Source organism: Pseudomonas sp. NFXW11 (genome assembly GCF_049887815.1).
In the GTDB taxonomy this organism is placed as follows: Bacteria; Pseudomonadota; Gammaproteobacteria; order Pseudomonadales; family Pseudomonadaceae; genus Aquipseudomonas.
Genome location: NZ_JAGEKI010000011.1, coordinates 111,770 through 169,440, shown reverse-complemented (window position 1 = coordinate 169,440; position 57,671 = coordinate 111,770). Strand labels below are relative to the sequence as shown.

40 protein-coding genes and 1 pseudogene (2 of these 41 running past the window's edge) are annotated in these 57,671 nt (G+C 64.6%); 22 read left to right on the top strand and 19 right to left on the bottom strand.

Features of this window, described 5'->3' with window-relative positions:
* Both J4P02_RS18415 and J4P02_RS18410 read left to right on the top strand, forming a co-directional pair.
* Positions 1-316, top strand: partial view of an amino acid adenylation domain-containing protein gene (locus tag J4P02_RS18415; protein WP_426192794.1) — the end only. 7,511 nt of this gene lie to the left of the window's left edge; only the last 316 of its 7,827 coding nucleotides appear in the window; the start codon falls outside the window, past its left edge; its stop codon occupies positions 314-316.
* 10 nt (positions 317-326) lie between these two features.
* Positions 327-10,784 (top strand): amino acid adenylation domain-containing protein, encoded by a 10,458-nt coding sequence (locus J4P02_RS18410; protein WP_426192791.1) that lies wholly within the window; start codon positions 327-329, stop codon positions 10,782-10,784.
* A 194-nt stretch (positions 10,785-10,978) separates the two neighbouring features.
* On the opposite strand, the gene J4P02_RS18405 is transcribed toward J4P02_RS18410, so the two are convergent.
* Positions 10,979-13,363 carry a TonB-dependent siderophore receptor gene (locus tag J4P02_RS18405; protein ID WP_426192789.1) on the bottom strand — a complete coding sequence of 795 codons (2,385 nt, stop codon included), beginning with the start codon at positions 13,361-13,363 and terminating at the stop codon, positions 10,979-10,981.
* Positions 13,364-13,513: 150 nt separating this feature from the next.
* Complete coding sequence (locus J4P02_RS18400) at positions 13,514-15,166, bottom strand: cyclic peptide export ABC transporter (RefSeq protein ID WP_426192787.1); 1,653 nt, start codon at positions 15,164-15,166, stop codon at positions 13,514-13,516.
* 200 nt (positions 15,167-15,366) lie between these two features.
* On the opposite strand from J4P02_RS18400, the gene J4P02_RS18395 reads away from it, so the two are divergent.
* On the top strand, positions 15,367-16,194 hold the full coding sequence (locus J4P02_RS18395) for a formyltransferase family protein (RefSeq protein ID WP_426192784.1): 828 nt from the start codon (positions 15,367-15,369) through the stop codon (positions 16,192-16,194).
* 43 nt (positions 16,195-16,237) lie between these two features.
* On the opposite strand, the gene J4P02_RS18390 is transcribed toward J4P02_RS18395, so the two are convergent.
* The 3 genes from J4P02_RS18390 to pvdM all read right to left on the bottom strand — a co-directional run bounded on the left by J4P02_RS18390 (position 16,238) and on the right by pvdM (position 20,020).
* The gene (locus J4P02_RS18390; RefSeq protein ID WP_426192782.1) at positions 16,238-17,128 is read right to left on the bottom strand and encodes a formylglycine-generating enzyme family protein; all 891 of its coding nucleotides are present in this window, start codon (positions 17,126-17,128) and stop codon (positions 16,238-16,240) included.
* 222 nt (positions 17,129-17,350) lie between these two features.
* Entirely contained in the window at positions 17,351-18,640 is a 1,290-nt protein-coding gene (locus J4P02_RS18385) for an aminotransferase class V-fold PLP-dependent enzyme (protein ID WP_426192780.1), read from the bottom strand.
* A gap of 30 nt (positions 18,641-18,670) precedes the next feature.
* Complete coding sequence (pvdM, locus tag J4P02_RS18380) at positions 18,671-20,020, bottom strand: pyoverdine-tailoring dipeptidase-like protein PvdM (protein WP_426192777.1); 1,350 nt, start codon at positions 20,018-20,020, stop codon at positions 18,671-18,673.
* A gap of 173 nt (positions 20,021-20,193) precedes the next feature.
* On the opposite strand from pvdM, the gene J4P02_RS18375 reads away from it, so the two are divergent.
* Positions 20,194-21,828 carry a twin-arginine translocation signal domain-containing protein gene (locus J4P02_RS18375; RefSeq protein ID WP_426192775.1) on the top strand — a complete coding sequence of 545 codons (1,635 nt, stop codon included), beginning with the start codon at positions 20,194-20,196 and terminating at the stop codon, positions 21,826-21,828.
* A gap of 52 nt (positions 21,829-21,880) precedes the next feature.
* Here the strand turns inward: J4P02_RS18375 and J4P02_RS18370 are convergent, their stop codons facing one another.
* The 5 genes from J4P02_RS18370 to J4P02_RS18350 form a co-directional block, all read right to left on the bottom strand.
* Complete coding sequence (locus tag J4P02_RS18370) at positions 21,881-22,318, bottom strand: SMI1/KNR4 family protein (RefSeq protein ID WP_426192773.1); 438 nt, start codon at positions 22,316-22,318, stop codon at positions 21,881-21,883.
* Between the two features lie 28 nt (positions 22,319-22,346).
* The gene (locus tag J4P02_RS18365) at positions 22,347-22,646 is read right to left on the bottom strand and encodes a DUF3349 domain-containing protein (protein WP_426192770.1); all 300 of its coding nucleotides are present in this window, start codon (positions 22,644-22,646) and stop codon (positions 22,347-22,349) included.
* Positions 22,647-22,763: 117 nt separating this feature from the next.
* Positions 22,764-24,155, bottom strand: a complete 1,392-nt coding sequence (locus tag J4P02_RS18360) for an efflux transporter outer membrane subunit (RefSeq protein WP_426192768.1) — start codon at positions 24,153-24,155, stop codon at positions 22,764-22,766.
* Positions 24,156-24,162: 7 nt separating this feature from the next.
* Positions 24,163-26,136: a MacB family efflux pump subunit gene (locus tag J4P02_RS18355; protein WP_426192766.1), complete on the bottom strand. Its 1,974-nt coding sequence runs from the start codon at positions 26,134-26,136 to the stop codon at positions 24,163-24,165.
* Complete coding sequence (locus J4P02_RS18350) at positions 26,137-27,309, bottom strand: efflux RND transporter periplasmic adaptor subunit (RefSeq protein ID WP_426192764.1); 1,173 nt, start codon at positions 27,307-27,309, stop codon at positions 26,137-26,139.
* 327 nt (positions 27,310-27,636) lie between these two features.
* Between J4P02_RS18350 and J4P02_RS18345 the strand changes: the two genes are divergently transcribed.
* The 5 genes from J4P02_RS18345 (at position 27,637) to J4P02_RS18325 (ending at position 34,399) form a co-directional block, all read left to right on the top strand.
* Positions 27,637-28,119 (top strand): sigma-70 family RNA polymerase sigma factor, encoded by a 483-nt coding sequence (locus J4P02_RS18345; protein WP_426192762.1) that lies wholly within the window; start codon positions 27,637-27,639, stop codon positions 28,117-28,119.
* Positions 28,120-28,253: 134 nt separating this feature from the next.
* Entirely contained in the window at positions 28,254-29,591 is a 1,338-nt protein-coding gene (locus J4P02_RS18340) for a lysine N(6)-hydroxylase/L-ornithine N(5)-oxygenase family protein (protein WP_426192760.1), read from the top strand.
* 512 nt (positions 29,592-30,103) lie between these two features.
* Complete coding sequence (gene mgtA, locus J4P02_RS18335) at positions 30,104-32,869, top strand: magnesium-translocating P-type ATPase (protein ID WP_426192758.1); 2,766 nt, start codon at positions 30,104-30,106, stop codon at positions 32,867-32,869.
* An 87-nt stretch (positions 32,870-32,956) separates the two neighbouring features.
* A complete protein-coding gene (locus J4P02_RS18330; protein WP_426192756.1) occupies positions 32,957-33,673 on the top strand; it encodes an MgtC/SapB family protein in 717 nt (238 codons plus the stop codon).
* A gap of 276 nt (positions 33,674-33,949) precedes the next feature.
* On the top strand, positions 33,950-34,399 hold the full coding sequence (locus J4P02_RS18325; RefSeq protein ID WP_426192754.1) for a response regulator: 450 nt from the start codon (positions 33,950-33,952) through the stop codon (positions 34,397-34,399).
* A 53-nt stretch (positions 34,400-34,452) separates the two neighbouring features.
* Here J4P02_RS18325 and J4P02_RS18320 read toward each other — a convergent pair whose 3' ends face one another.
* On the bottom strand, positions 34,453-35,361 hold the full coding sequence (locus tag J4P02_RS18320) for a LysR family transcriptional regulator (protein ID WP_426192888.1): 909 nt from the start codon (positions 35,359-35,361) through the stop codon (positions 34,453-34,455).
* Positions 35,362-35,458: 97 nt separating this feature from the next.
* Between J4P02_RS18320 and J4P02_RS18315 the strand changes: the two genes are divergently transcribed.
* The 6 genes from J4P02_RS18315 to J4P02_RS18290 all read left to right on the top strand — a co-directional run bounded on the left by J4P02_RS18315 (position 35,459) and on the right by J4P02_RS18290 (position 41,595).
* Positions 35,459-36,334: a pirin family protein gene (locus J4P02_RS18315; protein ID WP_426192752.1), complete on the top strand. Its 876-nt coding sequence runs from the start codon at positions 35,459-35,461 to the stop codon at positions 36,332-36,334.
* Positions 36,335-36,480: 146 nt separating this feature from the next.
* Positions 36,481-37,107, top strand: a complete 627-nt coding sequence (gene ycaC, locus J4P02_RS18310; protein ID WP_426192750.1) for an isochorismate family cysteine hydrolase YcaC — start codon at positions 36,481-36,483, stop codon at positions 37,105-37,107.
* A 241-nt stretch (positions 37,108-37,348) separates the two neighbouring features.
* The gene (locus J4P02_RS18305; RefSeq protein WP_426192748.1) at positions 37,349-38,791 is read left to right on the top strand and encodes a mechanosensitive ion channel domain-containing protein; all 1,443 of its coding nucleotides are present in this window, start codon (positions 37,349-37,351) and stop codon (positions 38,789-38,791) included.
* Between the two features lie 110 nt (positions 38,792-38,901).
* The gene (locus tag J4P02_RS18300; RefSeq protein WP_426192746.1) at positions 38,902-39,342 is read left to right on the top strand and encodes a carboxymuconolactone decarboxylase family protein; all 441 of its coding nucleotides are present in this window, start codon (positions 38,902-38,904) and stop codon (positions 39,340-39,342) included.
* A 176-nt stretch (positions 39,343-39,518) separates the two neighbouring features.
* Positions 39,519-40,592, top strand: a complete 1,074-nt coding sequence (locus J4P02_RS18295) for an NAD(P)-dependent alcohol dehydrogenase (RefSeq protein WP_426192744.1) — start codon at positions 39,519-39,521, stop codon at positions 40,590-40,592.
* 91 nt (positions 40,593-40,683) lie between these two features.
* A complete protein-coding gene (locus J4P02_RS18290; RefSeq protein WP_426192742.1) occupies positions 40,684-41,595 on the top strand; it encodes a universal stress protein in 912 nt (303 codons plus the stop codon).
* A 37-nt stretch (positions 41,596-41,632) separates the two neighbouring features.
* Here the strand turns inward: J4P02_RS18290 and J4P02_RS18285 are convergent, their stop codons facing one another.
* Positions 41,633-43,030 (bottom strand): flavin monoamine oxidase family protein, encoded by a 1,398-nt coding sequence (locus J4P02_RS18285; RefSeq protein WP_426192740.1) that lies wholly within the window; start codon positions 43,028-43,030, stop codon positions 41,633-41,635.
* A 498-nt stretch (positions 43,031-43,528) separates the two neighbouring features.
* Here J4P02_RS18285 and J4P02_RS18280 point away from each other — a divergent pair, with 498 nt between their 5' ends.
* The 5 genes and pseudogenes from J4P02_RS18280 to J4P02_RS18260 all read left to right on the top strand — a co-directional run bounded on the left by J4P02_RS18280 (position 43,529) and on the right by J4P02_RS18260 (position 49,065).
* On the top strand, positions 43,529-43,945 hold the full coding sequence (locus J4P02_RS18280; RefSeq protein WP_426192738.1) for a DUF6124 family protein: 417 nt from the start codon (positions 43,529-43,531) through the stop codon (positions 43,943-43,945).
* Between the two features lie 235 nt (positions 43,946-44,180).
* Entirely contained in the window at positions 44,181-44,564 is a 384-nt protein-coding gene (locus J4P02_RS18275; RefSeq protein WP_426192736.1) for a DUF2946 domain-containing protein, read from the top strand.
* 120 nt (positions 44,565-44,684) lie between these two features.
* Positions 44,685-46,853, top strand: a complete 2,169-nt coding sequence (locus J4P02_RS18270; RefSeq protein ID WP_426192734.1) for a TonB-dependent receptor — start codon at positions 44,685-44,687, stop codon at positions 46,851-46,853.
* Between the two features lie 51 nt (positions 46,854-46,904).
* Positions 46,905-48,389 (top strand): annotated as a pseudogene (locus J4P02_RS18265) (PepSY domain-containing protein).
* 145 nt (positions 48,390-48,534) lie between these two features.
* Positions 48,535-49,065 (top strand): DUF3087 domain-containing protein, encoded by a 531-nt coding sequence (locus J4P02_RS18260; RefSeq protein WP_426192732.1) that lies wholly within the window; start codon positions 48,535-48,537, stop codon positions 49,063-49,065.
* Between the two features lie 22 nt (positions 49,066-49,087).
* On the opposite strand, the gene J4P02_RS18255 is transcribed toward J4P02_RS18260, so the two are convergent.
* Positions 49,088-51,682, bottom strand: coding sequence for a hypothetical protein (locus J4P02_RS18255; RefSeq protein WP_426192730.1), 2,595 nt, complete (start codon positions 51,680-51,682; stop codon positions 49,088-49,090).
* A gap of 333 nt (positions 51,683-52,015) precedes the next feature.
* Here J4P02_RS18255 and J4P02_RS18250 point away from each other — a divergent pair, with 333 nt between their 5' ends.
* On the top strand, positions 52,016-52,798 hold the full coding sequence (locus tag J4P02_RS18250) for a sulfite exporter TauE/SafE family protein (protein WP_426192728.1): 783 nt from the start codon (positions 52,016-52,018) through the stop codon (positions 52,796-52,798).
* 38 nt (positions 52,799-52,836) lie between these two features.
* Here J4P02_RS18250 and J4P02_RS18245 read toward each other — a convergent pair whose 3' ends face one another.
* From J4P02_RS18245 to ampC, 3 genes are all read right to left on the bottom strand, one after another.
* The gene (locus J4P02_RS18245; RefSeq protein WP_426192726.1) at positions 52,837-53,457 is read right to left on the bottom strand and encodes a LysE family translocator; all 621 of its coding nucleotides are present in this window, start codon (positions 53,455-53,457) and stop codon (positions 52,837-52,839) included.
* Positions 53,458-53,556: 99 nt separating this feature from the next.
* Positions 53,557-54,267, bottom strand: a complete 711-nt coding sequence (gene pcsA, locus J4P02_RS18240) for a phosphatidylcholine synthase (RefSeq protein WP_426192724.1) — start codon at positions 54,265-54,267, stop codon at positions 53,557-53,559.
* A gap of 287 nt (positions 54,268-54,554) precedes the next feature.
* A complete protein-coding gene (gene ampC, locus J4P02_RS18235) occupies positions 54,555-55,724 on the bottom strand; it encodes a class C beta-lactamase (RefSeq protein WP_426192722.1) in 1,170 nt (389 codons plus the stop codon).
* 195 nt (positions 55,725-55,919) lie between these two features.
* Between ampC and J4P02_RS18230 the strand changes: the two genes are divergently transcribed.
* On the top strand, positions 55,920-56,795 hold the full coding sequence (locus J4P02_RS18230; protein ID WP_426192720.1) for a LysR substrate-binding domain-containing protein: 876 nt from the start codon (positions 55,920-55,922) through the stop codon (positions 56,793-56,795).
* 43 nt (positions 56,796-56,838) lie between these two features.
* Here J4P02_RS18230 and J4P02_RS18225 read toward each other — a convergent pair whose 3' ends face one another.
* From J4P02_RS18225 to J4P02_RS18215, 3 genes are all read right to left on the bottom strand, one after another.
* A complete protein-coding gene (locus J4P02_RS18225) occupies positions 56,839-57,051 on the bottom strand; it encodes a YXWGXW repeat-containing protein (RefSeq protein WP_426192719.1) in 213 nt (70 codons plus the stop codon).
* A gap of 93 nt (positions 57,052-57,144) precedes the next feature.
* The gene (locus tag J4P02_RS18220) at positions 57,145-57,624 is read right to left on the bottom strand and encodes a periplasmic heavy metal sensor (RefSeq protein ID WP_426192717.1); all 480 of its coding nucleotides are present in this window, start codon (positions 57,622-57,624) and stop codon (positions 57,145-57,147) included.
* Positions 57,621-57,671, bottom strand: the end of a protein-coding gene (locus J4P02_RS18215) for a hypothetical protein (RefSeq protein WP_426192715.1). The gene runs 387 nt beyond the window's last position; 51 of the gene's 438 nt are visible here — the last part of the coding sequence; its start codon lies beyond the right edge, outside the window; the stop codon is at positions 57,621-57,623. The genes J4P02_RS18220 and J4P02_RS18215 overlap by 4 nt, the downstream gene beginning before the upstream one ends.

Here is a 57,671-nt window from a genome sequence, read left to right as displayed (position 1 = left end):
GCACAGCCCGCTGGAGCAACAGATTGCCGGAATCTGGGCCGAAGTGCTGGATGTGCAGCAGGTAGGCCTGAACGACAACTTCTTCGAGCTGGGCGGGCACTCGTTGCTGGCCACCCAGGTGGTGGTGCGGCTGCGGGAGCAGTTGCACAGCGAGTTCGACGTCAAGTCGATCTTCTCCACCTCGACCCTGGCCGATTTTGCCCGCTACGTCGCCTCCCGGCAGACAAATAATTCGCCGGTGCAGGATGCCCTGGCTAAATCCTTGGAGGCCCTCAAACGTCTATCTGCAGAAGATCTAGATAAATTGATTTCCTGAGGGATGTGGCGTGCAAGCATTAATCGAGTCGGTGGGTTCTCTTTCTACGCAAGAAAAGAAGGCGTTGGCGGTACTGCTCAAGCAGCAAGGCATCAACCTGTTTGAGATTGCCCCGGTTTTCAAGCGTCAGCAGGATGAACCGCTACGGCTCTCTTATGCTCAGGAGCGGCAGTGGTTTTTGTGGCAGCTGGAGCCGCAAAGTCCTGCCTACCACCTGCCTCGGGCGCTGCGCCTGAAGGGTCGTCTGGACCATGCGGCCCTGCAGCGCAGTTTCGATACCCTGCTAGCCCGTCACGAAAGCTTGCGCACCCATCTGCATCAGGACGCGCAACAGCTGCTGCAGGTGGTGAGCCCTGAACTGCGTCTGGAAATCGATGTGGAGCCGGCTGATCCAGAGCATCTTGAAACCTTGGTCAAGGCCGAGGTGGCCAAGCCTTTCGACCTGCAGCAGGGGCCCTTGCTGCGGGTCAAGTTGTTGCGACTGGCAGAGGACGAGCATGTCCTGGTGCTGGTGCTGCACCACATAGTTACCGATGGCTGGTCGATGCAGGTGATGGTGGATGAGCTGGTGCAGCTGTATGTCGCCTACAGCCAGGGTCTCGAGCTGCGCTTGCCGGAACTGCCGATTCAATATCCCGACTACGCCCTGTGGCAGCGCAGTTGGATGGAAGCCGGGGAGAAGGAACGGCAGCTGGGCTATTGGCGCGAGTTGCTGGGCGGCGAGCAGCCGGTGCTGGAGTTGCCCCTGGATCACCCGCGCCCGGCGTTGCAGAGCTATCGCGGAGCGCGTCTGGATATCGCCCTGGAACCAGCCCTGGTGGCGAGCCTCAAGGCCCTGGCCCAGCGTGAAGGGGTGACCCTGTTCATGCTGTTGCTGGCGTCCTTCCAGACCTTGCTGTACCGCTACAGCGGTCAATCGGATATCCGTGTCGGGGTGCCGATCGCCAACCGCAACCGCAGCGAGACCGAGCGCCTGATCGGCTTCTTCGTCAACACCCAGGTGATGAAGGCCGATATCGACGGGCAGATGACCTTCAGCCAGCTGTTGGCCCAGGTCAGGCAACGGGCCCTGGAAGCCCAGAGCCATCAGGACCTGCCCTTCGAGCAACTGGTGGAAGCCCTGCAGCCTGAACGCAGCCTGAGCCACAACCCGCTGTTCCAGGTAATGTTCAACCACCAGACTGAAGGCCGGGCGCGTGGCGAGCAGCAGTTGCCTGGCCTGGGGGTCGAGGCCCTGGAGTGGGACAGCCAGAGTGCGCAGTTCGACCTGAGCCTGGATACCCAGGAGTCCGTCGAGGGCATCTTCGCTTCCCTGACCTACGCCACCGATCTGTTCGAGGTGGCCACCGTGGAGCGCTTGAGCCGGCACTGGCAGGCCCTGCTGCAGGCAGTGGTCGCAGGTTCGGGCAGCCGTATCGCGCAGCTGGCGATGCTGGGTGGCGACGAGCGCCACGCCATGCTGGAAGTGTGGAACGCTGGCGCCCCGGCCTTCACTCACCCGGCCGCGGTGCATGGCCTGTTCGAGGCCCAGGTGGCGCAGCGCCCTGACGCCACGGCCCTGTGCCTGGACGGGCAGGCCCTGAGCTATGCCGAGCTGAACCGCCAGGCCAACCGCCTGGCCCATTACCTGATGGGCCAGGGCATCGGCCCTGAGGTGCTGGTGGGGGTCGCGGTGGAGCGCTCCTTTGCCATGGTGGTGAGCCTGCTGGCGGTGCTCAAGGCCGGTGGCGCCTATGTGCCGCTGGATCCGGAGTACCCCCGCGAACGCCTGGCGCACATGCTCGAAGACAGCGGCGTGCGCCTGGTGCTGCGCCAGTCCCATCAGCCCCTGGTGCTGCCCGAGGGGCTTGCGACCCTGGATCTGGACCTGGCCGAGGCAGCCTTGCGACAGTGCTCTGAGGCCAACCCGCAGCGCCTGGTCGAACCCCATAGCCTGGCCTATGTGATCTACACCTCCGGTTCCACCGGCAAGCCCAAGGGCGTGGCAATTGCCCATGCCGCCCTGACCGAGTTCTCCAGCATTGCCGCGGGTTACTCGCGCCTGACCCGGGACGACCGGGTGCTGCAGTTCGCTACCCTGAACTTCGACGGTTTCGTCGAGCAGCTGTACCCGGCCCTGACCCATGGCGCCACGGTGGTGCTGCGTGGGCCGGAGCTGTGGGACAGTGGCCGGCTGTACCGCGAGATCATCGGCCAGGGCATTACCCTGGCCGACTTGCCCACCGCCTACTGGAAACTCTTCCTGCTCGATTGCCTGGCGGCGGGGCCGCGTTCCTACGGGGCCCTGCGGCAGATCCATATCGGTGGCGAAGCCATGCCCCTGGATGGGCCAGCGCAATGGCGCCGGGCCGGCCTGGGCCATGTGCGGTTGCTCAACACCTACGGCCCGACCGAGGCCACGGTGGTCTCCAGCGTGCTCGATTGCAGCGCCGCCGACACGGCGATAGGCGCCACGGCCAGCCCGATCGGCCAGTCCCTGCCCGGGCGGGCCCTGTATGTGCTGGACCGCGACCTGAACCTGGCGCCGTTGGGGGCGGTGGGCGAGCTGTATATCGGCAGCCATTGCGGCCTGGCCCGGGCCTACCTGCAACGCCCGTTGCTGACCGGCGAGCGCTTTGTTCCGGACCCCTTCGCCACTGGCGAGCGCCTGTACCGCACCGGCGACCTGGCGCGTTATCGCGCCGATGGGGTGATCGAGTATGTGGGCCGGGTCGACCACCAAGTGAAGATCCGTGGCTTCCGTATCGAGCTGGGGGAGATTGAAACCCTGCTGCTGGCCCAGGACAGCATCCGCGAAGCCGTGGTGCTGGCGGCAGACAACCAGCTGCTGGCCTACCTGGTGGCCGAGGCGGGCGATCAACAGGCTCAGGCCGAGCGCCTGCGGGCGATCCTGCGTGAACAGCTGCCGGACTACATGGTGCCGGCGCACCTGATCTTCCTCGAACGCATGCCGCTGAACCCCAACGGCAAGCTCGACCGCCAGGCCCTGCCCAAGCCCGATGCTACGCTGGCGCAGCAGCTGTGGGTGGCCCCGGTGAGTGAGCTGGAGCAGCAGGTGGCGGCGATCTGGGCGGATATCCTCGGTGCCGAGCGGGTGGGCCTCAACGATCATTTCTTCGAAATGGGCGGCCACTCGTTGCTGGCGATGCAGGTGGTGTCTCGCCTGCGTCATGCCCTGGAGCGGGAGGTGCCGCTGAAGCTGGTGTTCGAGCAGCCGCGGCTGCAAGGTTTTGTCGCCGCCGTGCAGGCCTTGGAGGGCAGTATCCAGGTGCTGGCTCCGGCCATGCAGGCGGTGGGGCGCGAGCAACCGTTGCCGCTGTCCTACGCCCAGGAGCGCCAGTGGTTTCTCTGGCAGCTGGACCCGCAAAGCGCCACCTACCATGTGCCCAGTGCCCTGCGCCTGAAGGGCCGGCTGGACCGGGCGGCCCTGGAGCGCGCCTTCGACACGCTGATTGCCCGGCATGAGAGCCTGCGTACCCATCTGCAGCAGGAGGGGCAGCAGGCGATCCAGGTGGTAGTGCCGCCCACCGGGGCGAGCATTCCGTTGTTCGAGGTGCAAGAGTCGCAGTTGCAGGATCGAGTGGAGGCGGAAATCGCCCGGCCCTTCGACCTGTGCCAGGGGCCGCTGATGCGGGTCAGCCTGTTGCGCCTGGCCGAGGACGAGCATGTGCTGGTGCTGGTGCAGCACCATATCGTCTCCGATGGCTGGTCGATGCAGGTGATGGTGGATGAGCTGGTGCAGCTGTATGCCGCCTACAGCCAGGGCCAGGATCTGCAATTGCCGGCCCTGGCGATCCAGTACGCCGATTACGCCGTGTGGCAGCGCAACTGGATGGAGGCCGGAGAAAAGGAGCGGCAACTGGGCTACTGGCGCGAACTGCTGGGGGGCGAGCAGCCGGTGCTGGAGTTGCCGCTGGATCATCAGCGCCCGGCCTTGCAGAGTCATCGCGGCGCCCGCCTGGAGGTGCCATTGGCGGCTTCCCTGGTGGCTGGCCTCAAGGCCCTGGCCCAGGCTCAGGGGGTGACGCCATTCATGTTGCTGCTGGCGTCGTTCCAGGTGCTGCTGCATCGCTACAGTGGCCAACAGGACATCCGCGTCGGGGTGCCCATCGCCAACCGCAACCGGGTGGAAACCGAGCGCCTGATCGGCTTCTTCGTCAACACTCAGGTGATGAAGGCCGATATCGACGGGCAGATGAGCGTCGCTCAGTTGCTGGCGCAGGTGCGGCAGCGGGCCCTTGAGGCCCAGGCCCATCAGGACCTGCCCTTCGAACAACTGGTGGAAGCCCTGCACCCCGAGCGCAGCCTGAGTCTCAACCCGTTGTTCCAGGTGATGTTCAACCATCAGACCGAAGGACGCCTGCAACAGGACCAGCAGGCGCTGGCCGACCTGCGGATCGAAGGCCTGGAATGGGAACGGCGCACCGCCCACTTCGATCTCGACCTGGATGTCCATGAAAGCCGTGAAGGACTCTGGGCATCCCTGGGCTATGCCACTGACCTGTTCGAGGCCACGACCATCCAGCGCATGGCCCGGCACTGGCAGAACCTGCTGCAGGCGATGGTCGCCGACCCACAGCAGAGCATCGGCCAGTTGAACCTGTTGGACGATGCCGAGCGCCAGCAGATTCTCCAGCTCTGGGACCGCAGCGCTTCGGGCTTCCCGGCCGGGCGCCTGGTGCATGAGTTGGTGGCCGACCGCGCCCGGGAAAACCCCGAGGCGGTGGCGGTGATCTTCGATACCCAGACGCTCACTTATGGCGAGCTTGATCGCAGTGCCAACCGCCTGGCCCGGGCCCTGATCGCCCGTGGCGTGGGCCCGGAAGTTCGGGTGGCGATCGCCATGCCGCGCAGCGCCGAGATCATGGTGGCCTTCCTCGCGGTACTCAAAGCCGGCGGCGTGTATGTGCCGCTGGATGTGGAGTACCCGGAAGACCGCCTGCTGTACATGATGCAGGACAGCCGCGCGAAACTGCTGCTGACCCATAGCGCAGTGGCGCACAAGTTGCCGATTCCCCAAGGCCTGCAAAGCCTGGCGGTGGATCGGACAGGCGATTGGGCCGGCGACGACGATAGCGCGCCGCAAGTGGCCCTGGACGGCGACAACCTGGCCTATGTGATCTACACCTCCGGCTCCACCGGCATGCCCAAGGGCGTGGCGGTGTCCCATGGCCCACTGGTGGCGCATATCATCGCCACCGGCGAGCGCTATGAAATGACCGCAGCCGATTGCGAACTGCATTTCATGTCCTTCGCTTTCGACGGCTCCCATGAAGGCTGGATGCACCCGCTGATCAACGGCGCGCGGGTGCTGATCCGCGACGACAGTCTGTGGCTGCCGGAGCAGACTTATGCCGAGATGCATCGCCACGGGGTCACGGTCGGGGTATTCCCGCCGGTGTACCTGCAACAGCTGGCGGAGCACGCCGAGCGCGACGGCAACCCGCCGGCGGTGCGGGTCTACTGCTTCGGCGGCGATGCGGTGGCCCAGGCCAGCTACGACCTGGCCTGGCGTGCGCTGCGCCCCACCTATCTGTTCAACGGCTACGGCCCCACCGAAACCGTGGTCACCCCATTGCTGTGGAAGGCGCGCCAGGGCGACGCCTGCGGCGCGGCCTATATGCCGATCGGCACCTTGCTGGGCAACCGCAGCGGCTATGTGCTGGATGCGCAACTGAACCTGCAACCGATTGGCGTGGCCGGCGAGCTGTACCTGGGAGGCGAGGGCGTGGCCCGGGGTTACCTGGAGCGCCCGGCGCTGACCGCCGAACGTTTTGTACCCGACCCCTTCGGCGCCCCGGGCGCCCGGGTGTACCGCAGTGGCGACCTGACCCGCGGCCGCGCCGATGGCGTGGTGGATTATTTGGGCCGGGTCGACCATCAGGTGAAGATCCGCGGCTTCCGTATCGAGCTGGGGGAGATCGAAGCGCGCCTGCGGGAGCAAGAGGCGGTGGGTGAAACCGTGGTACTGGCTCAGGAAACGGCGACTGGCAAGCAGTTGGTGGCCTATATCGTGCCGCTGCAACCAGATCTGCTCGGCGATGCCCTGGCCCAGGCCGAGTGTCGTGAAGCCCTGCGCCGGGCGCTGCGGGTTCGGCTGCCGGACTATATGCTGCCGGCACACTTCATGTTCCTGGAGCGCATGCCTCTGACGCCCAATGGCAAGCTCGATCGCAAGGGATTGCCGCAGCCGGATGCGGGGGCTGGACAGCAGGTCTATAGCGCTCCAAAAACCGAGCTTCAGCAACAGGTGGCGGCAGTCTGGGCTGAAATCCTGGGGGTCGAGCGTGTTGGCCTGAATGATCACTTCTTCGAGCTGGGAGGACACTCGCTGCTGGCCATGCAGGTGATCTCGCGCCTGCGCCAGCTGCTCGACCGGGAAGTTGCACTGCGCACCCTGTTCGAACAGCCGCAGTTGCAAGGGTTCGTTGCCGGGTTGCAGGCCTCCGAAGGCAGCACGACGAGTCATGTTCCGGCCATGCTGCCCGTGAGTCGCCAGCAGCCGTTGGCCCTGTCCTACGCTCAGGAGCGGCAGTGGTTTCTCTGGCAACTGGATCCGAACAGTGCCGCTTATCACATCCCCAGCATCTTGCGCTTGCGCGGGCCTCTGGATTTGCCAGCCCTGCAGCGCAGCTTCGATGCGCTGGTGGCCCGCCATGAAAGCTTGCGCACCCTGGTGTATCAGGACGGCGAGCAAGCCTTGCAGTTGATCCAGCCGGCGCAGATTTTGCCGATTACCCGGGCCGAGGCCGATGAGGCCGGCCTGCAAGCGCTGGTGGAAGCCGAGATTGCCAGGCCCTTCGATCTGCAACAGGGGCCTCTGCTGCGGGTCAGCTTGCTGCGTTTGGCCGAGGACGAGCATGTGCTGGTGCTGGTGCAGCACCATATCGTTTCCGATGGCTGGTCGATGCAGGTGATGGTGGATGAGCTGGTGCAGCTGTATGCCGCCTACAGCCAGGGCCAGGATCTGCAATTGCCGGCCATGGCGCTGCAGTACGCCGACTATGCAGTCTGGCAACGCAACTGGATGGCGGCTGGCGAGCGTGATCGTCAGTTGAGTTACTGGCGCGAGCAGCTGGGCGGTGAGCAGCCGGTACTGGAACTGCCTTGCGCGCATCCGCGTCCGGTGTTGCCGAGCTATCGCGGTGCGAGTCTGGAGGTCGAACTCCAGGCCTCGCTGGCGCAAGGGCTCAAGTCCCTGGCACATGCGCAAGGGGTGACCCTGTTCATGCTGTTGCTGGCGTCGTTCCAGACCCTGTTGTACCGCTACAGCGGCCAGCAGGATATTCGCGTGGGCGTACCGATCGCCAACCGCAACCGGGTCGAGACCGAGCGCTTGATCGGCTTCTTCGTCAACACCCAGGTGATGAAGGCCGATATCGACGGCCTGATGCCCTTCAGCCAGTTGCTGCAGCAGGTGCGGCAACGGGCGCTGGAAGCCCAGAGTTATCAGGATCTGCCCTTCGAGCAACTGGTGGAAGCCCTGCAGCCTGAACGCAACCTGAGCCACAACCCGCTGTTCCAGGTGATGTTCAACCACCAAGGCGATGCCCGTCTGAGCCGCATCGGACAGCCCTCGCTCGGTTTGCAGGTCGAAGGCCTGGATTGGGGTAGCCAGACGGCGCAGTTCGATCTGAGCCTGGACACCCGGGAGACGGTGGACGGCATCCATGCAACCTTGACTTACGCCACTGATCTGTTCGACGCGCAGATGCTCAAGGGGCTGATGGGGCATTGGCAGAATCTGTTGCAGGCGCTGCTGGCCGATTCCCATCAGCCGGTTAGCCAGTTGCCCATGCTGGATGAGCAAGAGCGACGGTTGATGGTCGAGCAGTGGAACGACACCGCTCGCGATTACCCCTTGCAATCCAATGTGCAGCAACTGATCGAAGAGCAGGTGGCCCGCACTCCTGATGCGCCGGCCTTGAAGTTCGGTTCGCTGAGCCTGAGCTACGCCGAGCTCAACCGTCGCGCCAACCGCTTGGCCCATCGGCTGATGGAAGCCGGTGTCGGCCCGGATGTACTGGTGGGGCTGGCGCTGGAGCGTTCCATCGAGATGGTGGTGGGCTTGCTGGCGGTGCTCAAGGCCGGTGGCGCCTATGTGCCGCTGGACCCGGAGTACCCCCGTGAACGGCTGGCCTACATGCTGGACGACAGTGGCGTGAAGCTGCTGCTGACCCAGTCGCATTTGCTGGACCAACTGCCGATTCCACAGGGGTTGCAAACCTTGGCCCTGGATCAGTTGGACGCGCAGCTAACGAGCTACAGCGAACAGAACCCGGGCATCGTGCTGCAGGGCGAAAACCTGGCTTATGTGATCTATACCTCCGGTTCTACCGGGCAGCCCAAAGGTGCCGGCAACCGTCATTCAGCCCTTACCAACCGCCTGTGCTGGATGCAGGAGGCCTATGAGCTGGATGCCAGAGACAGCGTGCTGCAGAAAACCCCATTCAGTTTCGACGTATCGGTATGGGAATTCTTCTGGCCCTTGATGACCGGCGCGCGGTTGGTGGTGGCGGCACCGGGGGATCATCGCGATCCCGAGAAACTGGTACGGCTGATCAATACCGAACAGATCAGCACGCTGCACTTTGTGCCGTCGATGCTGCAGGCGTTCTTGCAGGATTCCGGTGTGTCTTCCTGCCAGAGCCTGAAGCGTATCGTGTGCAGCGGTGAAGCCTTGCCGGTGGATGCCCAGCAGCAGGTGTTCGCCAAGCTGCCGCAGGCCGGTTTGTACAACCTCTATGGCCCCACCGAAGCGGCCATCGACGTTACCCACTGGACCTGCATCGACGAAGGCCGGGATGCAGTGCCCATCGGCCAGCCGATTGCAAACCTGCAGACCCATGTGCTGGATGACCAGTTGCAGTCGGTCGCTGCCGGGGTGATGGGCGAACTGTACCTGGGGGGCGTGGGCTTGGCCCGTGGCTATCATCGCCGCCCCGGGCTCAGCGCCGAACGCTTCGTGCCTTGCCCGTTCCAGCCCGGTGCTCGCTTGTATCGAACCGGCGACCGGGTGCGCCAGCGCGCCGATGGGGTCATCGAGTACCTGGGGCGTTTCGACCATCAGGTCAAGCTGCGGGGCTTGCGTATCGAGCTGGGCGAGATCGAGGCGCGCCTGCTGGAGCATCCGCAGGTGCGCGAAGCCACGGTGCAGGTGGTCGATGGCAAGTACCTGGTGGGTTACCTGGTTCTGCAGGAATGTGCGGAGCATTGGCGCGAAACCCTGGGCAAGCATTTGCTGGCGCATTTGCCGGACTACATGGTGCCGGCGCAGTGGATGCTGCTGGAGCAGATGCCCCTGAGCCCCAACGGCAAGCTCGACCGTAAGGCTTTGCCAAAACCCGATGTCAGCCAGCATGAGCGCCGCTATGTGGCGCCGCAGAGCGAACTGGAACAGAGGGTGGCGGGTATCTGGAGCGAGATCCTGGAGGTTGAGCGGGTCGGCCTGAATGACAACTTCTTCGAGCTGGGCGGGCACTCGCTGTTGGTATTGATGCTCAAGGAGCGGATCAGGAAAACCACCGGCACTGTGCTTTCCGTGAGCCAGCTGATGCTCAACCCGACGGTTGCCGGGCAGGTTGCCTGTCTTGAGGGTGAAACCCGCAGTTCGCTGATCGTCAAGCTCAACAGCCAGACCCAGGGCACGCCCTTGTTCCTGTTCCACCCCAGCTATGGCTCGGTGCATTGCTACAAGGCCATCGCACTGGCGCTGCGTGAACACCGCCCGGTCATGGGAGTCATTTGCCGTGCCCTGGTCGATGCCGGTAGCGAAGTACCGGCCTGGCAGGCGATGGTCGAGGACTATGCGGCACAACTGCTCGATGCCCAGCCAGAGGGGGCCTATCGCCTGGCGGGCTGGTCGCTGGGGGGCAACCTGGCCATGGAAGTGGCCCATGCCCTGGAGCAGGCGGGCCGAGAGGTCGAGTTCTTGGGCTGGATCGATGCTTCGCCGCCCTATTGGCTGAAAGCCTACTGGGACACCGCGGTGATTGCCGACAGCGATGAGATTCCGCTCAATCGGCGGCGTGTCGAGTTGCTGCAGGTGATGTTCGGCGCCGCGAGCCCGCAGATCCGCCTGGCCTGGGAGCAGGTTCAGGCAACTGTCGTCAGCGAAGTCGAACAGTGGCAGGCCTTCGACGCCTGGGCCGAGGAGGCCTTGGGCGCTGCCTACAAGGACATCAAGGGCGAACTGCTGCAAGGCAACGAAGCCGAGATCTCCTGGGAGCTGGACCGCACCCTTGGGCAACGCCTGCGGAATGCCGACTTCAAGCAGATCAAGGCCCCGGTGAGTTGCTGGTGGGCGGCGTCCAGCCGTGCCGGACAGCATCGCCAACTGATCGAGTCGAGCATGGAGCAGTGCATGGGGCAGCCCTGCATCAGGCAGTCGGAACTGATCGATTCCACTCACGAGCGGATCATCGACAATCCGGCATTCGTGCAGAGCTTTGTGGCGGCCATCAAGTAGCAAGGGTCGGCAGTCCAATGCCCCTGGTCATGACAAGTGACCAGGGGCATTTTTTTGCCTGGGCATTCGCGCGACCGGAGCAGGGTGCAGCGGTGGGCGCCGGTTCCGGTCCGGCCGGCAGGGCACAAAGGCTGTCGGGCGGGTATGAAAAAGCCCCTGCTCGCTGAGACGAGCAGGGGCTTGGCGGTACGGAATCAGAAGTTCCAGCGAGTGCTGAGCATCACATTGCGCGGGTCGCCATAGTACGAGGAGTTATAGAAACCGATATTGGTGTAGTACTTCTTGTCGAACACGTTGTTGACGTTGAGCGTGGCCGATACGTTCTCGGTGATCTGGTAGCGTGCCATCAAGTCAACCAGCCACAGCGGGTCCTGGGAGAACTTCTCCTGGGTGCCCTTGCCGTAGTTCTCGAGGATCTTCCAGCCCGCGCCCTGCCAGCGTACGCCGCTGCCCAGGGTGAGCTTGTCCAGGGGGCCGGTCAGCTTGTAGGTGGTGTAGAGGTTGATCTGGTCCTGAGGCTCCCAGGTGGAGACTTTCTGGCCGTTCTGGTCGCGGATGATCTTGTGGGTGTAGCCGGCCTGCAGCTGCCAGCCGGGCGCCAGCTCGCCGGAGACTTCCGCTTCGTAGCCCTTGGCCTTGGACTTGATGCCCTTGGAGGCGTAGTCCAGTCCCGGGTAGCTGTTGGGAACATAGTCGAGGTCGTCGACCGGACGGTTCTCTTCATGCACTTCGAAGTAGGCCAGGCTGGAGTTCAGGCGGCCGTCGAAGAACTCGCCCTTGAGCCCGATCTCGTAGTTCTTGCCTTCGTTCGGCTCCAGCGGCTTGTTGTTGCGGTCGCGATAGTCGTCTTGCGGCAGGTAGATCTCGGTGTAGCTGGCATAGGCCGAGAAGTTTTCATCGAAGTCGTAGACCACGCCGGCATAAGGCACCACCTTGCCGCTGTCCTTGACCTGGCTGGTGCCACTGACCTCGTAGTTGTTGACCCGGGTGCCCAGCAGTACGTGCAGGTCGTCGGCCAGGCTGAAGCGGCCGGTGATGTAACCAGCGCTTTGCCGGGTCAGCTCGTCGTTGCGCTTGGTCTGCGGGCCCCAGTCCGGTTTGGGGGCGTTGCCATCCCAGTTGAAATAGTCGTGGCTGTTGTTGTAGTTGGTGGCGTTGGTGTAGTCCCGGCCCAGCCAGCGCGAGCGGGAAACCGAGGTGCCGACCACCAACTGGTGCTCGCGACCGAACAGGCTGAAGGGACCGGTGGCGTACAGGTCGCCGGTGTCGCTGGTGGTTTCGCCGGTGTATTTGCGGGTCAGCATCATGGCCTTGCCGGTGTTCACATCCGGCGACAGCAGGGCGGCCAGCGGGGCGTTGTAGCCGTTGATCTGGTGGTTGTACTGCGCCTTGGCCACCCAGCCGTTCTCGAAGCTGTGCTCCAGGGTCGAGAACACGGTGCGGGTGTATTGCTCCCAGCGGCTGAACTTGGCGCCGTTGTTGAACGAGCGCGGTGTGCTGATGCGGTTGCCGGCGGAGTCGAAAAGTGAGGCAGCACCGGACCAGCTGGAGCCTTTGGGATTGCTGTCCTGATAGTCGGCACCAATGGTCAGCAGGGTATCCGGCGACAGGTCGAATTCGAGAATCCCGTAGTACACATTGGTCTTGCGCGAGTAGTGGTCGAGGAACGACTTCTTGTCCTGATAGGCCGCCACGGCACGGCCGCGAACGTTGCCGGTCTCGGTCAACGGGCCGCTGACATCGATTTCCGAGCGGTAGTTGTCCCAGGAGCCGGCGCCCAGGTCTACATAGCCCTTGAACTCGGAAGTCGGTTTCTTGCGCACCATGTTGATGGTGCCGCCAGGGCCGCCCGCGCCTGTCAGCAGGCCGGTGGCACCCTTGAGAATTTCCACGCGGTCATAGAGCACGGTATCGGTGAGGGTATGCCCGGACGAGTACTGCGGGTCCTGCAGGATGGGAATACCGTCGTACTGGAAGTTCTGGATGGCAAAGCCGCGCGAGAAGTAGGCCGTGCGTTCGCTGTCGTAGGTCGAGACCGTAATGCCCGGCGTGTGGCGCATCACGTCGTCGATCGACTTGAGGTTGAAGTCGTCCATGGCCTGGCGGGTGACCACGGAAATCGATTGCGGTGTTTCCCGTGGGGTCAGCACCAGGCGTGTGGCTGTCGCGATGGTGCCCGGGGTGTAGGAGCCGGTGCCTTCGGTGATGGTGCCCAACTGGTTGGCGGTGACTTGGGTCGTGCCCAGTTCCAGCGCCGCCGAGTTGCCGGCAGTGGCGGTGATGGTGATCGAATTGCCCTGCAGGTTGTAACCCACGCCGGTGCCCTTGAGCAGGTTGCTCATGGCCTGGCTGGGCTGCAGCTTGCCCTTGATTGCGGTGCTGCGCTTACTCTGCACATCAGCAGGGTTGTACAGCACCTGCAGGTTGGTCTGCCGGCCAAATTCCTGCAGAGCGCTGCCCAGGGGTTGAGCAGGGATGTCGAGCTCGATCTCTTGCGCCTGTACGTAACCGGCTATCGGTAGCGAAACTGCCAGGGCCAGGGCACTGGGCAGCAGGTTGATATTCAAGGCCCGTCGCATGGATAGCGCTTTACTCAGGGGACTGAGACCGAGTAGTGCTGACATGGATAGTTTCTCTTCTCTAGTGTTGGCTGTTTATTGGTATTTATTGCGGTTAATTCTCATTACCACTAGTGTGACGTTCCTCCTTGAACAAACCGGAAAAAAAACTCAGGCCGGCTCCATTTCCTGCACCACCTTGCCGGCGCGCAGGCGCACCAACTGGTCGGCGATATCGAAATAACGGTCGTCGTGGCTGATGACGATGATGGTCTTGCCCAGGCGCTTGAGGTCCGGCAGCAGCTCGGTGTAGAAAATCCGCCGGAAGGCCGGGTCCTGGTCGGCGGCCCATTCGTCGAACACCAGCACCGGGCGCTCTTCGAGCCAGGCATTGACCAGGGCCAGGCGCTTGCGCTGGCCGGTGGACAGGTCGGTGGTGCTGAAGGCGCCATCCTTGACGCTGACCTTGTGGGCTATTTCCAGGCGATCCAGGTACTGGGCGGCGACGTCCAGGGACTTGCCGGCGCTGCCCTGAACCAGGTCGTCGAACAGGTAGTAGTCGGCGAACACCGTGGTGAACAGCTGGCGGTAGTCGTCGCGGACCCTGTCGGTGACCATTTCGCCATTCAGGCGGATCTCCCCGGATTGCGGCGGGTACAGGCCCAGCAGCAGCTTGATCAGGGTGGTCTTGCCGCAGCCGTTCTCGCCGACGATAAACACGATGTCGCCCTGCTTGATGCGCAGGTTGATCGGCCCCAGGTGGAACGGCTCGCTGCCTTCCACCGGCGGCGGGCTGTAGCGCACTTCGCGCAGTTCCAGGCTGTGCACCACCGCTTGCGGGGCTTCGCTGTCGTCCATCAGCAGGTGCGGTTCGGGCGAAGAGAAACGTTCGGAAAGCTCACTGATGCGGGCGAAGGCGATCTTCGCCTTGCCGACGATGGGCAGGTAGCCGACCACGTGCTCCAGCGGGCCCTTCATGTACAGCAGCACCAGCACGAAGCCGGTGATCACCGTCGGGTCGGGGTTGGGGTAGTAGGCCTGCATGGCCAGGGCCAGGCCGATGACCACGAAGAACAGCATCGAGCCGAAGCTCTTGGCCAGGATGTAGATGTTCACCGAGCGCACCTGGATATCGCTGATGCGATCGGCGGTCTGCTGGATGCGCTGGGTGTTCATGCGAAAGCGCCGAGGCCGGTGAATGCGCAGCTCCTTGGCGCCGGAGGCAATGGCGTTGTAGTAGCGCTGCAGTTCGTCCTCATGGTCGCGGGCCTCGTCGAAGCCCTTGATGCCCTTGCCGCCGGCCACCAGCTGCACGCAGGTACCGATGATGATGGCCACCACCATCATCAGGAACATCGGCACCGACAGGTACGCCAGGTAGCCCAGGCAGCCCAGGGTCACGGTGGCGGCGATGGCCAGGGGGGTGAAGGCGAAGGAGAAGTCACTGATGGTGTCGACGTCGTGGGTCAGCACCGGAATCAGCCGGTGGGAGCGGTAGCGTTCGATCTGGGTGATGGGCGCCGAGAGCACCTTTTCCCCCAGGTCCTTGCGCAAGGCGGCGATGATCCGCTGGCCCACGTAGTTGGTGCCGATATCCGAGACGATGGCGCTGACCAGGGCCAGCAGGCACAGGGCGGCGAAGCTCAGGATCACGCCCTGGGTCATGCCGCCGGCCGAGTGCAGGGCGTTGTTGATAGTGGCCAGCAGCAGGGTGATGGCCAGGCCACCGGCCATGCCCAGGGCGACGGAGATCAGCACTATGCTGCGAAAGGGCCTGAGCAATGCGAGCAGACCTTTGAAGGCGCCGCGCTTGGGGTCGGTCATAAGTACTTCCCAGAGAGTGGATAGAGGGTCGGGGCACACAGACCCTTACCCCTGACAAACGAAGTGTTGGCGCGAGTATTTAGCTCGCCGCGCCGGCCGCAGCTGCCTGGCGGATAAATTGCCCGGCCGCTGGTTCGTTCTTGTGCTGTGGGCGCACGTGTATCGACGCAGTGCCTGATCCATTCAGCGAGAGCGAGCAAATGACGAAGAAGAATCTGGTGTATGTCTGGTCCCTGAGAAATGCCGCTGCGGACAAGGCCGGGCAGCCGGTGGCCTACAAGGACCACGAGCGCTACATGAAATCGGTGCTGGAATTTCTGGTGGAGTCGCTGAACCACACGCCCCTGGGCGAGGCCTATGAACTGGTGGGCGTGGTCTATGACGATGACGAACAGTCGCCACGGGACCAGCAACTGGTGAGTGACTACGGCTTTGCCTATCAGCCGGGCCGGCAGTGGCTGTACCCGGCGGACCTGAACGTGCAGGGCCGGCGGGTCAACGACCTGCTGCTGAGCGTACCGTCCACCTATCGCCGCCACCCGCGTGGCAGTGCCGAGCACATCGCCGGCAAGCAGGATTTCGAACGCCGCCTGCATGACACCCTGGTGGAGCTCAAAGCCGATATCGTGGTGCTCGACGGCCTGTTGGTGATCCTCGACGAGCTGGTGCGTCCGGGAGCGCCTTTTGCCCGGCGGATCATGAACATCCACCCGGGCATCACCCGTATCGAGTCGCCTTATGAGCGCCGTGGTGCCTACGCCACCTGGAATGCCCTGTACGGTGCCCGCGGGCAGAAGGTGGTGGACTGGGCGACCCGGGAAACCGTGCCCACCGAACCGCTGTACCTGACCGGCGCCTCGTTCCACTACGTGGACAACGGTATCGATTCCGGCGAGGTGTTCCACGACGTGCTCAAGACCGAGATCTCCCCCGAAGACACCATCCTCGAACTGCGCTGGAACAATTTCAACAACAGCCTGTTCCCGGCCCTGCATGAAGGCCTGGAGCTGCTGGCCAAGCAAGCCTGAGTCAGGCCCAGCCGGGGCTTGCCGCCCCGGCTGGCGCAAGGCGTTACAGAGCGCGCACTACGCGAAAGCCGATCCAGTCGCCACGGGCGTTGGGGTAGATGCTGTTGCGGTTGCCCGAGCGCGAGAACACCGGTGCCTCGCCCCAGTCGTTGCCGCGGATCTGCAGCGATTCGCAGCCGGCCTCGACCCAGGCACTGCCGTCGCTGGGGGCGCCGACATAGTTGGGATGCTCGCAGTCGGCAATCCACTCATAAACGTTGCCGTGCATGTCGTACATGCCGAAGGCATTCGGCGGGTAGCTGCCCACCGGCGAGCTGTAGCTGTAGCCATCCGCTGGGCCATAGGTGTTGGCGTGCTTGGCGATGCTGTAGTCCTTGCTCTCGTCGAAGGGGAAGGGGAAAGGCCCGCTGGAGCCGGCCCGCGCCGCGTACTCGCGTTGTGACTCGCTGACCATCTGGTAGCTGTGGCCGGTTTTCTGCGACAGCCAGGCAACATAGGCCTGCACCTCGGGAAAGTTCATGCACACCGCCGGCTGGCGCGGGCCCTGGGCATAGCGCGGCTTGCTGGCGATGCACTCGCGTCCGGGGCGGGCATCGCCATCGGGAATCTTCACCCCGGTCTGGCGGAGGTAGCTGTCCCACTCCGCGGCGGTGATCTGGAAGCGGCTCATGGCGAAGGGCTTGGCAAAGGTCACCTCATGCATCGGGCCTTCATCGGGCTCGCGGCCGACTTCGTCTTCCGGGGTGCCCATGGTGAAGGTGCCGGCCGGCAGCACGACCATTTCCGGGCAGTCCTTGCAGTCCTTGAAGACCTTGCCCGGTTGCGGATCGGCGGCCAGGGCGGCGTTGGGCAGCAGGCTACCGAGCAGGGCCGCCAGGGCCAGGGTGGCCAGGGGTTTGAAGGGGGGGGCGGGGCAGTGATGATCCTGGTTCATAAATGATCTCGTGCAAGGAAAAAAGACAGGCCGCAGCCTGATCAATCTGTTAATGGCAAGCGCTGTACCTGTAGCGAGGGAGCTTGCTCCCGTGAGACCGGCCGGCGCTCCGGTGCGTGGCCGTCCCATTTTGGGGGCCGCTGCGCGACCCAGCGGGAGCAAGCTCCCTCGCCACAGGTCATTTCTGTTCGCTCTGGCGCTGGACCGATCGGCATTAGGCGGTCAGAGCCTTTTGCCCAGCAGGGCCATGAAACGCTCGATTTCACCTTCGTGGTTGAGCAGGCCGGGGGCGGTGCGTACTACCGGGCCGACATCGCGGTCCACGGCATCGACCACCACCTTGTTCTGCATCAGGTAGGCGGCCACCTGGTCGCAGTCCTGCCCCTTGACCCGAAAGAAGGTGAAGCCGGCCGACAGTTCGGGGCTTGCAGGGGTCACCAGTTCGATCTGCGAGTGCGCCAGCAAGCGTTGCTTGAGCTCGCTGTTGAGCTGGTGGATGCGCACCTGGACCTGGTCCTTGCCCAGTTGTAGGTGCAGCTTGAAGGCTTCGTCCAGGGCCCAGCGATGCTCGAAGGCGTGATAGCCGCCCGGGGTCATGGAGGTGGCGAAATTGTTGTCTTCGGAGAAGGTCGGGATGGTCGGCGTCAGATCCTTGAGTTGTTCGGAACGGGCACAGATGATCCCGGTGCCGCGGGGGCCGAACATCCATTTGTGGGTGCCGGCGATAAAGTAGTCGCAGTGCATCTCGGGGAAGTCCAGGTTGTCCACGCCGAAGCCGTGCACACCGTCCACCACATAGATGATCCGGTCCTTTTCATCGCGGTTGCGGTTGAGCTCGTCCACCAGCTTGCCGATCTCGCCGATCGGCAGTTTCACCCCGCTGCCGGACTGCACCCAGGTCATGCCCAGCACCCGGGTATTGGCGCGAATGCCGCGCTTGATCGAGCCCAGCACTTCATCCACCGACACTTGGTGGGCATTCTCGAACAGCTTGAGCTTGCGTACTTGGGTGCCTTGCTTGGCCGCGCGGAAATTCAGGCTGTATTCGGTGGCGTAGTGCTCGTGGACGGTGGTGAGGATTTCCTGGTCCGGGCGTACGTGCAGGCCACCATAGATCATCGCCAAGCCCTCGCTGGTGCTGCCGGTGAGGGCGATCTGCCCGGGCTTGGCCTTGAGGTAGCGCCCGGCCCAGTTGCGCACCTCGGCTTCGCGTTTCCAGGTTTCCTGCAGGTCCCAGTCCATGGCCAGGCCCGGGTTGCGGTCGATAGCGGCGCGGTGGCGCTCAATGGCCTGGCGTACCGGCCTTGGGTGCGAGGTCACCAGGAAGTTGGAGAAATGGATGTAGTTCGGGTCCTGATCGAACAGCTGGCGCAGGGCGGTCCAGGAATCGATGGCGGGCGAAGTTGCGGCGGACGGCGCCGGGGGCTGCCCGGCGACGCTGGCATTGGCGACCAGGGGCAGGCCCACGGCAAGGAGGCCGGCCTGTTTGAGAAAACTGCGACGATCGGTCATGACTGCATTTCACTTCTAGGCAGGGAGGGGTCAGCGAGTGGCCACGGGTTTGGCGGACTTCTGCACCTGTTCCCAGACCCGCAGGAAGTTGCCGCCCCAGAGCTTGGCGATATCCGCTTCGCTGTAGCCGCGCTGCAAGAGCTCGGCGGTGACATTGCGGCCCTCGCTGACATCCTTCCAGCCGTCCAGGCCGCCGCCGTCGTTGAAGTCCGAACTGATGCCGACGTGATCGATGCCGACCTTCTTCACCGCGTAGTCGATGGCGTCGCCGTAGTCCTTGAGGGTGGCCTTGGGTTCCTCCTCGAGGATGCCGTACAGGGCGCCGGCGTACTCGCCGAAACGCTGCTCGGGCCACACGGTGATGATCGGATCGCCGGGCATCAGGGCCATTTCCAGGCTGTTCAGGGGTTGCAGGTCGAAGCGCGCGCGCAGGGCGTTGAGCTTGTCGCGGGTGGCCTGGCTCAAGGGGCGGATGTAGGTGGGGAAGCCGACGATCTGCACCACGCCGCCGCTGTTCTTGATCAGCTGCATTTCCTTGTCGCTGAGGTTGCGCGGGATATCCACCAGGGCCCGGGGCGCCGAGTGCGAGGCGACAAAGGGCGCCCGGCTGAGCTGGCTGACCTGCTCCAGGGCCAGGGTCGACATTTGCGACACGTCGATGATCACCCCCAAGTCATTGAGGCGCTGTACCGCCTGCTTGCCGAGGTCGGACAGGCCGCCCAGGGCGTCCGGGGTGTCGTTGAAGAACGGCAGCGGTCGCGATGAGTCGGCCCAGGCGTTGTTGCCCACGTAGCTGAAGCCGAACATCCGCAGGCCACGGTTGGCCCAGAAATCCAGCTGGTTGAGGTCGTGGCCCAAGGGGTAGGCATTGAGCATGCTGAGGAACACCGCGAACTTGCCCTCGCCATTGAGGCGGCGGAAATCATCCGGGGTGTAGGCAATGGCCACCTGGTTGGGGAAGTCGCGGACCATGCCGGTGATGATCTTGTAGCGCACTTCCTGCTCGTTGCGCGCCGACTCGATAAAGCCGTCGTTGGGGCGATGGGGGGCATTGGGCCCGTTCCAGATTTCCGGCCAGCCGAAGATCGTCAGCGCCGCGCCGGACAGGCGTCCGCGCCCGGCCTTGGCCAAGTCGAACTGGCCCGGGCCGTCCTTGTCCGCCTCGTTGCCGGCGCTGCCGAAGTCCAGGGGCACGGTGACATGGCTGTCGAAAGAGAGCATGCGCTCCTGCAACTCTTCGGCCTGCTTCATCACCTTGACCGGGTAGCCGGGGTTGTTGCCGAACCCGTAGTCCCAGGCCAGGAAAGCGGCGCCGGCGCCAATCGCCAGGGCCAGTGGCAGGCCAATGTAAAGAGCCTTCTTCGAACGTGGTTTTGTCATTGCCATCTCAGTCGGGTTCGCGGTCAGGGTGCAGGCACAGGGGCCTTGGCTATCTGGGAGGAACGAGCGATGGCGGGGGAAATTTAACTGCATGCCCAGGGCGGTAAATTTCTCTGTGCAACATACGTCCTTGCTTGGATAAGGCCTGCTCCATGGCTGACACAGGTAGGGCAATGACGATTTCTCGACGAGGGTTCATGGCAGGCTTGGCGCTGACCGGTGCTGCGCTGCCGGCGGCGTATTACGTGCATCGCGAGCTGACGCGCGAAGAGCCATTCCCGATCACCCCGGGAGAGGCCACGGTGGACCTGGCGGATACCGCTGGGCAGCGTCTGGCAGACCAGTTGCGCGGTGTCTGGAGCATTCGCTTCAAGGGCGCCGACGCCGGGCTCGAAGGCTTGCCATCGCAGGGGCTGGAACTGTTTCTCGATGTTGCTCCGCGCGGGCGTGGCCTGCGTGGCTACCTGGACACCGCCCTGGCCCTGCGCGGGGCGGGTGAGCCGCGCTACCAGGTGATTGGCGACCTGGTGAGCCCACAACCCGGGGCGTTGTACTGGCGGCTGATTCCGGCCTCGGCGGCCGATGGCGCACCGAGCTACGAATTGAAAATGAGCCTGGACGAAGTCTGGGCCGACTTTGCCAACGCCGGCACCGGCTCCCTGACCGGCCGGGTCGAGCGCCTGGATCGGCCCCTGGCCCTGACGGCCCTGGACAACCGCTTTGTCGCCACCAAGCAGAGGTTTCCCGAAGCCCGCCAGCGCATCGGCCTCAACCCGGCCCTGCTGGCCTGGCTGGTGTCGCCCGAACACCGTCTGTTCCACCAGCTCTGGCACGCCACCCGGGACAAATGGCACCGCCTGCCCGAGGACAAGCGCGAGGCCTTGCGCGGCATTGGCTGGCAGCCAGGGCCACGGGATCAGGAGCGTGACGCCCGGGGGCCGACGAAAGACCGCAATGGTTCCGGGATCGATTTCTTCTTTATGCACCGGCACATGCTCGGCACCGCGCGATCGCTGCAGCAGGACCTGCCGTCCTGGCAGCACTTCCCGCTGCCGCAGCCCGAACTGCTGCGGGATCGCCAGGGTTTTGCCCGCTACTTCGACAACCATGACGGCGGCTCCCTGCCGCCTGCCTGGCTCGCCCATGACGATGACGACTACAGCCAGTGGGTCAGCGATATCAAAGCCGCGGAGACCTACCAGAGCAATTTCCTGGCCTGGGAGTCGCAGTACCGCGACCCGCGCTACCTGGCGCAGCTGACCCTGGGCCAGTTCGGCTCGGAGATCGAGCTGGGCCTGCACGACTGGCTGCACATGCGCTGGGCCTCGGTGCCGCGGGACCCTTCCAGCGGTGCGCCGGTGCCCATGGCTCGTGACCCGGCGGACTTCGCCGCGCGCTGGTACCAGCCGGAAAACGACTTTCTCGGCGACCCGTTTTCTTCCCATGTGAGCCCGGTGTTCTGGCGCTTTCATGGCTGGATCGACGATCGCCTGGAAGACTGGTTCCGCGCCCACGAGCGTTTCCACCCCGGGGAACTCAAGCGTCAGGAAGTCAATGGCGTGCCCTGGTTCGCGGCGGGGCGCTGGGTCGAGGCCGGCGACCCCTGGCTGGGCCCGGTGACTCATGGTTGCAGTACCACGCCGGGCTTGCAGGTGGGCAAGAGCGTGGAGATGGACCCGGAAACCATGAAGCTGGCCCTGCGTATCACCTTTATCGAGGACGAGAAGCAATTGGCCGATCTGCTGCGCAAGGTGCCGCGCCGGCCCTGGTATGCGCGGCATTTGAAGGTCAGGCAGCGGCTGCTATAGCGGCGCCGGACAGATTGTGAACTTCGAATCTGGAGGTCGTTGCTAGGGGTGTTCAGATCGAAAGGGCCACTTCGGCCAGGAAGCTGAACAGTTCTGGGTATCCAGTCTGCTGCCATGCCTGGGTTTCATGATCGAAGAAGCACACCTCTGCCAGGCATTGGTTATTTTCAATCCGGAAGCCGTAGAAGTCGCCGCAGCCGTTTTCTGAAAACAACAGATGGCACTTGCCAATCAGTGGGTGTTGTCGATTGATTCTGGCCAGGTTGAAATCGCTGTCTCTGTCCAGTGAGTAGACGATTGCGAAGGCAAAGTAGCCGCCCCCATATTTCTGCAGGAACTGGCTGTACTCGACAGGAAGTTGCAGCGCCAAGTCATTTTGAGCCTCGGTGATGTCCTCCTCGGTGGCGGCGCTGTCCGCAGGGAGCTCAAACCAGATCGGATGGAGGCTCTTCTTGGCCTCCAGCAGTTGTTCAAATTCACTGAAGTTCATTGTCCAGGTCTTCTCGAGGCTCGAAAGATCAGTTGTCGGCCAGGGTTTCAGGCGCTCCGTGATGGTTCAGGAGCCGAGTTAGCGATGCTATCTCCTGAGCTTTCGGTTTCTTGCTGGTCACGGCCTCGTAGATATCGTTGAGGACCAGATCCGGATCCTTGTGGGTGAGTTGTGAGATGACATTCGCCAGGTTTCGATCTGACAGATGTTCATATAGCGCTGCCAGAAGAGGGCGGTAATCGGTTGGGCTGACTCCGTTCGGGAATGCTCTTTTCAGCATCGACAGTACGTCTGCCAGGGAGGCGTCCAGCTCGGTTCCGAGGGGCATGGTGGGGGCGTTGCTCGCGTCTGTGGGGGGTCGGACGATTCTAGGTCATCAGCGCCCTGGCCGTCGCTGCGACGATGGCCAGTGGTGATACCGCTGGCCATGCGAGCCTTTGGTAATTCATTGATTCCAGCCGCCACCCAGGGCCTTGTACAGGGCAATGCTCGACTGCAGCCGCGCCAGCCGCAGTTGCACGTTCAGATCCTGGGCGGCGTACAGGGTGCGCTGGGTTTCCAGCACCGTCAGCAGGTCTTCGGCGCCCGCCTGGTAGCGGCTCTGGGCGATCTCGAAGGCCCGTTGCGCCTGCTTCAACTCCTCGCTTTGCCACTGGCGTTGCTGGTCCAGGCCGCGAATGCTGTTGAGGGCTTTTTCCACATCGGCAAAGCCGTTGATGATCGCTGCGCGATAGCTTTCCAGCAGTTCTTCCTGCCGGGCCGTGGCCTTGTCCCGTTCGGCGCTCAGGCGCCCGGCGTTGAAGATCGGCGTGACCAGGCCGGCACCGAGGTTGTAGAAGGGGCTGCGCAGCAGGTCCGGGGCGTGGCTGGACCCCGAGCCTAGGCTGGCGGTGAGGGTGACGCTGGGCAGCATGGCTGCGCGGGCCACTTTGACGTCGGCCTGGGCCGCGGCCAGCCGGGCTTCGGCGCTGGCGATATCCGGGCGGCGGGTCAGCAGTTCGCTGGGCAGGCCGGCGTTGATGCTCGGCCATTGCAGCTGGGCAAAGTCCTGGTTGCCCAGGCGCAGGTCCTGCACCGGCTGCCCCAGCAGGGCGGCCAGGGTGATCCGGGTTTCCTCGGCTTGCTGTTGCACCAACGGCAACTGGCGTTGCTGGGCCGCCACCAGGCTTTGCTGCTGGGCCAGTTCCAGGGCGGTGGCCGAGCCCGAGTCGTAGCGGGTCTGCACCAGCTTGAGCACGTTCAGGGCGTTGTCCAGGTTGAGTTGGGCGATCCGGCTCTGTTGCTCCAGGGCCAGTACCTGGGTGTAGCTGTTGGCCACGCCGCTGAGCAGGGTCAGCTCCACCGTGGCCTGGTCGAACTCGCTGGCCTGCAGGCCCAGCAGGGCGCTGTCGCGGGCGGCGTGGCGGCCGCCCCAGAAATCGATCTCGTAGCTGGCGCTGAGGCTGGCGTCGAAATTATCCACCGCCTTATTGTCGCTGGTGGCGTCCAGTTGGCTGTAGCCCTTGCCGCGCAGCAGTTTCTGCCGGCTGGCATTGAGCCCGCCCTTGAGTTCCGGCAGCAACGGCGCGCCGGCGATCACCGCACTGGCTTGGGCCTGGCGCACCCGGGCCACGGCGGCGGCGAGGTCGAAGCTGCCGCTGCGGGCCTGGGCGATCAACTGCTCCAGCTCGGGGCTGGCGAACTGGCTCCACCATTGCCGTTTGTCGGCCTGGGCGGCCGGGGTGTTGGCCGTGTGCCAGGAAGCGGGAGCTGGCAGGCCGCTGTCTGGGCGTGCTGGCGGGGTGCTGCAGGCCGCCAGCAACAGGCTGGCGGCAACAAGGGTCAGGGATGCTTTCATCAATCGATCATTCACTGGTAAGGGCCGTGACCGGGTCGAGCCGGGCAGCTTTGCGGGCCGGCATGAAGCCGAAGATGACGCCGGTGACCAGGGCGCAGCCGAAGGCGCCGAGCACCGCCACCAGGGAGAAGGCCACCGCCACCTCGCTGAGGATCAGCACCCCGCCGATGAGCATGGCCACGCCGATGCCGGTGAGGCCACCCACCACCGAGAGCATCACCGCCTCGGTGAGGAACTGGCGCAGGATGTCGCGCTGGCGGGCACCGGTGGCCATGCGGATACCGATCTCGCGGGTACGTTCGCGCACCGTCATCAACATGATGTTCATCACCCCGATGCCGCCCACCAGCAGCGAGATTGCAGCGATGGCGCCGAGCATCAGCGACAGGGTGTTCTGGGTGCGGGCCTCGGCCTGGATCATCGCGGCGTTGTTGGTCAGTTCGAAATCGTGCTTGCCGTGGTGCAGGCGCAGCATCAGCTCATTGATGGCCTGTTCGGCCTCCTTGACCTTGCGTGCATCGGCGGCGGCAATCGCCACGTACTCCGGGTTGCGACTGCCGAACAGGCGGGTGCTGGCCGCAGAGTAGGGCACGGCGATACGGTCATCGCTGTCCTGGTCCCCGGAGGGCGCACCCTTGCCGGCCAGTACGCCGACCACCTGGAAGGGCACATTCTCGATCAGGATGTACTGGCCGATAGGGTTGGTCACGTCCTTGAGCAGCTTCTCCCGGACCTTCTTGCCGATTACCGCGACGGCTGCGCCGGCATGCTCGTCCGCTTCGGTGAAGTAGCTGCCCTCGACCACGGGCCAGTTGAAAATGTGCGGGAAGTTGGTGTCGTTGCCGCCGACATAGCTCATGTGGTCGACATTGCCGAAGCGTACCCCCGCTTCGGCACCGTTCACCGCCATGATGCGCTTGACCTGGGGCAGGGTGGCCACCGCCGCCACGTCATCCAGGGTGATGACACCCAGGGGCGCCCGGGGGTTGGGGGTACGGCCGCTGAGGTAAATGATATTCGAGCCAAAGGCGCCCATCTGCGCCATCACTTGGCGCTTGCTGCCTTCGCCCACCGCCAGCATCACCACCACCGAGGCCACGCCGATGATGATCCCCAGCAGGGTCAGGGCGGTACGGAAGCGGTTGATCCACATCACTCGCCAGGCGGCCTGCACCGCTTCCAGCAGTTCGCCTTTCCAGGCGCCGGTGGGCTCGCTGCCGTCGGCCAGGCGCTGGCGCAGGTCCACTGCTTGCAGGGCGCCGGCATTGGCGCTGGCTTGGACCGAGGGGTCGCCGGTGGCGGTATCGCTGATGATCTCGCCGTCGCGGATTTCGATAATGCGCTTGGCCCGGGCCGCCACTTCGCGGTCGTGGGTGATGAGGATCACCACGTGACCCTGGCCGGCCAGTTCGTCCAGCAGGGTCATGACTTCGGCGCCGCTGTGGCTGTCCAGGGCCCCGGTGGGTTCGTCGGCGAGGATGATATGCCCGCCGTTCATCAGCGCCCGGGCGATCGATACCCGTTGCTGCTGGCCGCCGGAGAGCTGGTGCGGACGGTTGCCGCTGCGACTGGCCAGGCCCAGGCGCTGCAACAGGGCGGCGGCGCGGGCGTGGCGTTCGGCGGCTGGAATACCGGCGTAGATGGCCGGCATCTCGACGTTCTCCTGGGCCGAGCCGGAGGGAATCAGGTGGTAGCCCTGGAACACGAAGCCGAAGGCCTCGCGCCGCAGCCAGGCCAGTTCGTCGCTGTCCAGGTGGGCGACGTTTTCCCCGGCGAACAGGTACTCGCCGGACGTCGGGCGGTCGAGGCAGCCGAGGATGTTCATCAGGGTCGACTTGCCGGAGCCCGAGGCGCCGACGATGGCAACGAACTCGCCGGCATGGATCGACAGGTCGATGCCACGCAGCACATCAACCTGCGGGCTGTCGCCGCCGCCGTAGGATTTGCGGATGTCCTTGAGATCGATCAGGGGCGTGGGCATTCAACCTCCACTGCTGTCGGTGGGACCGATCAACAGGTGATCGCCCTCGGCCAGGCCATCGAGGATCTGGATGCGCAGGCGGTCGCTGATGCCGACCCGCACCTTGCGTTCGCTGACTGCGCCGTTGTCGGCCACCACCCGGGCGATCTGCTGGTCTGGCGAATCGCCGCCACGCAATGCGGCGATGGGCGCGGTGAGCACGTCCTTGGCCGAGCTGGCGACAAAGAACACCTGAGTGGTCATTTCCGCCATCAGCGCGTTGTCGGCGTTGTCCACATCCAGCAATACGGTGTAGAGCACCACGCGGCCGCTGCCGCTCTTGCTGGTGCTGGTGGGGCTGCCGCTGCCCTGGCTGGTTTCGTTGAGCGGCTTGGGCGGGATCGGCAGGATCTGCCGCACGGTGCTGGTCCAGCGCCGGCTGCCACCGCTCAAGGTGGTGAAATAGGCCTGCATGCCGGGTTTCACATGGCCGATATCGGCCTCCGAAACCTCGGCCCAGACGGTCATCGGCGACAGCTTGGCGATGCGCAGGATCAAGGGCGTCTGTTGTTGGGCGTTGAGGGTCTGGCCTTCGCGGGCGTCCACCGCCACCACGGTGCCGGACATCGGCGCGTAGATGCGCGTATAGCCCAGTTCCGCCTGGTCGCTGCGCAGGCTGGCCTGGGCCTGGCGGATCTGCGCCTTGTACATGTCGATCCGCGCCTGGGTGGCCTTGAGTTCGGCCTGGGCGGTTTGCACGTCTTCCTCGCGGGTGGCGCCGCCGGCGGCGAGGTTGCGCTGGCGCTGGTATTTCTGCTGGGCCAGTTGGTGCTGCGCGTACTGCTCTTGCAACTGGGCCTGCAGGTTCTCGATGGAGAAGCGGCTGGCATCGAGCTTGGCTTGCTGGGTCGCGGGGTCGATCTCCACCAGCAGCTGGCCTTCCTTCACCGTGTCACCGGCTTCCGCGTGGATCTTGCGAATCTGCCCGGAGGCCTGGGCGCCGACATCCACATAGCGACGGGGTTGCAGAGTACCGAGGGCGGTGACGCTGCTTTCTATATCGCCGCGGCGCACTTGCACGGTGGCGAACTGGTCACGGCCCGAAGGAATGAACTTCCAGGCGGCGATGGCGACTACGGGGATCACACAGAGTGCGGCAAGCAGGGCGCGTCGGTTGGATCGAGGACGTTTCATGCAGGGTTCCGGCCAGGGGATATCGGCCCATCGACTCAGCCCGGCCACAGGGTAGATGGCGAGGCTGGAGGTTGCCGCACAGGCGGCAGAGACGGGGAGCTGTCAGGTAAACGAGATGCCAAGGGGTGAATTTAACGGCCGACACATGGCGTAACAGCTGTCGGAATTCTGAAAATAAACCCACCGCGGCACTGCGGCTCTTTAAATCTATATGAGAATTACTATAAATTACGCCACTTCTAAACTGCCACCATTGATTCACCGGGCCCAGCCGGTCAGCGCCGGTCTCGCTCAAGGACAGAATCGCCCCTCGGGCGGTCGGGAGCCATGTTGGAAAGTTACTATCGCGAGCTGATGTGCTTCCTCAACGCCAAGCTGGGCAATCGCCAGGTGGCCGAGGATGTGGTGCACGATGCTTATGTACGGGTGCTGGAGCGTTGCAGCGATACCCCCATCGAGCAGCCGCGGGCCTTTCTCTATCGCACGGCACTCAACCTGGTGATCGACGGCCACCGGCGCAATGCCTTGCGCCAGTCCGAATCGCTGGACGTGCTGGACAGCGAAGAGCGCTATTTCAACCCCTCGCCCCAGACCAGCCTGGATCACGGCCAGCGCCTGGACATGCTGCAGCGGGCCCTGGGCGAGTTACCGCGGCTGTGTCGCGAGAGCTTCCTGCTGCGCAAGCTCGAGGGCCTGTCCCATCTGCAGATCGCCGAGCAGTTGGGGATTTCCCGCAGCCTGGTGGAAAAGCACATCGTCAATGCCATGAAACACTGCCGCATGCGCCTGCGGCAGTGGGACAACCACTGAGTCCTATTTAGTTAAATTTTTTTTCACTGTCCTCGTCCCTACTCAACAGACGATCTGCTGTCCTGCTTGGCCAGTCGGGTCACCGTGACACTTTATCCCCCGCGTTGAGGCGGTTTATCCAGAGGACACTGGAAATGACACAGGCAATTGCATCGGCCCACGTTCACGATCTGATCGGTATCGGTTTCGGCCCCTCGAACCTGGCGCTGGCCATTGCGCTGGAAGAGCGCGGGCAGGAGCATGGTCCGCTGGACGCGCTGTTCCTCGACAAGCAGGCCGACTATCGCTGGCACGGCAACACCCTGGTGACCCAGAGCGAGCTGCAGATTTCCTTCCTCAAGGACCTGGTGACCCTGCGCAACCCCACCAGCCCCTACTCGTTCGTCAACTACCTCAAGCACCACGGGCGCCTGGTGGACTTCATCAACCTGGGCACCTTCTATCCATGCCGCATGGAGTTCAACGACTACCTGCGCTGGGTGGCCGGGCATTTCCAGGCGCACAGCCGCTACGGCGAGGAAGTGCTGGGCATCGAGCCGGTGCTGCACAACCAGCAGGTCGAGGCGCTGCGGGTGATTTCCCGCGATGCCCAGGGCAGCGAGTTGGTACGCACCGCGCGTTCGGTGGTGGTCAGTGCCGGTGGCACGGCGCGGGTGCCGGAGATCTTCAAGGGCCTGAAGGGCGATGCGCGGGTGTTCCACCATTCCCAGTACCTGGAGCGCATGGCCAGCCAGCCTTGCATCAACGGCCAGCCGATGAAAATCGCCATCATCGGTGGCGGGCAGAGCGCGGCGGAGGCCTTTATCGACCTCAACGACAGCTTCCCCTCGGTGCAGGCCGACATCATCATGCGCGGCTCGGCGCTGAAACCGGCGGATGACAGTCCCTTCGTCAACGAAGTGTTCGCCCCGGCCTTCACCGACCTGGTATTCCAGCAGCAGGGCAGCGAGCGCGAGCGCCTGGTCAACGAATACCAGAACACCAACTACTCGGTGGTGGACATCGACCTGATCGAGCGCATCTACGGAATCTTCTACCGACAGAAGGTGTCCGGTGTCGCCCGTCATCTGTTGCGCACCCTGACCACCGTGGAGAAGGCCACCGCCACGGACCTGGGCATCGAGCTGATCCTGCGCAACAGCGCCAGCGGCGAGCGTGAGGTGCACCACTACGATGCGGTGATCCTGGCCACTGGCTACGAGCGCAATCTGCACCGCGAGTTGCTGGCACCGCTGCAAGGCTACCTGGGGGATTTCGAGGTGGACCGCAACTATCGCCTGCTGACCGACGAGCGCTGCAAGGCCGGGGTCTACCTGCAAGGCTTCAGCCAGGCCAGCCATGGCTTGAGCGACACCTTGCTGTCGGTGCTGCCGATCCGCGCCCAGGAAATTGCCGACTCGCTGTACGAGCATGGCAAGCACCGTGGCCAAAGCCGTTCGGTACGCGATGTGCTGCTGGCCACGGCCAGTTGAAAAGCGGCCGTTGCCGTTGCCTGCGGGGCAGCGGCAACGGTAACCAAAGTGTCATGTTGCAACCCTTCCTGAACCTTGGCTGTAAAACTTTTCGATTCCCCGTGCCAGGGTTTTTCCTCGGTTTACTCTGTAAATCGTGCGGCGTAAGCTGCGCGCGTTTTCCATCAGTGGAGGCCCAGTGTGGGTACTTGTTCGAGTGACAGGAGTCGGCCGGTTTTGCTAACCGGCGCAGTCCCGGCAAGATAACGCGCAGTTCTTTTCCTGCCGTTGTCTCGCCCTTTCGCGAGAGGCGGCATCCCGATCGCCACCACCTTAGTGGTGCGCTTCCCGACGTCACTTCCAACCGACTCCGATACCTGCCCGACCCGGTCCGTTGCCGCGTCGTGGCGGCACCGACGCGCAGGTCAATAACCTGCGGGGCCGGCTCGCATCCAGGGCTTTTCACCTGGCTGCAATGCCCGCCCGTACCTGCCAGAGGCCTTCGCAATGCCGCCCGCGCAGGAGTCATCACCATGCAGCTCACCCTGTTGAAAGAGTTCTTTGCCGGCTTCCTGCGGACCCGGCATTTCGCCCGGCACTTCCGCCGCCTGGCCCTGCTGGAAAGTTTCAGCGACGCCAGCGTCAGCCGCGATGTACCGCCATCCCTGGCACAAACCCTGGTGGCTGCGGCCAACAGCGATGCCGCGCAACTGCTGGACAGCCTGGGCAGCCACACCGATGGCCTGAGCACCCAGGAAGCCGAGGAGCAGCGCGAACGCCACGGCCTCAATGAGATCGAACACGAGCAGGCGCTGCCCTGGTGGACCCACCTGTGGCACTGCTACAAGAACCCCTTCAACCTGCTGCTGACCCTGCTGGCGCTGATCTCCTGGCTGACCGAGGACATGAAGGCGGCCACGGTGATCTTCTCTATGGTGGTGCTCTCGACCCTGCTGCGGTTCTGGCAGGAGGCCAAGTCGAACAAGGCCGCCGACGCCCTCAAGGCCATGGTCAGCAACACCGCCACCGTGCTACGCCGGGATGCACCGGTAAGCGATGCGCCGATCCTCGGCCGCCTGCTGGGCGCCGCCGCCGAAGCCGGGGGCGCCCAGCGCCTGGAGCTGCCGATCAAGCAACTGGTGCCCGGTGACCTGATCGTGCTGTCGGCCGGCGACATGATTCCCGCCGACTGCCGGGTACTCAGCGCCAAGGATCTGTTTGTCAGCCAGGCGGCGATGACCGGCGAATCCATGCCGGTGGAGAAATTCCCCCGTCAGCAGGACGCCGACACCAGCAACCCACTGGACCTGGACAACATCCTGTTCATGGGCACCAACGTGGTCTCGGGTTCGGCCATGGCGGTGATCCTGACCACCGGCAACAGCACCTACTTCGGCGCCCTGGCACAGCGGGTGGGCGCCACCGATCGCGCGCCCACCTCGTTCCAGAGCGGGGTCAACAAGGTCAGCTGGCTGCTGATCCGTTTCATGTTCGTGATGGCGCCGCTGGTGCTGTTCATCAACGGCTTCACCAAGGGCGACTGGATGGAGGCGCTGCTGTTCGCCCTGTCGATCGCCGTGGGCCTGACCCCGGAAATGCTGCCGATGATCGTCACCTCGACCCTGGCCAAGGGCGCGGTGTTCCTGTCGCGCAAGAAGGTCATCGTCAAGCGCCTGGACGCGATCCAGAATTTCGGCGCCATGGACGTGCTGTGCACCGACAAGACCGGCACCCTGACCCAGGACAAGATCTTCCTTGCCCGGCATGTGGATGTCTGGGGCGAGGAGTCCGATGACGTGCTGGAAATGGCCTACCTCAACAGCTACTACCAGACCGGGCTGAAGAACCTGCTGGACGTGGCGGTGCTCGAGCATGTGGAAGTGCACCGCGAGCTCAAGGTCGGCACCGCGTTCCAGAAAGTCGACGAAATTCCCTTCGACTTCAATCGCCGGCGCATGTCGGTGGTGGTGGCGGAACAGGGCCATCCGCACCTGCTGATCTGCAAGGGCGCGGTGGAAGAAGTGCTGGCGGTGTGTCGCAACGTGCGCCACGGCGAAGCCGAGGAAGCCCTGACCGAGGGCCTGCTGGCGCGTATCCGCGAGGTTACCGCCGACCTCAATGAAGAGGGCCTGCGGGTGGTGGCGGTGGCCGCTCGGCCCATGCCCGAAGGGCGCGACACCTACAGCCTGGCCGATGAGCGCGAGCTGACCCTGATCGGCTACGTGGCCTTCCTCGATCCGCCCAAGGAAAGCACTGCCCCGGCGCTCAAGGCCCTGGCCGCCCATGGTGTGGCGGTGAAAGTGCTGACCGGCGACAACGAACTGGTGACGGCGAAGATCTGCCGCGAAGTGGGCCTGGAGCAGCAGGGCCTGTTGCTGGGCAACGATATCGAGCGCATGAGCGATGCGCAGCTGGCCGAGGCGGTGGAAACCACCAATGTGTTCGCCAAGCTGACCCCGAGCCACAAGGAGCGCATCGTCCGCCTGCTCAAGGCCAACGGCCATGTGGTGGGTTTCATGGGCGACGGGATCAACGACGCCCCTGCGCTGCGCACCGCCGACATCGGCATTTCCGTGGACAGCGCGGTGGATATCGCCAAGGAAGCGGCGGACATCATCCTTCTGGAAAAGAGCCTGATGGTGCTGGAGGAGGGGGTGCTGGAAGGTCGGCGGACCTTCGCCAACATGCTCAAGTACATCAAGATGACCGCCAGCTCGAACTTCGGCAATGTGTTCTCGGTGCTGGTGGCCAGCGCCTTTATTCCGTTCCTGCCGATGCTGCCGATGCACCTGTTGGTGCAGAACCTGCTGTATGACATCTCGCAGATCGCCATTCCCTTCGATAACGTCGATGCCGATCTGCTCAAGCAACCTCAGCGCTGGCAGCCGGCGGATGTCGGGCGTTTCATGCTGTTCTTCGGACCCATCAGCTCGATCTTCGACATCAGCACCTTCGCCCTGATGTGGTACGTGTTCGACGCCAACACCCCGGACCACCAGACCCTGTTCCAGTCCGGCTGGTTCGTGGTGGGGCTGCTGACCCAGACCCTGATCGTGCACATGATCCGCACGCCGAAGATTCCCTTCCTGCAAAGCCGCGCGGCCACGCCGCTGATGGTGATGACCGGGATCATCATGGCGGTGGGGATCTTCCTGCCGATGGGCCCGCTGGCACACTACTTCAAGCTGCAGGCGCTGCCTTCGATGTACTTCGTGTTCCTGCCGGCGATCCTGCTGGCCTACATGGCCCTGACCCAGGCGGTGAAGGGCTACTACGTACGGCGCTTTGGCTGGCAATGAGGAAAGCAGCGGCAAGCGGCAAGCGGTGTGTTGCTTGTAACTTGAGGCTGGTAGCTTGCCGCTTAAAGCCCAGAGGATTTTTTTGCCATGCAAGCCATCGCCAACATCAACCTGGATTCGATGGTCGACACCCTGGTCAGTCTCAGCGCGGCCTTTATCCTGGGTGGCCTGATCGGTTTCGAGCGTCAGTATCGGCAGCGCACCGCCGGGCTGCGGACCAATGTGCTGGTGGCGGTGGGCGCGGCGATCTTCGTCGATATGGCCAACCGCCTGGGGGGCGCCGAGGCTGCGGTGCGGGTGGTGGCCTATGTGGTGTCCGGCATCGGTTTTCTCGGTGCCGGGGTGATCATGCGCGAAGAGGGCAATGTACGTGGCCTGAACACCGCCGCCACGCTCTGGGCCTCGGCGGCGGTGGGTGCCTGCGCCGGTGCCGACCTGGTGCTCGAAGCCCTGCTGGGCACGCTGTTCGTGCTGGCTGCCAACACCCTGCTGCGGCCCATCGTCAACAACATCAACCGCCAGCCGCTGGATGTGATCTCCGCCGAGGTCACCAATATCGTCTACGTGATTGCCCATCGCTCGAAGCAGAAGGCGGTGTTCGCTCTGCTCGAAGCAGAGCTGGCGCGCTGCAACTACCCGGCCAGCGATATCGATGTGCATGCCTTTGGCAGTGATGACGTGGAGATCGAGGCGACCCTGGCCACCACCTCGGTGGATGGCGACGAACTGGATGCGCTGGTGTCACGCCTGTCGGCATCGACTTTGGTGCAACAGGCTTTCTGGAGCCCGAGCACCACCGAGTGATCGGCGACTCAGGCGCTTTACCTTGAGAAATTCCCTACTAAATTACGAGAATTTTCCTGCACCAAAAAACAGAGGCGGCAATTAAGGTGGAGTCCATTCTGGCAAGGGCCAGGCGGCTGTCCGGAACAAGCCAGTGGACCCGTACGAAAGGCTTACCGCAGAGGGGTTTTCAGAATAATCCTAAAGAAAACCCCTAAGCACTTCCCTAGCCTTTTACCGATCTGGAGCCCAAGACCGGCATTGGCCGGTCAGACTCGTATCAGCAGGATCAGGAAAATGTCCAATAGAGCGCTGCGTATATTGATCGCCGATGATCAGCATTTTCATCGGATGCAGATCGAGAGAACCCTCAACCAACTGAATTACTACCGCGTGGCTCCCGTCCACACCCTGGAAGAACTCCTGACCCTGGTGGAGTATGGCTGCGAGCCGTTCGACCTGTTGATTATCAATGGCAACCTGGCCACCCAGAGCGGGTTCGACCTGCTGGCTTTCTGCCTGGACAACCCCCAGGTCGATCACGCGCTGATCTACGACAGCCAGCGTTTCCCACCGATTCCCAGCAGCCTGCGGCACAAGATCCAGGCCAGCCGCGCCGAGTTGCCGGATGGCGAAGCGATCAAGCGCCTGATGCACGCCATAGACCCGCCGCGGCTGGCCCATCGGGCAGGACTGCCGTGGTTGCAGGAATTGCGCGGCAACGGCTGGAGTGCCAGCGCCAACTGACCCACCTCAGCGTGCAAACCAAACGGCATCCCCCAGGGGATGCCGTTTTGCATTCAGGCCATATCGCTGTGGCTGAACTCCTCGCCAAGAAAGTCGATCAGGCTGCGTACCGAAGGCAGCAGGCCGCGGCGCGAGGGGAAGATGGCGTGGACTATCCCGCATTTCGGCGCCCAGCCGGGCACCAGTTCCACCAGGCGCCCGGCATCCAGGTCTTCGCGCACCACCACCTTGGGCAGATGGGCAATGCCGATCCCCGCCAGCACCGCGTGGCGCAGGGCCAGCAGGTCATCGGTGACCATCCGCGGGCGGTGGCGGAGCAACGCCTCGGCGCCATCGGGGCCCAGCAGCTGCCATTGATAGTCCCGTTGCGCGGCGCCCCAATGCAGGCTCGGCAGGCCGCTGAGGTCGGCCGGTGAGGCGGGGCTCGACAGGCGCTGGAGAAAATCCGCATGCCCCACCAGGCACTGGGTGCTGTTGCCCAGCACCTTCATCACCAGGTCGGTGTTTTCCAGGGGCGGGAAACGCACCCGCAGGGCGATATCGAAGCCTTCATGGATCAGGTCGACGCGACGGTTGGTGCTCTCGATAAACAGCTCCACCAGGGGGTATCTGAGCATAAAGCGGGTGAGCATCGGCCCCACCCAGGAGTTGAGCAGGGCCGTGGGGCAGGCGATGCGCACCAGCCCCTGGGGCTCGGAGCGGTTGCGCTCGATGACCTCCGCTGCGCCCTCAGCTTCCACCCGCATGGCCAGGCAGCGCTGGTAGTACTCCTGGCCGATTTCGGTCAGCGAACAGTGGCGGCTGGTGCGCTGTATCAGGCGCACGCCCAGGCGTTCTTCCAACTGGGCAATACGCCGGCTGAGCTTGGACTTGGGCATGTCCAGGGCCCGCCCGGCGGCAGCGAAACCCCGGTGCTCCACCACCTGGGTGAAGTAGTAGAGGGTGTTCAGGTCTTCCAAGATCGTTCTCCAAATAGAACGCTAAGGGCGATTTTTGCAGTCTAGTGCAACAAAGGTGCTGATTTTAAGCTGTGTCCATCAGATAGTTCTGGAGGACGACATGAAAAACATCATCGGCATCTACACCAGTCCCAGGCCCCATTGGGTGGGCGACGGTTTCCCGGTCCGCACCCTGTTTTCCTACGACCACCTGGGCCAGCACATCAGCCCGTTCCTGCTGCTGGATCACGCCGGCCCTGCGCAGTTCAGCCCCACCAGCGCCCGCCGTGGCGTGGGCCAGCACCCCCATCGCGGTTTCGAAACCGTGACCATCGTCTACGACGGTGAAGTGGAGCACCGCGATTCCACCGGCAGCGGCGGCAAGATTGGCCCGGGGGATGTGCAGTGGATGACCGCGGCCTCGGGGATTCTCCACGAGGAGTTTCATTCCACGGATTTCGCCAAGCGCGGCGGCAACCTGGAAATGGTCCAGCTGTGGGTCAACCTGCCGGCCAAGGACAAGCTCGCGGCGCCCGGTTACCAGACCCTGATGGCGGCGGACATTCCGCAGTTTGCGCTGCCGGGCAATGCCGGCAGCCTGCGCCTGATCGCCGGCGAGTACGACGGCCAGCGCGGCCCGGCCCGCACCTTTACCCCGATCGACGTTTGGGACATTCGCCTGCGGGCCGGCAAGCACCTGGAACTGCCACTGCATTCAGGGCGTAACAGCGCCTTGGTGGTGTTGCGCGGCACGCTTCAGGTCAATGGCCAGGAGTTGCTGCGTGAAGGCCAGTTCGCATTGCTGGAGCGCGATGGCCAGGGCATCAGCCTGGAAGCCAACAACGAGGCGATCGTGCTGGTGCTCAGCGGCGAGCCCATCGACGAACCCATAGTCGGCCACGGCCCGTTCGTGATGAACAGCGAAGAGGAGATTCATCAGGCCTTTGTCGATTTCCAATCGGGACGCTTCGGCCGGATGGACGCCAGCGGTCACTGACCGGCTGCGCTGGCGCGGCGGGCATCGGCAACTAGGCTTTGCCCGTCGCGCGCTACACCCCGACGCCCGCCGTTACCCCGGCGGTGCGTGCCACGGGTTTCATTCAAGCCGGGTATTCCGGCATCGATCATTAGCGAGGACTTCACATGAGCACTGCATACAAGCGTCTGGACAAGAACAACGCTGCCGTTCTGCTGGTCGACCACCAGGCCGGCCTGCTGTCCCTGGTCCGCGATATCGACCCCGATCGCTTCAAGAACAACGTGCTGGCCCTGGCCGACCTGGCCAAGTACTTCAAGCTGCCGACCATCCTCACCACCAGCTTCGAAACCGGCCCCAACGGCCCGCTGGTGCCCGAGCTCAAGGCGCTGTTCCCCGATGCGCCCTACATTGCCCGCCCTGGCCAGATCAATGCCTGGGACAACGAAGACTTCGTCAAGGCAATCAAGGCCACCGGCAAGAAGCAGTTGATCATTGCCGGGGTGGTGACCGAGGTGTGCGTGGCCTTCCCGGCGCTTTCGGCCCTGGAGGAAGGCTTTGAAGTGTTCGTGGTCACCGATGCTTCCGGCACCTTCAACGAACTGACCCGCGACTCGGCCTGGAACCGCATGTCCAATGCCGGTGCCCAACTGATGACCTGGTTCGGCCTGGCCTGCGAACTGCACCGCGACTGGCGCAACGACGTCGAAGGCCTGGCGACCCTGTTCTCCAACCATATTCCCGACTACCGCAACCTGATGACCAGCTACAACACCCTGACCCAGGGCAAGTAGTCTCAGCCACGCGGTAGATTGAGCGATAGCTGATCTGTGGCGAGGGAGCTTGCTCCCGCTGAGTGGTGTAGCTGTTCCATTCTTGGGGCCGCTGCGCGACCCGGCGGGAGCAAGCTCCCTCGCCACGACGATTAAAGCGCTTGGTTCGGAGTGAGGAGCCTGGCGGCGCGACAGGCCCTGCTATACCTGTTTCCGGGTCTTTCGTGAGATCTTGCTGCCCTCGTCTTGCCGGAGTGCCTCGATGTCTTCCCTGTTCGCCGATCATCCGTTGTTGGCCGCGCTGTTTCTGCTGTTGCTGGATGTGCTGCTCTGGCGCCTGATCGGCACCCGCGGCGAACACTGGAAACTGGCGGTGCGGGTGCTGATCTTCTCCCTCTACAGCCTGATGCTGTTCAACCAGGGCATGAACCCGATGCAGGCCGCGCCCTGGCCGGAGGATGTGCCCCTGCACCTGGCCGCCACTGGCCTGCAGATCGGTTGGTGGCTGTTTGGCGCACGCACCCTGACCGTGTTGCTGGGCACCCTGATGATGCAGCGGGTCGGCCACACCGGGCGCTTGCTGCAGGACCTGATGGGCGCGGTGATCTTCCTGATCGCTATCATCGCCGCCCTGGCCTATGTGCTGGAGCTGCCGGTCAAGGGCGTGCTGGCCACCTCCGGAGCGGTGGCGATCATTGTCGGCCTGGCCTTGCAGAGCACCTTGAGCGACCTGTTTTCCGGGATCGTGCTCAACACCACCAAGCCCTATCAGATCGATGACTGGATCGCCATCGACGGCACCGAAGGCCGGGTGGTGGACATCGACTGGCGCGCCACCCGCTTGCAGACTTCCCAGGGCAGCATGGTGGTGATCCCCAATTCCCTGGCGTCCAAGGCCAAGATCACCAACTTCAGCCGGCCCAGCGATGTGCATGGCCTGTCGGTAAGCCTGCAGGTGAGCCCCCACGCCCGCCCGCAGAAAGTCATCGAGGCCCTGGAGCGCGCCACCCTCGGCTGTCGTTTCCTGCTGGCCACGCCGTCGCCCAGTGTGGCCATGAAAAGCACCGGCAGCAGCGGCGCGGAATATGAAATCAGCGGTTTTGTCGCCAGCATGGGGCAGAAGCGCGAGGTGCGTAACCAGCTGTTCGACCTGGCGTTCCGGCATTTGCAGGCCAGCGGCATCAGCCTGCTGTCCACCGGCGAGAGCAGCCCGTCGGCCAGCCTGTCACGACCCCGGGCCTTGCTGGATGCCTCGAGCATCTTCTCCACCCTGCGCCAGGAAGAGAAGGACACCTTCAGCCAGAACATGCACCTGCAGACCTTCCGCGCCGGCCAGGTGATTCTCCCGGCCGGGGAGGTCAGCGATCACCTGTTCATCATCGAATCCGGGGTGGTGACGGTGCATATGCAGCGCGACGGCAAGCCGTTCGAAGCCGGGCGCATGGGCCCGGGGGAGGTGATTGGCGAGGCCGGGGTGGTGTCCGAGGAAGCCACCCTGGCGGAGTTCTCGGCCAAGACCTTCTGCAGCCTGTACCGCATCGACAACGAGTTTCTCAAACCCTGCCTGGATGCTCGCCACGACATCGGCGAGGCCATGAAGAACCTGCTGGATTTCCGTCGGCACATGGCCCAGAGCCTGACCCAGGCGGTGCCCAAGCCGGTGGCGCGCAAGGGCTTCCTACAGTGGCTGCGCAGCCGTGCCTGAGGGCAGGGTGGCGGCGCATTGGTCTCCTCAAGTCTGTCGGCATTGGTCATTGGTGCCGCGGGCTGCGCGCTCTAAGGTGGCAGCACCTAGACCCACAGCGGAGCTGACCCATGCAACCTCGTATCGATTTCTACACCGCCTCGCCGGATGCCCTGAAAGCCATGCTGGCCCTGGAAACCGCGGTCTCCCGGCTGCCCCTGGAAAAATCCCTGGTGGAGCTGGTCAAGCTGCGGGCTTCCCAGGTCAACGGCTGTGCCTTCTGTGTCGACATGCACAGCCGCGATGCCCTCAAGCACGGTGAAAGCGAACGCCGCCTGTTCGCCGTATCGGTGTGGCGCGAAAGCCCGTTCTTCACCCCCCGCGAGCGTGCCGCCCTGGCCTGGACCGAAGCCCTGACCCGGCTCAGCGAAACCCAGGCGCCGGACGCCGATTATGAGCTGTTGACCAGCCAGTTCAGCCCCAGCGAATGCGTCGATCTGAGTGTGGCGATCTCCACCATCAACAGTTGGAACCGCCTGGCGGTGGGCTTTCGCAAGCAACCCCAGGATTGAAAACCCGGTCCTGCTGGGCGGGCTGGCGCAGCGCCTGAAACCCGCATTTGCGACGCACGGTCGGGTGAGCGGCGGTTGCTTGACCATGATCAAACCTTTCCCCGGGCGCTGCGTGCAGCCTGTTCCCAGGCCTGCGGATTGACGCAGGCCCCTTCCCGGCACAGGAGATCGGCAACATGGCCAAGATGAAAGCCGCAGTATTCGTGGAGAAAAACCGCATTGTCCTGGAAGACAAGGACATCCCTGAAATCGGTCCACTGGACGCCCTGGTGCGGATCACCACGACCACCATCTGCGGCACCGACGTGCATATCTTGCGGGGCGAGTACCCGGTAGCCCGGGGCCTGACCATCGGTCATGAGCCCGTGGGGGTGATTGAGCGCCTGGGCTCGGAGGTTCGTGGCTTCCACGAGGGCCAGCGGGTGATCGCCGGGGCCATTACCCCCAGTGGCCAGAGCTACGCTTGCCTCTGTGGCTGCGGCTCCCAGGACGGCCCCGATACCCGCCACGGCTTTCGCGCCACGGGTGGCTGGAAGTTCGGCAACACCATCGATGGCTGCCAGGCCGAATACGTGCGGGTGCCGGATGCCCTGGCCAACCTGTGCCCGATCCCCGATGGTCTGAGCGACGAAGCCGTGCTGATGTGCCCGGACATCATGTCCACCGGTTTCTCCGGCGCCGAACGCGCCGAGGTCAGTATCGGCGACAGCGTGGCGGTGTTCGCCCTGGGGCCCATTGGCCTGTGCGCGGTGGCCGGGGCCCGGCTCAAGGGCGCCACCACCATTATCGGCGTCGACACGGTGGCTGCACGCATGAGCGTGGCCAAGGGCCTGGGCGCCACCCATGTGGTGGACTTCAAGCGTGGCGACGTGGTCAAGCAGATCATGCAGTTGACCGATGGCCGCGGGGTGGACGTGGCCATCGAGGCCCTGGGCACCCAGGGCACCTTCGAGTCGGCGCTGCGGGTGCTGCGTCCGGGGGGCAAGCTGTCGAGTCTCGGGGTCTACTCCAGCGACCTGCACATTCCCCTGGATGCCTACGCCGCCGGCCTCGGCGACCTGAGCATCCTCAGTACCCTGTGCCCCGGCGGCAAGGAGCGCATGCGCCGGCTGATGGCGGTGGTCGCCAGCGGCCAGGTGAACCTTGAACCCCTGGTGACTCATCGCTACAAGCTCGATGACATCGAAGCCGCCTACGAGCTGTTCGCCAGCCAGCGCGACGGCGTGATGAAGATCGCCATCACCCCTTGAACCCTGGGCCGGGCGCCGTTGATGCATATCAAGGCGCCCGAACCCTAGAGGGACGACACTCAAGGTCAATCACAGTTCTTGGAGGTGCACCATGAGCCAGTACCAGCGCCTGTTGCTGATTGCCGATCCGCAGCAGCACCAGTCTCCGGCAGCCCGTCGCGCCGCCGCCCTGGCCCGGGCCAGCGGCGCGGCCCTGCATGCCCTGGTGTTCGTCGAGCCACCAGCGCGCACCTACCTCTGGGAAGAGCACCTGGAAGACAGCGAACGCCAGGCCTACCTGCAACGCCATGCCCGCTGGCTGGAGGTGGAGGCCCAGTGGATGCGCGAGCAGGGCGTGCAGGTGACCACCCAGGTGATCTGGAGCACCCAGGTGCTCAAGGACATGCTGGAGTACATCGACGAGTTCAACCCCGACCTGCTGATCAAGGACGTGACCCTGGAGTCGGCCCTCAAGCGGGTGTTCGTCACCCCCCTGGATTGCCACCTGCTGCGCGAGGCGCCGGTGCCGGTGCACCTGGTCAACGACGCGCCGCACAAACTGCCGCGGCGCATCGTCGCCGCGGTGGACCCGGCTCAGTCCGACACGCAGATCCGCGGCCTCAATGCGCTGATCATCCAGACTGCCAACGCCCTGGCCCTGCAATGCGACGCGCAGTTGCACCTGCTCTACGCCTACGACCTGATGCCGATGCTCGACGGTGTGGCGCCGGTGGCATCCACTGCCTGGAGCGTCAATTGCCTGGATGAGTTGCGCGACTCCCTGCACAAGGAATTCGAACGTCTGGGGGACGCGCACAACGTGCCCCAGGAATTCCGCCATTTCATCATGGGCCCGCCGGTGCCGGGCATCGCCCAGTTCGTCGACGAGTACCTGGTGGACGTGGTGGTGATGGGCACCGTGCACCGCACCGGCTTTGGCCGGCTGATCGGCAGCACCACCGAACGCGCGCTGTACTCGATGCCGGGCAGCATCCTCGCGGTGAAGGCCCTGGGCGAGGCCTGACCGTGCGCTAGGGCCGGGCATCAACGCCCGGCCCGCTTCAGCTCCCAGCGGCTATCGACACCGCCAGGTCGATGCCCGGCAGCAGTCGAGCGGCCTCCCGCAGCCCCGAGCAGTAGGCGCCGTCGACATAGCCATAACGCTCGCGGGAGGTGGCTTCCCCCGCCAGCAGCACCCGCCCCCAGGGCGCGGCGAGCCGGGCGATGTCCTCCAGCGAGGCTTCGGGCGTCAGGTGCAGGTAGGCTCCGCGACTGTAGGGGTCGTTGAGCCAGCGGGTACGGTGCACCGCCTTCGGCGCTGGCAGCGTGCCTGGGCAGACCGTGGCCAGTGCCTCCAGGGCCAGGGCCAACGCCGCGTTATCGTCGAGCTTGGCCAGTTCCAGGGCCGATGGTCCGCAAATGTGCGCCGCCAGGGTCGGCGTGCCGGTCAGTGGCGAGAGGTCGATCCAGTAGGGGAACAGCGGATGATCCTTGATCAGCAAACCGCTGCACGGCGCTTGCTCGCTGGCCCAGAACGGCTGCTCGAAACTCAGCAGGAGCTTTTCGAAGGCACCGAAGCCCAGGCGTTGAATGGCGGCGGTCTTGTCCGTCGGCAAGGTCGGTGAAAATTCGATGCTGCCGGCCTTGAGCACCCCCAGCGGTACGCTCAACAGCAGGTGGGAGCCGCGTTCCACTCGCCCATCGCGGCTCTCCAGGGTCACCCCGTCGGCATCCTGGGTGATTTTCGCCACGGGCCAGTCGGTACTGATGGGCAGGCCCTTGGCCAGGCCTTGCAGCAGGTGCTGGTAGCCGCCACGAATGCAGCGATCGGTGCCCTGGTAGTCGCACTCCAGGCTGTAGTTGAGCAGGGCGATGTCCCGGGCGGGCGCCGCCAGGTCGGCTTGCAAACCGGTGCTGATGACAAACCGCACCCAGTCCCGCAGCTCGGGGTCGACGATGTCCTGCAGGCGCTGGTGCAGCCATTGCTCCAGGGACAATTGGGGCGGGTACTCGATGGCGCTGTCCATCAGCTCGCTTTCGATGCTGTCCGCCAGTTCCAGGATCTGCGCCCGCTGTGCAGGGGCCAGGGGTTGCCCGTGCGGGTCGACCAGGGCCAGGCCGGCAATCATCTCGGCGATGGAAAATTCCAGGGTATCGAGGGCCATGAACTGCGCCAGTTCACTCAAGGGGTTGCCCTCTGGGTCGTGAATCCACGAACCGCCGGCATCCACTTGGGCATTGCCCAGGGCCAGGGTGTGGGTACGGCCGCCGATCCGTGGCCGGGCCTCCAGCACCTGCACCTCGATGCCGGCGGTGATCAGCGCATTGGCGGCGGCAAGGCCGGCGAATCCGGCGCCCACCACCAGCACCCGGGTGACGGCGCCGGGCACGGCTTCCAGGGCCGCGGGACGGGCCACCGGCAGCCGGCGGCGGGGTGTTGTAAAAGGCTGTGCAGGCATCTTCCGTGCTCTTGGGTCAGGTGAGGGCAACTGCCAACAATTCTTGGGTCGCTGGCGCCGGGGTTCTATCGGTAAATCTCAGGCTGCTGCTGTTGTGCACCGGGCAAAAATCGCCGTCGCAGTATGGTCTTCTGCGTCTGCACAGTTGTTACTGAATTGTTGTCGAACTGTTGTGAAAGTGCGCCAATTCTCTTTCTTTTGTAAGGCAAATCCGAGAAACTGCGGACCGCTTGAATGCGCCTGGTGGGCGGGCTAGGGTGTTCTGGTCATCGCCAAATCGATGACTCGGACGTGCAAGTTCGATGATTACCAGATGCATAAACGCTCGGCTTCGATTGAGCGTTTTCATGTCCGCGACTTTATGGCGGCCGTGCGTGGGAGATCTTCGGATCTGCCGGGGTTCTGGTAACTCGGTCTTGCACACCCGCGTACGGCTGCCACCTTAAATCGTGTGCAAGCGAAGGGTGTTGGCTCCTCTTCATTACCAGGAGGTTGACCATGAAAAAGATTGTTCCCGATCCACCCACGTCCTATCGCGACCCTGAGCTCAAGGCCGCCAACACCGCTCTGCGTGCGGCTCTGGCCAAGCAATCGGTGGCGCCCACTCTGTTCCAGCTGAAGACCCGAGCCAATGCCGTTGCCCCTGACTCGCTGTTCAGCGTGCGCCCGGGGGTGAGCGGCGAAGAGGCATTGGTGCATGTGTCGTTGTTGCTCAAATGCGCCGAGGAGGTCTGCGATGAAATCGCCCAGCAGGGTGGCGGCATCGAGCGCGGCTTGATCTGGTCGATGGTGCATTCGGTGGAGATGGCCAGGGCAGTGGTGGAGGCCTTGCTCGATGGTCGTCAGGGCCCGAAGGGTGGCGAGCAAGCGGGTCGCCCCTCGGCGGCTCGGCGCCCGGCTGTGCAGCGCTCGTAACGCCTGGATTTCTAGCCTGATGAAGCCTTGGGGGTGCAGCCATTGGGGCGGCTGCGCCACCCAGCGCGAGCAAGCTTTCTCGCCACAAACGACAACTTTCGTTCTGGTCCGATCCTTGGCCTTGCAGAGGTGGGCTATAAAGCTCGCCTCAACCTCACCGCTGGCGGGCCCTTTAGTTTTGCGTGCCGTAAAGGGGTGATTTTCCAGGGCTTTTTTCACTGTTATTCTTGCCGCCATGACCCGCACCTCACCCCATCGCCCCCACATTGCCTGGACGCTGTATTTCTGCGTGCTGTTCAACGTGCTCGTCTGTGGCCTGGGCCATGGGCAGTTGGCGGGGCTGGAGCTGAATGGTGTGGGCGGGCAGTTCTGTTCCGCCATGGGCACGCCGGCCCCGAGCCAGAGCGGCGATTTCAGTGATCAGGCCGCCGCCGGTGGCATGAGCACCTTTATGTGCCCGCTGTGCTCGGCCGTGAGCTTGGGCATCAGCCTGCTGTTCGCCCTGGCCTGGCTGCTGCGGCGCGAGCCCCAGGCACAGCCCCGAGTCGAGCGGCGCAGCAAGGCACCGCCGCGCTATTCATGGCCGGCCCTCAATCCTCGAGCCCCCCCTCTGGGCTGACTCGTCCCTGGCGGCCGTATTCGGTCGTCGCGCTTGTTTCATCTTCCGGTACCGGTTAGGCAGTCGCTCCAGCGATTGGCGCCGGACGCTGTTCGATGCTTTTTTTTCGAGTCCGAGTCCATGAAATTCCTCTATCGCTCTCCCCGTTGCGCGGTGCTGTGCTGCGCCCTGTCATTCAATGCCCTGGCCGACAGCCCGGTGCAACTGCCGCAGATGCGCATCAGCGCCGATGAACAGCCGGCCACCGGCTTGCAGCTCGACACCCAGGGCAGCACCGGTTCGCGCCTGGGCCTGACGCCCCGGGAAACCCCGGCTTCGGTCAGCGTGGTCAGCCGCCAGCAGATCGAGCAGCGCGGCGCCGCCAACACCCAGGACATGCTCTCCGGCGTGCCGGGAATGAACGCCGCGGCGTCGCCGGGTTTCGCCGGGTTTGTCTCCTATCGCGGCTTTTCCGGGGCGCAGATCACCCAGCTGTTCAACGGCATCAGCGTGCAATACGACGCCATCGCCGCGCGCCCGGTGGACAGCTGGATCTATGACCGGGTCGAGGCCGTGGGCGGGCCGTCGAGCTTTCTCTACGGCGCTGGCGCCGTGGGCGGCTCGATCAACTACATCACCAAGCTGCCCTCGCGCACTGAGTCGTTCAACGAAGGGCGGATCAGCTATGGCGCCTACGACAGCACCGAGACCTCCTTCGGCTTCAACCATGCGCTGAACCATGGCGACGGGCCGCGCCACTACGCGCGCCTGGATGTCAGCCACACCACCAGCAACGGCTATGTCGACCGCGAGCAGCGCGATGCCTGGACCACCGCCTTTTCCCTGCTCACCGACTTCAACGACCAGCTGTCCCACACCCTGGCCTACGAGTACCAGAACGAAAGCGTCGACAGCCCTTACTGGGGCACCCCGGTGCTGAACCCCCTGGGGGGCAAGATGGAGGTGGACAAGAGCCGGCGCTTCGAAAACTACAACGTTGCCGATGGCCGCTATGAGCAGCGGGTGCAGTGGCTGCGTTCGATCCTCGACTACCAGCTGGATGAACACACCTCCCTGCGCAACACCCTGTACCACTACAACGCCGACCGCGAATACCGCAACCTGGAAACCTACGCCTACAACAGCAACAACACCCAGGTGGACCGCTCCGGCATCCTGCTCCAGCGCCATGCCCAGGAACTCAACGGCAACCGTTTCGAACTGCTGCATCACAACAGCCTGTTCGGCCTCGACAGCCAGTGGTCGGCGGGCATCGACTACAGCCACAACGTGATGACCAGCTACCCGCGCTCGGTGTCGGGCTCGGCCGGCAGCGTCAACCCCGACGATTTCGACCCGGGCAGTTTCTGGGACTTGCCGGGCATGAGCCGGGGCTTTGCGAAGAACCGCAGCAACCAGGTGGACACCTGGGCCATGTTCCTTGAAAACCGCCTGCAACTGACCGATCGCCTGTCCCTGCTCAGCGGCCTGCGCCACGACCAGATCGACCTGCAGGTGACCAACTACCGGGCGGTGACCGAGGCCAACCCGGCCTTCTTCCAGCGCAAGTACCGGCCCACCACCGGACGCTTGGGGCTGGTGTACGAGCTGACCCCGGCGGCCAACGTCTATGTGCAATACAGCACCGCCGCCGACCCGCCGGCGGGCATCCTCACCACCGCCAGCTACGGCCAGGTGCGTGACTTCGACCTGAGCACCGGCAATCAGTGGGAGGTTGGCAGCAAGTTCGACTACCTCGACGGTCGCGGCTCGGCGACCCTGGCCGCCTACCGTATCGAGCGCAAGAACCTGTCCACCGCCGACCCGAACAACCCCGGCAACAGCCTGCCGGTGGGCCAGCAATCGTCCCGCGGGGTGGAGCTGGCCACTTCGTTGCGGGTCACCCCCAAGCTGCTGGCCGAAGGCAACTTCGCCTACGTCGATGCGCAGTACGACGAGTTCTATGAAAGCGTCGGCGGGCGCCAGGTGTCGCGCAAGGGCAACAGCCCCACCAACACCCCGGACAAGGTGGCCAACCTGTGGCTGACCTATGACCTGGCACCGTCCTGGCAGGTGGGGGGCGACGCGCGTTATGTGTCGTCGATCTACGCCGATGCGGCCAACACCCGCTATGCCCCGGCCTATACGATTTTCGGCGCCTTTGTCGGTTACCAGGTCGACGCCGATACCCGCATCACCGGCCGCGTGCGCAACCTCACCGATCAGGTCTATGCCCGCACCACCGGCTCGACCCAGCTCTACCTGGGGGCGCCACGGACCTTCGAACTGGCGCTGCAAACGCGCTTCTGACCCGAGACCGCGGGGCTCCGCCGAGCCCCGTCCACTGGCGAGAGACCTGTGATGAAGCGTTACCTGTACCTCTGGCACCGTTGGCTGGGCATAGTCGCCTGCCTGTTCATGGCCCTGTGGTTCGTCTCCGGGGCGGTGATGCTGTATGTCGGTTACCCCAAGCTGACCCCCGCCGAGCACCTGGCGCACCTGCCGCCGCTGAGCCTGGAAGGTGAGGGCGCCGACCTGGAGCAGGTGCTGCACGCCGCCGATCCTCAGCGGCCGCCGTCGAGCATTCGCCTGAGCACCGTGGCCGGCGAGCCCCGTTACCTCCTCGACTACCCGGGGGCGCGCAAGGTGGCGCTCGATGCCCGGAACGGCCGCCCGATCGAGCCTGTGGGTGAAGCCGAGGCCCTGGCCGCCGCGCGCCAGTTTGCCCCTGGGGTGGCCGTCGAGGCGCGCGGGGTTGTCGATGGCGACCGCTGGAGCCAGTCCCGGGCCCTGGACGCCGACCGGCCCCTGCACCGAGTGGCCGTGGCCGATGCCGAGGGGCGCCTGCTGTACGTCTCCTCCAGCAGCGGCGAAGTGGTGCGCGACGCCACCGCCACCGAGCGCGCCTGGAACTGGGTCGGCGCCTGGCTGCACTGGCTGTACCCGCTGCGCGGCATCGGCATGGATGGCGCCTGGGGGCCGATCGTCACCTACTTGTCCCTGGGCGCCACCCTGATGGCCGTGCTCGGCCTGGCGGTGGGCGTGCTGCGCTGGCGCTTCACCCGCACCTATCGCAACGGCTCGCGCTCGCCGTACCAGGGCTTTGCCCGCTGGCATCACCTGGGCGGCATGCTTTTCGGGGTGCTGGCCATCACCTGGATCTTCAGCGGCCTGATGTCGATGAACCCCTGGCAAGTCTTCAGCAGCGCCCAGCCGCTGTCGCTGGCGGCCTACCAAGGCGGGCCGCTGCAGGCCGCGGCCTTCCCCCTGAGCGCAAGCCAGGCCCTGCAGCGTTTTGCCGAGGATGGCCTGCGGGCCCGGGAGCTGGAGTGGCGGATGATCGCCGGCAAGGGCTATGTGATCGGCTACGACGGCGCCGGGCGCACGCGCATCCTCGATATGGCCGAGCAGCGGGTGCTGCGTTAGTTCGATCCGGCCACCCTGGAGCAGGCGGCCTGGGCCATTCGTCCCGAGCGGCCGCTGGTGGTGCAGCAACTCGATGCCTACGACTTCTACTACTACGCCCGCGAGCCCCACAGCATGCTCGGGCACATGCAGCAGCGCCTGCCGGTGTTGCGCGTGGCCTTCGACGACCCGGCCCGCACCTGGCTGCACCTGGACCTGTACACCGGGGCCGTGGTCGGCCAGCTGGATCAGCCGCGGCGCGCTTCGCGCTGGCTGTTCGCCCTGCTGCATAGCTGGGACTGGCTGCCGCTGCTGGCCAATCGGCCGCTGTGGGACCTGTGGATGCTGCTGTTCAGCGCCGGCGGCCTGCTGCTCAGTGTGACCGGGGTGGTGCTGGGCTGGCGGCGCCTGGGCCGTGGCTTACGTCCGCGCAAGCGTTGAAGCGAGGTTCAGCGGCCGCAAATGCCGACCTGGATCAGCCCGCGTGCAGATATTTTTCCCTGGCCGACGATTTAAGCCGCCGGCCAGGGCGCCAGCGGTGATAATGCCGGTCCATTTGTCTCAGCCAGCGGAGCCCGTCGCGCCCATGTTCGTCATCACCCCCCAGGACCCTGAAACCTATCGCCGGCAAACCCGGCGCAGCACCCTGATCATCGCCCTGGTGTTTATCGCCCTGGCCATGCTGTTCTCCAGCGCTTCGGTGGCCCTGTTCGGCCAGCCCGGCGGCGACAACCTGGTGTGGAACGCTGGCGGCGTATTCTGCGGCCTACTGATCAGCGCGGCCCTGGTGCGCCAGGTGTTCTGGAAGCAGCCGTGGATGGCGGCTGCGGTGTATGGCTGGCGCCTCAAGCGCAGCCTGATGCGGGTGACCAATGTGATGCACCAGGTCACGGCCGGGGTGGCCGCAGGCGATCCGGCGGCCCTCAAGCTGTTGCGCTTCTATCACCTGGGGCTGGCGCAGATGCATCAGCTGGACGCCAACTCCAGCGCCCATGGGCAAATGCTGGGCGAGGTGGAGCGGCACCTGGCGCTGCTCGCGGAAAAAGGCATCGACCCGCAGCAGGAGCGTCTCGACGCCCAGTGGCTGGCGGCGGTGAAGGCGCACCAGCCACGCTGAAGCGCCAGGCTTGGTGCGCCGCTCATTCCAGGTAGCGCCACAGGGCCTTGGCCATCTCGTTGCTCTGGCCGCTCTGGCCAAACAGCTGCTGGCCGATGCTCAGCCCCAGCTGGCGATAGCTTTCGAACTGCGCCTCATCGAAAAACTGATCCACCGTGCTCTGGTTGGGAAAGCCCGGGTTGGCCCGGGCGTAGTTGGCTACGTCCGGGGTCAAGCCGGCGATCAGCCGTGGCTTGAGCAGCAGGATCCGGCAATGCGGGGTGCTGGCGACCTGGGCCTCGGGGCCCGGGCCGTGGGCGTAGACATTCAGTAGCAGGGCGCACTTCTGGCTGTCGGCACTGGCGGGCTGGCGAAACTCCTCGATGCTGGCGAACACCGACTTGAGCAGCGGATGGCTGAGCACGCCCGGGTCCTCGCGGATTTCCAGGGCCTGGTCGATACGCGCCAGGCGCACCAGGTTGGCCAGGTCGTCGAAGCGGTAGTCGGGGTCGCAGCCACAGTCGCAGGTGACGATCAGCTCTACCTGGCGTTCGCGGCGCAGCAGTTCGTAAGTGGCGGTGTTCTCGAAATGCCCGCCGTCGGACAGGTACTGGTAGTCGCGGCGATAGCCGTGAAAGCGCGCGGTCAGCTCGTAGAACAGGTAGGCCTGGGTGCTGAAGTAGGTCCAGGGCTTGAGGTCCCGGGGCGTCCAGCGGTCCTTGCCAGGGTCGATGAAATGGCTCGGCCACCACAGGCCCAGGCGCACATTGGCCAGGCCGAAGATCAACGACAGGCCGAGGTTGCCGGCGCGCCCCAGGCCGGTGCTGAAGGCCGCGCCGGATACGCCGATCCACTGCCCCAGGCTCAGGGGCTGCATGATTTCCGAGGCCGGGCCCTGGCTCAGGTCGCGACGATAGGGCTTGCCGTCGAGGCTGTAGCTTTCCGCCGCGCCATTGTCGTTCGCCGTGGGCGCCCAGTTGGGGCCGATGCACAGCGGCTGGCCCTTGCGGTCGCGCTGCACCAGTTGCTCGGCGGGGTCCAGGGTGAGGTTCATGGTGACGTTGATCAGGTGCACCGGGCCGGCACTGGGGCTGGCGTAGTACTGCTGCAGCGACAGGTCGTCGCTGGACATCGGCTCGGCCACGCTGAGGTAGGTGCGGCGCTGCTGCGCCGGGCCGTTGAAGCGTCGGCCATTGGAGGCGCCGAGGTAGGCGCGGGTCAGCCGGGCGCTGTAGAAGGCCTGCAGCGAGGAGCTATTGAGAAAGCCGATAAAGCGCCCGCTGAGGCACACCAGCAGTGCCGCCACCAGGCTCAGGGCCAGCAGGCGCCAGGCTGCGGCATCGCTGTAGGTCACACTGCCGCCGTCATGGGCGATCCATTGCACCAGCAGCGCCCAGCACAGGCACAGCAGCCCCAGCAGCAGGCCGCCGGCAATCAGTGCCAGCACATCCAGCGGCAGTTTGCGCATCCAGCCGGGCAGGGGCTTTTCATCCTTGAGCACCACCAGCCGGCGGATCAGCCACATCAGCCCGGCCAACAGCAGCAGGGTGCCCAGGGCCCGGTAATCCAGCAGGTAGCGGTACAGCACCTCGGCGCCGGTAACCAGCAAGGCCAGCACCCCGAGCACCGCCACCGCGGTCATGGCCCGGCCCAGGGCGCGGGTGATCTGCACCCGATAGTTGCGTACGCAGTTGTTGCAGCTGTAGTCCCGCGCCGGGTCGCCGGGTTTGCCCAGGCTGCGTACCAGCCGCCAGCTGATCAGCAAGGCGCTGCTGCCCACCAGCGCGGCCCCCAGCGCCAGGGCGCCCACCGCCTGCCAGTGGGCCACGGCATAGGCCAGGCCGCCGCCCAGCCACAGCCCGGCCACCAGCACCAGCATGGCGCGATAGGCCGGGTTGCCCAGCTGTGGCGGCTGGTCCAGGTCGCCCCGGGGAATCACCAGCCAGTACGCCACGGCGCAGGGCAGGGCGAACAGCAGCGCGGCCATCAGCGGCCAGAGCAGCAGGCTGGCCTGGCTCAGCACCTGGAACAGGGTCAAGAGGCTCAGCAGCAAGAGAATCGGCAGGCCGATCATGGCGTGCAGCGACAGCCAGTTGCGCCAGGTCATGGCCAGGGCGTAGAGCATGTCACCGGAGCCAGTGGGGGTCAGGTAGCGGCCGTTTTCCCGCAGCCAGGCACTGGGGCCCTGACCCACGGGCTGGCTGTTGTAGTTGACCCCGGTGCTGATGCGTCCCGGCGGTTCGAAGCGCAGCGTTTGGTAGGCATCCCGTGCGGCCTGGGCCACCGGGTCCTGGGCGGTGCTGGCGCGCAGCCGGCCAGGCAGGAACAGGCTGCTGAAGAAACTGCCGATATAGCCGCCGCCACTGACAGTGGACAGGTAGTCGATGCGCGACAGCAGGCTCTGCTCGCTGCCGGCCTCGGTGCTTGGCTGGGGGCTGGCGTCCGGTGCCGGCGCCCTGGCCATGGCCTGCAGCACCCCCAGGCAGAAGGTGGCGCTGCGGATGCCGCCACCGGACAGCGCCAGGGCCCAATTGCCCCGTGTCGGCGGTGCTTGCCCGGGGCCTTGCTCCTGTAGGGTCAGGCGGCGGAAGCGGATGCGTTGCTGCTCGATCGAGTAGGGCGTCTGGTCGGCTGTCATGGGTCTTCCTTGAAGGAGCGAGGCACACCGGAGCCTGGGTCGGCTGCCTCGGCGAGCGACCGGCAGAATACCGGATGTACTGCCACTGTGCGGTCTTGATTGTGCAGGTAAAGGTACGGGCTAGAGAGGTGCGGGCTCGGCGTCCACTGGGGCGGCCGGGGGGTGTTTGGCCTGTGCTCGATGCAAGCCGGGCAGCCCTGGTATGTGCCGTGCGCATGGAAAACTCGGTGCTGGTTATAACGTTAGATTTTATTCATATAAATGGACATAAGCTTTAGCCGCTATGCTGCCGCCAGTTTTTTACCTGACCGCGTGATCTGTAGGGCTTTATCGATGGATGTAGGCAATTTCGGTTTTGTGGTCGCGGGCTTGATCGTGGGTTTTATCGTCGGCATGACCGGGGTCGGCGGCGGTTCGCTGATGACCCCGATTCTGCTGTGGTTCGGCATCAACCCGGCCACCGCAGTGGGCACCGATTTGCTGTATGCCGCCATCACCAAGTCCGGCGGGGTGCTGGTGCACCAGAAGAACCGCAATATTGACTGGCGCATCACCGGCTGGCTGACCCTGGGCAGCGTGCCGGCGGTGCTGGCGACCCTGTGGTTTCTGAACCACCTGGACAGCGATCCCCAGGCCCTGAACTCGGTGATCAAGCAAGGCTTGGGGTTCGTCCTGCTGCTCACCGCCCTGGCGATTGTCTTCAAGAAGAAGCTGATGGCCTTCGCCCAGCGCCATGGCCGCGATTACCAGCCAAGCCCGAGCGGCCTCAATGGCCTGACCGTGGTCACCGGGTTGATCCTCGGCACCATGGTCGCCCTGACCTCCATCGGCGCCGGCGCCCTGGGCACCGTGGCGCTGTTTATCCTCTATCCGTTCCTGGCCACCAAGCGCCTGGTGGGCACCGAGATCGCCCACGCCGTGCCCCTGACCCTGGTGGCCGGCCTGGGCCACGCCAGCATGGGCAATATGGACTGGCACCTGCTGGGCTTTCTGCTGATGGGCTCGCTGCCGGGGATCTGGATCGGCAGCCACATGACCGGGCGCATTTCCGACGAAATCCTGCGGCCGTGCCTGGCCGTGATGCTGTTTTCCATTGGCTACAAGTTGGCATTTTAGGAGCAGCGGCAAGCTTAAAGTGGCAAGCCGCAAGCGCTTCAGTTGCGGCGGTAGAGTGCCAAGAATGCTGCCAGCGACAGCATGGTGGCGCCGCAGCATTGATTGAGCCGACGCATGCCGGTGCGGGTGAGGAACTTCGCCGCTTGCACCCCGCCGGCGGCATACAGCCCCATCACCAGCACTTCCACCAGGGCAGTGACCAGCGCCAGGGTGGCGTACTGGACGAATACCGGTTGGCTGGGGTCGACGAATTGCGGCAGGAAGGCGGTGAAGAACAGCAGCACCTTGGGGTTGGTCATGGCCACCGAGAAGCTGCGGCGAAACACCTCGCCATGTCGTGAGCCGGCCTCGACCTGCTGGGTGTCCAGAGCCTGGGGCGCGCTGCGCCACAGCTGGATGCCGAGCCAGGCCAGGTAGCCCACCCCCACCCATTTCAACACCATGAACAGCTGCTGCGAGGCCATCAGCATGGCCCCCAGGCCCAACCCCACGGCGGCGATGATCAGCACATCGGAAAGCGCCGCGCCGGCCATGCCCACCGCCACCAGCCGGCGGTTGCGCGAGGTGCCGTTGGCCATGGCCAACAGCGAGGTGGGGCCGGGAATCAGCGCACCGATAAAGCAGCTTGAGGTGTAGAGCAGCAGGGTGGTGGCGTTCATGCAGGGCTTCTCGGCAGGCGGGCAACAAACCACAAGCTACAAAGTGCAGCGGCAAGCGGCAAGCTGCAAGCTGCAAGCTACAAACTTACCGCTTACCGCTTACCGCTTACTGCTTTCCTGCACCGTGCGCCACAGGCATACGCCCATGAAGTAGGCCGAGGCCACCAGCCACAACCCCATGATCGGCGGGCTGTGCTGGGGGTGGCCAAGGATCAGCAGCGCGCCGCTGAGCAGCCAGACGAAGGTCACTATGATGTTCAGCGGCATCCACTTGCGCACCCGGAACGGATGCAGGAACTGCACCCGGGTGGCGGTCAGTAGGGCCAGGCCGAGGATGCTCAGCAGGGTCGGCCAGGGGCCGGGTTCAAGCAGGTAGAAACACAGTGCGACTACGTTCCAGGCCGCGGGAAAGCCTTGGAAGTAATTGTCGTGGCTCTTCATGTTGACGTTGCAGAAACACAGCAGTGATGACAGCAGGATCAGCGAAGTGGCCAGCAGTGCGCTGTACTCCGGCAGGGGAATGTAGCGGTAGATGAACAGCGCCGGAATAAACACGTAGGTCAGGTAGTCGATCACCAGGTCGAGCACCGAGCCGTCGATATTGGGCAGCACCGAGCGGGTGTTGACCTTGCGCGCCAGGGAACCGTCGACCCCGTCCACCAGCAGCGCCACCCCCAGCCACAGCAGGCAGGCCTTGGGCTGGTTGTCGAACAGCGCCAGGGTCGCCAGCAGGGCGCTGACCACCCCGGTAGCGGTAAAGCCATGGGCGCCCCAGGCTTTGATTCTGGCGATCTGCAGGGTCGATATCACAGGCGTTTCTCCAGCGGTGGTGGTGGGGTTGGGCGCGCGACGGGCGACCCGCATCAGCTTGCAGTTATCGACCGGAGCGCCTGGCAGAAGGTTCAGCGCGTGCCCCGAATCTACTCCGCCCCGACATCAACACCATTGCGCCGGGACAATCGCGGGCGTGCGCAGCCTGGCCCGGGTGCCGGATCGAGAAGGATTTTTTCAGTCTAGGCGCCTTGGCCGAAGCAACAAGAAAAACGCCACGCTGCCGGGGTTGGCAGGTGGCGTTGTTGAGCGCTGGCTCGGATTTGTTACTGGGCTGTTTGCAGAGCGCCGAGGATCCGGTAGGCGGCCTTCACCCGTTCGCCATTGGGGTAGTTGCTGTTGGCCAGCATGACAATGCCGATCTGCTTGCTCGGAACGAACAGCACATAGGCTCCGAAGCCGTTGGTGGCGCCGGTCTTGTTGTACAGGGCATCGGCCTTGGGCGCCTCAGGTGTGGCCAGCCATTGCACGGGGTGGGATTCGGTGACCATCTCCGGAGCGTTGCCGGCCACCAGCCGGGCCAGGGGCAGGGGGTAGGTGTAGCGTTCCCAGCCCAGGCCCTGGGTCATGTCGCCCACCTGGTAGTAGCCACTCTGGGCGCTGGCGACGGCCTGCTGCAGGGGCTTGTCGAGCTGGCCCGGTTGCAGGTTGCCGGCAATGAATTGCAGCAGGTCCGGGGCACTGGTCTTGATCCCGTAGGCTTCGGCGTCCAGGGGGCCGGGGCCGACCCGCACCGGCTTGCCCTGTTTGTCATAGCCCATGGCGTAGTGCTGTTGCTGGTCCTGCGGCACCTTGAGGTAGCTGTGCTTGAGACCGAAGCCCTGGAACAGGCGTTGTTCCAGCAGCTGCTCGTAGCCCTGGCCCAGGCTGCGGGCGGCGAGGTAGCCGAACAGGCCGATGCTGGGGTTGGAGTACTGACGCTGGACGCCGGGGCTGAAGCGGGGCTTCCAGGTGTTGAAATAGTCCAGCATCTTGGCTTCGCCCTGTACCTCATCGGGGAACTGCAAGGGCAGGCCGCCGGCGGTGTAGGTGCCCAGTTGCAGCAGGCTGATGTGATCGAAGGCACTGCCGCGCAAGGCTGGCAGGTACTGGCTGGCGTTGTCGGAAAACTTCAGCTTGCCCTCGGCCTGGGCCAGGGCGGCGAGGGTGGCGTTGAAGGTCTTGCTCACCGAACCCACTTCGAACAGGGTGTCGTTGTCCACCGGGCGCTGATTGTCCTTGGAGGCAACCCCGTAGTTAAAGTAATGTCGCTGGCCATTGGCGATGATTGCCACCGCCATGCCGGGGATGCTCTGCTGCTGCATCAAGGGGAGGACGGTGGCGTCCACGGTGTTTTTCAGGCTGTCGTCCTGGGGCGTGGCCAGGGCATTGGTGCTGCCCAGGAGCAGGGCACAGGCGCTGCCAAGCGCGAATCCGGTTAAGGTTTTTTGCCGCATGATCGGTGTCTTTCCCTGTGTTTTGAGTAGGTTGGCCGCAACTTCAAGCGCGGCTCTGCAATCGGAGCTTGTTCGCAAAGGGCTCGGCGCAGGACATAGGCAGCCTGTGGCGAGCCCGCTTAATGTAGGCAGTTGGCGCCAGGTTGACAAACGACGATATCTCGCAGGAGTCATTAGAAAAACTATGGAGTACCTATGCTGCGCCCCCATCTGCCACTGAATGCGCTGCGGGCCTTCGAGGCCTCGGCGCGGCACCTGAGCTTCACCCGCGCGGCCATCGAGCTGTGTGTGACCCAGGCGGCGGTCAGCCATCAGGTCAAGAGCCTGGAGGCCCAGCTCAAGGTCACCCTGTTCAAGCGCCTGCCCCGGGGCCTGATGCTCACCAGCGAGGGCGAGACCCTGCTGCCGGTGCTGCGCGAATGCTTTGACCGTATCGCCCAGACCCTGGGGCGCTTCGATGGCGGGCACTACCGGGAAATGCTCACGGTGGGCGCGGTGGGCACCTTCGCGGTGGGCTGGCTGTTGCCCCGGCTGGGGGATTTCCAGGCGCGCCATCCCTTTATCGACCTGCGCTTGAGCACCAATAACAATCGGGTGGACGTGGCGGCCGAGGGCCTGGACTACGCCATCCGTTTCGGCACCGGGGCCTGGCACGGTATCGAGGCCCTGGAGCTGCTGCAGGCGCCGTTGTCGGTGCTTTGCGTGGCGGATATCGCCCGTCAGTTGCACAGCCCCGCGGACCTGCTGGGACAAACCCTGCTGCGCTCCTATCGCACCGATGAATGGCCGCAGTGGTTTCACGCAGCGGGGTTGGCGGCCAACAGCCTGTTGCCCCAGAGCATTGTTTTCGACTCGTCCCTGGGCATGCTCGAGGCGGCGTTGCAGGGCTTGGGGGTGGCCTTGGCGCCGCCGCTGATGTTCGAGCGCCAGCTGGCCAGCGGTGCGGTGGTGCAGCCCTTCGAGATCGGCATAGTCACCGGCAGCTATTGGCTGACCCGGTTGCAGTCCCGGGCCGAGACAGCGGCCATGAGTGCCTTCAAAAGCTGGCTGCTGGAGCAGGCGCGGGGCTGAGGATCGCCGTTGCGCCCGCGCCGCAGGCCGCAAGGCCGTGGCCTCAATAGCGCCAATGCCCCGGCACCCAGACCCATTGGTTGGCGCGCCAGCGGTAATGCCCGGCGACCCAGTGATAACCCGGCGCCGGGGCCACTGGCACCACCTCGACAATGGGCGGCGGAGGCCGGCGTGGATGGGCCGGGGCCACCACGCAGCCGGCCAGGGTGGCGCCGAGCAGGGTGGCGACTAGGGTGGTCTTGAGGGTGGCAAACATGGTCGGGTTTCCTGGCAAGGGTTGCAGCGCCCGCCATCAGGGCGGGCTGTCGGAGGTTTAACGCGGGCGCCGGGAAAATCCGTCGCCGCGCGCTCAGTTGCGTTGCGCCGGGCGATTCTTGCCCGCGCCCCGCAGGTACATGGACTGCACCAGTTGCTGGCGTTCTTCCAAAGACAGGCTGCCGGCGAAATTGGCCAGGGCTTCGTCCACCCGGGCTCGCAGGGCGCTGTCGGCCTCGCGGGACTTGCCCAGCTCGACATCCAGGGCATTGCGGTCCAGTGGTTCGGCCTCGAGCTGGCGAATCACCGCCTGGCGCGCCTCGCGTCCAGCGCTGATCTGCGGCTGGCTGTCGAGGCGGGTCTGGCGCAGCAACTGGCGCAGTTGGCGCCGGCGCTCCTCGGGCATCTGCGCCATGGCCTGGCGCAGGCCATGCTGAGGCATCGCCAGGGCCTGGGCCGGCTTGGGTTGGCCAAGCCATTGATAGAGGCCGCCGGCCACGCCGCCCATCAGGAACACATTGAGCAGCAGCGACAGCACCAGGAAGGTTTTCAGCGGACGGGTGGGCAGGTTCACTGTTCGGCCTCCTCGGCATTGATGCTCAGGACGAATTCTGCGTCGCT

Excerpts from the sequence above, each read along its gene's own strand:
- J4P02_RS18405 (WP_426192789.1), bottom strand. The coding sequence starts at position 13,363 with ATGCGACGGGCCTTGAATATCAACCTGCTGCCCAGTGCCCTGGCCCTG.
- J4P02_RS18400 (WP_426192787.1), bottom strand. The coding sequence starts at position 15,166 with ATGACCGACCCCAAGCGCGGCGCCTTCAAAGGTCTGCTCGCATTGCTC.
- J4P02_RS18395 (WP_426192784.1), top strand. The coding sequence starts at position 15,367 with ATGACGAAGAAGAATCTGGTGTATGTCTGGTCCCTGAGAAATGCCGCT.
- J4P02_RS18390 (WP_426192782.1), bottom strand. The coding sequence starts at position 17,128 with ATGAACCAGGATCATCACTGCCCCGCCCCCCCCTTCAAACCCCTGGCC.
- J4P02_RS18385 (WP_426192780.1), bottom strand. The coding sequence starts at position 18,640 with ATGACCGATCGTCGCAGTTTTCTCAAACAGGCCGGCCTCCTTGCCGTG.
- pvdM (WP_426192777.1), bottom strand. The coding sequence starts at position 20,020 with ATGACAAAACCACGTTCGAAGAAGGCTCTTTACATTGGCCTGCCACTG.
- J4P02_RS18375 (WP_426192775.1), top strand. The coding sequence starts at position 20,194 with ATGACGATTTCTCGACGAGGGTTCATGGCAGGCTTGGCGCTGACCGGT.
- J4P02_RS18370 (WP_426192773.1), bottom strand. The coding sequence starts at position 22,318 with ATGAACTTCAGTGAATTTGAACAACTGCTGGAGGCCAAGAAGAGCCTC.
- J4P02_RS18365 (WP_426192770.1), bottom strand. The coding sequence starts at position 22,646 with ATGCCCCTCGGAACCGAGCTGGACGCCTCCCTGGCAGACGTACTGTCG.
- J4P02_RS18360 (WP_426192768.1), bottom strand. The coding sequence starts at position 24,155 with ATGAAAGCATCCCTGACCCTTGTTGCCGCCAGCCTGTTGCTGGCGGCC.
- J4P02_RS18355 (WP_426192766.1), bottom strand. The coding sequence starts at position 26,136 with ATGCCCACGCCCCTGATCGATCTCAAGGACATCCGCAAATCCTACGGC.
- J4P02_RS18350 (WP_426192764.1), bottom strand. The coding sequence starts at position 27,309 with ATGAAACGTCCTCGATCCAACCGACGCGCCCTGCTTGCCGCACTCTGT.
- J4P02_RS18345 (WP_426192762.1), top strand. The coding sequence starts at position 27,637 with ATGTTGGAAAGTTACTATCGCGAGCTGATGTGCTTCCTCAACGCCAAG.
- J4P02_RS18340 (WP_426192760.1), top strand. The coding sequence starts at position 28,254 with ATGACACAGGCAATTGCATCGGCCCACGTTCACGATCTGATCGGTATC.
- mgtA (WP_426192758.1), top strand. The coding sequence starts at position 30,104 with ATGCAGCTCACCCTGTTGAAAGAGTTCTTTGCCGGCTTCCTGCGGACC.
- J4P02_RS18330 (WP_426192756.1), top strand. The coding sequence starts at position 32,957 with ATGCAAGCCATCGCCAACATCAACCTGGATTCGATGGTCGACACCCTG.
- J4P02_RS18325 (WP_426192754.1), top strand. The coding sequence starts at position 33,950 with ATGTCCAATAGAGCGCTGCGTATATTGATCGCCGATGATCAGCATTTT.
- J4P02_RS18315 (WP_426192752.1), top strand. The coding sequence starts at position 35,459 with ATGAAAAACATCATCGGCATCTACACCAGTCCCAGGCCCCATTGGGTG.
- ycaC (WP_426192750.1), top strand. The coding sequence starts at position 36,481 with ATGAGCACTGCATACAAGCGTCTGGACAAGAACAACGCTGCCGTTCTG.
- J4P02_RS18305 (WP_426192748.1), top strand. The coding sequence starts at position 37,349 with ATGTCTTCCCTGTTCGCCGATCATCCGTTGTTGGCCGCGCTGTTTCTG.
- J4P02_RS18300 (WP_426192746.1), top strand. The coding sequence starts at position 38,902 with ATGCAACCTCGTATCGATTTCTACACCGCCTCGCCGGATGCCCTGAAA.
- J4P02_RS18295 (WP_426192744.1), top strand. The coding sequence starts at position 39,519 with ATGGCCAAGATGAAAGCCGCAGTATTCGTGGAGAAAAACCGCATTGTC.
- J4P02_RS18290 (WP_426192742.1), top strand. The coding sequence starts at position 40,684 with ATGAGCCAGTACCAGCGCCTGTTGCTGATTGCCGATCCGCAGCAGCAC.
- J4P02_RS18285 (WP_426192740.1), bottom strand. The coding sequence starts at position 43,030 with ATGCCTGCACAGCCTTTTACAACACCCCGCCGCCGGCTGCCGGTGGCC.
- J4P02_RS18280 (WP_426192738.1), top strand. The coding sequence starts at position 43,529 with ATGAAAAAGATTGTTCCCGATCCACCCACGTCCTATCGCGACCCTGAG.
- J4P02_RS18275 (WP_426192736.1), top strand. The coding sequence starts at position 44,181 with ATGACCCGCACCTCACCCCATCGCCCCCACATTGCCTGGACGCTGTAT.
- J4P02_RS18270 (WP_426192734.1), top strand. The coding sequence starts at position 44,685 with ATGAAATTCCTCTATCGCTCTCCCCGTTGCGCGGTGCTGTGCTGCGCC.
- J4P02_RS18260 (WP_426192732.1), top strand. The coding sequence starts at position 48,535 with ATGTTCGTCATCACCCCCCAGGACCCTGAAACCTATCGCCGGCAAACC.
- J4P02_RS18255 (WP_426192730.1), bottom strand. The coding sequence starts at position 51,682 with ATGACAGCCGACCAGACGCCCTACTCGATCGAGCAGCAACGCATCCGC.
- J4P02_RS18250 (WP_426192728.1), top strand. The coding sequence starts at position 52,016 with ATGGATGTAGGCAATTTCGGTTTTGTGGTCGCGGGCTTGATCGTGGGT.
- J4P02_RS18245 (WP_426192726.1), bottom strand. The coding sequence starts at position 53,457 with ATGAACGCCACCACCCTGCTGCTCTACACCTCAAGCTGCTTTATCGGT.
- ampC (WP_426192722.1), bottom strand. The coding sequence starts at position 55,724 with ATGCGGCAAAAAACCTTAACCGGATTCGCGCTTGGCAGCGCCTGTGCC.
- J4P02_RS18230 (WP_426192720.1), top strand. The coding sequence starts at position 55,920 with ATGCTGCGCCCCCATCTGCCACTGAATGCGCTGCGGGCCTTCGAGGCC.
- J4P02_RS18225 (WP_426192719.1), bottom strand. The coding sequence starts at position 57,051 with ATGTTTGCCACCCTCAAGACCACCCTAGTCGCCACCCTGCTCGGCGCC.